Below are 57671 nucleotides of genomic sequence, written 5' to 3'. Positions count from 1 at the left end.
CGGCACCATGTTCTACGTCTCGAACCGCGATCAGAAAGACTACGCGGCCACGGTCGATAACCTCAACAAACTGGGCTTCAGCGGCGTAAGCGACAAAACCGTGCGTCTCAGTACCGGCAACTCCAACAAACAGGCGCGTTTCGACGTAATTAAAAATGCCGGCTACAACGTGGTGCTGTATATCGGCGATAACCTGAATGACTTCGGCGGCGCCACCTGGCATCAGGGCAACGCGCAGCGCCAGCAGTTTGTCACGCTCAACCATCAGCGTTTTGGCACCCAATTCATTGTGCTGCCAAATCCACTGTACGGCGACTGGGAGAGCGGCATGGCTGAAAACTACAATAAGTTAACCCCGGAACAGCAGCTGCAGGTGCGTGAATCCCGCATGAAAGCCTGGAACGGTAAATAATTCGTCAAGCGAAATAGCGCCTGCCCTGGCGGGCGCTTATTACAGGCGGTCAGCGCCAGTGATATTTACGTTTCTTTGTAATTATTATTCTGCTTATCATTTTCCCGATCTCTTACTTAATCCTTCTGCCGCCTTCAGTGAAATATCATCGCGAATAACGTTAAAGCCAGCGGATATCACTATTCATAAATTTAGTAATTAGGATTTTTCTCAGCGAGCAAAGCGTAATCCACCATACCAGCATAAAGGCGCAAAAGTTTTAGGTGTATATATTTGTCAGTGCATCCGAAAGGCGTTTTAAAAAATCATATTAATAGACTGATTATATTTATTTTTAATGAAATTCCTGCTGATTTCGTCACTTGCATTAACTTACTTTGCCATGACATTTGCTGACACTTATTTTACATAAGGTCGCTTCTTCTGCCGGGCTGAAATATTCCTGGTGCAAATCAATTCATAAGCGTCTATAACCAATTTCTGTGAGAAAGCGCCGTATTCACCTGCCACAGAACGCCAAAACCGTGCTGCGCCATGCATTTATTTGCCCGGAAGCGCTATTTGCGGATACAGAGAGAAGATAATTGTGACGACCCTTAAACCCTTATTAGCGAAAAATCGCAGTTGGGCACTCCAGCGCCGCGAGCGTAATCCAGATTACTTTGAACAATATCTGCATCAGCAGAAACCCCACTCCCTGTGGATTGGCTGTTCCGACAGTCGCGTACCAGCAGAAGTACTGACCGGCTCGCATCCGGGCGAGCTATTCGTGCACCGCAATATCGCCAATATGGTACTACCCGATGATGACAACTTTCTCAGCGTGCTGCAGTACGCGATTTTTTATCTCGGCGTCGAGCGCATTGTGCTGTGCGGTCACTACGGCTGCGGCGGCGTGCAGGCGGCGCTGGGTTTGCCTGCCAGCCCGTTAGCGCAGGAGGATTCGGCGCTCGCCAGGCGCATTGCCGCGCTGCGCCGCGCGTTGCAGCAGGGATTAGTGGCGTATCACGCCAGTCCCGCGCAGGAAGAGGAGAGCAGCAAGCTTAACCGGCTGGTTGAAGCCAATGTCATCGCCCAGTTTAGCCAGCTGGTGCGCTGCGAGCCGGTGCAACAGGCCTGGCAGGCCGGACAGCAGCTGGATGTATTTGGCTGCGTTTATGACCTGCAGTCCGGCCATCTGAAAGAGTTAATCCAGCAATCGTCAGAGGAACCCTCATCATGAATCTGCAAACGCTTCGTCAGGATATTCCTGCTGGTCTGGTGGTGTTTCTGGTGGCACTGCCACTGTGTCTGGGCATCGCGCAGGCCAGCGGTCTGCCGCCCTTTGCCGGTCTGCTCACCGGGGTGATCGGCGGTCTGCTGGTTACCGCGCTCAGTCCCTCGCGCTTTGCCGTGAGCGGCCCGGCGGCGGGGCTGGTGACCATTGTTGTGGCCTCAATCCAGACGCTCGGCAGCTTTTCCGCGTTTCTCACCGCGCTGATTCTGGCTGGCGTGCTGCAGTGCATGCTCGGCCTGCTGCGCGCCGGTCGTTTTATCTCACTGGTGCCAGGCAGCGTCATCAAAGGGATGCTGGCGGCCATTGGCCTGCTGTTGATTATGCAGCAGATTCCGGTGGCGCTGGGCGCAGCGAGCGATGCCGGTCTGCAGTCGCTGGTCAGCGGGGAGTTTTCGTTTTCGCTCAGCGCGATGCTGGTGGCCGGTAGCGGGCTGCTGATTCTGTGGCTGTGGACCACGCCCGCGATCAAAGCGGTTAAAGCGCTGAGCTGGATCCCCGGCCCGCTGGTGGCGGTGCTGTTTGGCTGCCTCGCCACGGTGTTAGGCGATCGCCTGTTTCCCAGCCTCGGCGAAGGCCTGCCGCGTATCGTACTGCCGGCGTTTGACAGTATGTCGGCGCTAGTGGCGGAGCTGGAAACTCCTGACTGGCTGGCGTGGCAGAATCCGTCGGTGTGGGTGGTAGCGATTACGCTGGCGCTGGTGGCCAGCCTTGAAACGCTGCTCAGCCAGGAGGCGCTGAAAAAACTGCGTCCGCAGCACCCGGCACCGTCACCGAATAAAGAGATGTTCGCGCAGGGCATCGGTAACCTGACCGCCGGCTTGCTCGGCGCGATGCCCATTACCGCGGTGATTGTGCGCAGTTCGGTCAACGTCAGCGTGGGTGCCCAAACCAAACTGTCGATTCTGCTGCACGGCGTGCTGCTGCTGATTTGTGGCTTGTGGTTCAGCGCCCTGCTTAACGCGATTCCACTCGCCAGCCTGGCCGCGGTGCTGCTGTATACCGGCTATAAGCTGGCAACGCCGCGCCTGTTCATCGAACAGATTCGCATGGGCGCGCAGCAGTACGTGCCGTTTCTTGCCACCATCGGCGGCATCGTTGTGTTTGGCATGCTGGCCGGGATTGGCATCGGTATCGCGACGCAGATTCTGTGCAGCATCTACCAAAGCCACCGCAACGCGCTGCAGCTTACCCGCTATGACGACCATTACGTGCTGCGCTTTCAGCAAAACCTGACCTTTATGCACAACCCGAAATTGCAGGGGCTGCTGGCGGAGATCCCGGAAAATAGCGTGGTGATTGTCGATCACGATAACGCCGAGTATATGGATCCGGATGTGAAAGCGGTGCTGCAGGATTTCGGGGATAGCGCCGGTGAGCGCGGTATCCGGCTGAGCCAGTGGCCGGTAGCGGTGAAATAACGTTCCCGCGCACAGTCATGCAGTTTTTTCGCCAGAATCGGATATCCCGGATATCCGATTTTTTTATTTATACGGCATAATTGCCGCTCACTGCGCCTGCCTGTTTCACATGCTGTCGGCGGGGCTGGTAGCTCGTCTCTGGCTTTCATGGCAGAGTGAGCGCCGCTCAGTCGCAGAGCAGGGCGACGAATACCGGGTTAATTAGCGAATTATCGCACGGATTTTTCAGGTTAAATGATTGCTGATGCCAGCGACGGATGGCAGCGATTTCAGGTTACAGGGTTCAGACGTATGCGCGTTAGGCTGTTTGAAGAGAATAATGTTAAAAAGAATGCTCTTTCGCTGTGTCTTATTACGCTGTTCTTCTGCTTTGTTGGCAGCCACCTGCGTATTCCCGAAGAGTTTTCCCTGTTCTGGCCGGTGAATGCCCTCATCGCCGGTTTGATGGTGCGCAACCCGTTTTTACACACCACCTCCAGTTATCTGGTGTGTTTTGCCGCCATGATTTTCAACGATACGGTTTTTTCCGGCTGGGCACTGCCAGCGGTGACGATTAATTTTGCCAATATCCTGTTTATTCTGGTGTCAGTCAGCATGCTGATTAAGCATCTGCAATCGCCAACCGCAAACAGCCAGGTGTTCAACGCCATGCGCATTTTTCCGGCGTGCCTGCTCGGCGCAGCAGCCTGCGCCACCTGGGGCGCATGGGCGCAGGATATCGATTTCAACGCGCGCTTTGTGGTGGCGTGGGCCGACTGGTTCAGCGAGCAGTTCTCCACCTCGCTGATGCTGCTGCCGGTGATGCTGACGCGTCCGTTGCGCAGCGTGCCGCTGCGGACGCTGATTCATCCGGCCAGGCTGCTGCCGCTGCTCGCCGTGGCGCTGTCGCTCACGGTGGGGGCGCTGATTGGTGGCGCGGGCAGTCTGACCTTCCCGGTGCCGGCGCTGATCTGGTGTGCCATTGTTCTGCCGATTCCGATCACCAGCCTGGTGATTCTGTTCACCGGCATCACCGAGATCGTGCTGGTCTCGCACGGCGTGATGAATATTCAGGGCGATGATTCGCTGCTGCCCATCAGCCATCTCACATCTGCACGGCTCGGCGTGGCCACCGTGGCGCTCAGCCCGCTGCTAGTGGCGGTGAGCATGGACGCCATTCGCCAGCTTAACCATCGCCTGGCATTGCGCGCCAATTACGATTTCCTTACCCAGCTACTGTCGCGCTCCGGCCTGTATGAAAACCTGCGCCAGCAGCCGTTTTCCCTGCAGCGTGAAGCCGGCGTGATTATGCTGGATGTCGACTACTTCAAAGCCATTAATGACAATTTCGGCCATGATGCCGGCGATGGCGTGCTGGAGGAAATTGCGCGCCGTATTCAGCACGTGGTCGGCAGTCGCGGCCTGGTGTGCCGCTTTGGCGGCGAAGAGTTCGTGGTGGTGGTATTTGATTACACCCACAGCCAGCTGTTTCAGCTGGCCGAAGTGATTCGTCAGGCAATGGTGAAAGAGAAGTTCTGGATTCAGGGCAACACCGTGACCGTGACGGTCAGCCTCGGCCTGGCGCGCGGCGGTGCGGTTAACGAACGTGAATGGCCGGGGGTAATCAACCGGCTGGTGTCAGCGGCGGATAAACACCTTTACGTTGCCAAGCGCAACGGCCGCAATCAGACCTCACCGGCAATCGCGCCGCGCAGCATGGCGCATGACGTGGCCTGAGCCACGCCATCGCAGGTTACACGCTGCTTTTCAGCTGGCTGGATTGCTGATGACGCTGCTGCGCCAGCTCAATCAGGCGGGTAATCAGATCGCTGTAGCTCAGGCCGGCCGCCTGCCACAGTTTGGGATACATGCTGATGTTGGTGAAGCCGGGTAAAGTATTCACTTCGTTGACAATAATGTCGCCCGTTTCGGTGAGGAACACATCGACGCGCGCCATGCCAAAGCACTCCAGCGCCTGAAACGCGTTAAGAGCTACAGCCCGAATGGCCTCGCTGGCTTCCGCACTGATGTCAGCCGGTACCACCACCTGCGCGCCGCTCTCGCTGATATATTTGGTGTCATACGAGTAGAAGGCGTCGTGCACCACAATTTCACCGCACGGGCTGGCTTCTGGCGCCTCGTTACCCAGCACCGCACACTCAATCTCACGGCCGCTGATGCCCTGTTCAATCAGCACCTTGCGGTCAAAGCGGAACGCCAGATCCAGCGCCGCGTCGAATTCGTCCGGCTGCGTCACTTTGCTCACCCCAACGGATGATCCCTGATTGGCTGGCTTGATAAACAGCGGCAGGCCAAAGCGCGCGATCACCGCCTGCACATCCAGCGCCGCGCGCTGCGTCTGGGTGACGCTTAGCCACGGCGCCACTTTCAGGCCGGCATCGCGCAGCAGGCGTTTGGTGAAATCTTTGTCCATGCTGACCGCGGAACCCAGCACATCCGACCCGACAAACGGCAGATTGGCCATGCGCAGCAGTCCCTGCAGCGAGCCATCTTCGCCCAGCGTGCCGTGTACAATCGGGAAGATGACATCCAGCTGCGACAGCGGCTGCGCCTGCTGCCGCGTAATCAGCTGCTCCGCGCGGCTGCCGGGCACCAGCGCCACGTTTTCACCGGAGCGGTTCAGGGCAATCAGCGCCGGATTGTCGGCGTTGAGCAGAAAGCCTGAAGCGTCATTGAGATGCCACTCGCCCTGTTTGTCGATCCCCAGCAGAACCACGTCGTATTTGTTTTTATCGATCGCCTCAAGAATATTTTTGGCCGACTGTAACGACACTTCATGTTCGGCCGACTTGCCGCCAAATACGATACCTACCCGCTGTTTTGCCATTGCTCTTTGTCCGGTTGCAGTAAAGCGAGCAGCTAAGATAACACGCCCAGGACAGCGCTCAACAGCGCCGCGATTATTCTGCAGTTGATCGGTCGCCAGACCGCATTCAATCGGGCTTTGCCCACTTTATTCATAAATATTCTCCACAGTTTGAGACAAGTCTTGGACGGCCTGAAAGCTGCCTTCTGTCAGAATTTTCCCAATTCAAAGAAAAGTCTGCGGTGGACGATGCGTCCACCGTTTTTTGTCAGGTTTACAGGAGTCGGGAAATGATGGACCAGAAGCAGAATGCCGTGGAGCAGGATGCGCGTTCTGTTGCTCGTATCGAAACCACCGTGGATGACACGCTGTTAAAAAGCGTGGCGTGGATTTGCAAACACTATAAACGCGAGAAGAGTGAAGAGGCGCTGGTCGCCGGCCTGCCAAAAGCGACGCTGCTGTCGCCGTCGCAGGCGATGACCGCTCTGGAGAACGCTGGCATTACCGGCGGCATGGTTGAACGCCGCCTGCAGGATCTGCCGGAGCAGCTGATGCCGATGATACTGCTGCGGCAGAACGGCGGCGGCTGCATTGTGCTGTCGCGGCGCATTCACACCAATGAGGAGAATCAACGCGAGCTGCGTTTCCAGCTGATCATGCCGGAGGTGAGTGATAAAGCGGTGGAGATGAGCCTGGCGGAGCTCAACGAGATTTACGCCGGCTTTGCGGTGATGGCGAAACCGGCGGCGGTACTGGATGAGCGCGCCAGTGAAATGCTGCCGGAGGTCAAAGGTCACTGGCTGTTCAGCACCCTGTGGCGCTACCGGCGTTACTACCGCAGCGCCGCCATTGCCGCCGTGCTGATCAACGTGCTGGCACTCTCCAGCATCTTCTTCACCATGAACGTCTACGATCGCGTGGTGCCGAATCAGGCCTTTGTTACGCTGTGGTCGCTGGCGATTGGCGTCACCATCGCCATGATCTTCGAAGCCATTACCCGCTTTGTGCGGGCGCATCTGCTGGACATGGCGGGCAAAAAGGCCGACCTGGTGCTGGGCAGCATGCTGTTCCGTCAGGCGTTGTCAATCCAGATGGAGCACAAGCCGGCCTCATCAGGTACTTTCGCCAACCAGATCCGTGAATATGAATCGGTGCGCGATTTTGTTGCTTCGGCGACGCTGGCGGCGATTTCGGATCTGCCGTTTATCCTGATGTTCGTCGGCGTGATCTTCTTTATCAGCGGTCCGCTGGCCATTATCCCGTTGATGATGATCCCGCTGATCATCATCGTCAGCGCCGCGATCCAGTGGCCGCTGGCGCGTATCATGAAGGAGAACCTGCGCGATGCGTCGCTGAAACAGGGCGTGCTGATTGAGTCGGTTGAAGGCATGGAAACGCTGAAAGCCGTGGGCGGTGAAGCGCATATGCAGCGCCGCTGGGAGAACTTCAGCGCGCTGCAGTCGGCTAACTCAATGAAGTCAAAACGCTATTCGACGCTGGCAACCGGCGTGGTGACCTTTCTGCAGCAGTTTCAGACCGTGATGCTGGTGGTGGCCGGGGTTTATCTGATCAACGCCGGCACCTTCACCATGGGTGCGATGATCGCCACCGTGATGCTGGCCAGCCGCGCCACCGGCCCGCTGGGTCAGGTGATTGGTCTGGCGGTGCGTTATCAGCAGGCCAAAGCGGCGCTGACCTCGCTGAATAAGCTGATGGAGATGCCGGTCGATCGCGACAGCAGTAAAACCTACCTGACCGATCCGCCGCTGACCGGCGAGATCTCGCTGAGCAACGTCAGCTTCTCTTATCCGGCACCGCCGATGAAGCCCAATCCGGAAATTCTCAAAGACATCTCGCTGACTATCAAGGCCGGTGAGCGCGTGGCGATTCTTGGCCGCATCGGCAGCGGTAAATCAACGCTGTTACGCGTGATGGCGCGTCTGTATCAGCCGGTGAAAGGCCAGATCTCCGCTGACGGACTCGATGTTAACCAGATCGATCCGGCCGACTGGCGCAAAGCAGTGGGCTTCGTCAGCCAGGATGCGCGCCTGTTCTACGGCACGCTGCGCGAGAACGTGATGATTGGCCGGCCGGATGCCACCGCGAATGAACTGCTGCGTGTGCTGAATTTGACCGGTCTCGATCACGTGGCGGCGCGCCATCCGAGCGGCATCAACCTGTCGGGCGGTCAGCGTCAGTTAGTGTCGCTGGCGCGAACTCTGCTGACGCGGCCCAAAGTGCTGCTGATGGATGAACCGACCAGCGCCATGGACAGCATGACCGAAAGCCAGTTCCTCGCCCATCTGCGTCGCGCCAGTGAAGGCCACACGCTGATCGTCGTGACGCATCGTCCGTCAATTCTGGCGCTGGTCGACCGCATCATCGTGGTTGAGGAAGGAAAAATTGTCGCGGATGGCCCGAAAGAGCAGGTGCTGGCCGCGCTGGAAGGTAAAGGTAAAACCCGCCAGCCGCCGCGTCAGGCGGTAGAGCAGGCGGTGCGCGCACCTGCGCCGGCTAACGATGCTTCGGCAACGTCAGAGCCCGCCGTCGCCGCGGCAGAGGAGGCCGCAGTATGATCAAGTTAATGCCATGGCGCAGCCGCAGCAAAAATCTCTCCGCTGCGGATGCCGAATTCATGAATGACGTGCAGGCGTCACTGCTGTCGCAAACCACGCCGGGATCGAAACTGGTGATGTGGATCATCATCGCAGTGATTGGCATCGGTCTCACCTGGGCAAACTATGCGCGGGTGGAGGAGATCACCAAAGGCGACGGAAAAGTGATTTCCCGCAGCCGCGAGCAGGTGATTCAGAGTCTGGAAGGCGGCATTCTCGCCGAAATGAATGTGCGTGAAGGCACGGTGGTCAACCGGGGCGACGTCCTGCTGAAAATCGATCCGACGCGTGCGCAATCAAGCTATCGTGAGGCGCTGAGCAAGGTGATTGGCCTGAAGGGCAGCATTGCGCGTCTGCGTGCCGAAGCCTACGCGCAGCCATTGACGTTTGACGAGCAGGTGCAGAGCGATCCCGCCGTGGTTGCGCAGGAGACCAAGGCCTATGAATCACGCAAGCGCGCGCTGAATGACAGCATTAACTCACTGCAGCGCAGCTATGCCCTGTCGATGCGTGAAATTCGTCTGGCGGAGCCGCTGGCGGCGAAAGGATTGCTGTCTGAGGTCGAGCTGCTGCGCATGCAGCGCCAGGCGAACGACATCCAGGCGCAGATTGTCGAGCGGCGTAACCGTTACCAGTCTGATGCCAACACCGAACTGGCACGACTGGAGCTGGAACTCAGCCAGGTAAGCGAAAATCTGATTGGCCGCGCGGACGTGGTCGAGCGCACCACCATTACCGCACCGGTGCGCGGCACGGTGAAAAACGTGCGCGTCAACACCATCGGCGGCGTGATTCAGCCCGGTGAGCACATCCTGGAAATCGTGCCGCTGGAAGAGCAACTGCTGGTGGAGGGCAAAATCCGTCCTTCTGATGTCGCCTTCCTGCGTCCGGGGCTGCCGGCCAAAGTGAAAATCACCGCCTACGACTTCGCCATCTACGGCGGACTGGATGGCCATGTGGAATACATCAGTCCGGATACGCTGAAAGACGATCAGAAAGCCGCTTCCGGCCGCCCGGATGACACCTATTACCGCGTGTTGATCCTCACCGATAAAAGCACGCTGCACGCAGGCAACAAAGATCTGCCGATCATTCCCGGCATGGTGGCCACGGTGGAAATCCGCACCGGCGAGAAAACCATCCTTGATTACCTGCTGAAGCCGGTACTTAAGGCGAAAGAAGCCTTCCGCGAGCGTTAATAACCATGAAAAATAATAATATGCACCGTCGCGCAGCGGCGCGGCGCCTCTCTTTGCTTGCCGGTTGCATTACGGTCATGATGGCTCCGGCCATCAGCGTAATGGCCGATTCGACCAGTGAACTGATGATGTTTGCCGAGATGAGCGGACATCGCCCGGCCGCCCCCGCTGCGGCACCGGTACGCAGCGCGCCGGTGCAGCGCGTGCCCGTTGCGCCAGCCCAGCGCTTTGCAACCGCGCCGGCACCGCAACCGATGTTTACGCAACCTCAGGCCGTGCCGGTTGCGCCACCGGTGGCCACGCCACGCGCTCAGCCGGCACCAGCACCGGCACCTTCACCGGCACCTTCACCGGCACCAGCGCCAGCGCCAGCAGCGCCGATTGCCCCGCCGCCGGTGCAGCCGGTACAGGGCGGCGGTTTTCTGACGGAGGAGCAGCGCCAGCCGGAACCAAAGCAGACGAATCCGCTGCTGAAATCGGTACGCACTTTCAACCCGCAGCAGCCTGCGCCGGTGCCGGTGAATGAAGCAGAAGTAAAAGCGCAGAGCGAGTTCAGCTTTGTCAGCCCGCCGGTAGCGGAAACCAGAACCACCGCCGCCGATGCCGCCGTGGCGCGTTCACCGGTCAGCCTGAGCGGCGCGGTGGATGAAACCGTGGCTGAATCCGAGCTGCGGCAGAAATTCCTCTCGGCCGCACGTATCACCTGGCGCATCAGCCCGGCGCTGAAATCGTCCGTGGCGCAGACCGATGCCGCCGCCGCCAGCGTGGATGAGGCGAAAGGGCAGCGCTGGCCGCAGCTGGATGTCAGCGCCAGCTCGGCGACCAAAGAGTTTGGTGGCGGGGTAAAAAGCGACGGTAGTCAGAGCAACGTGCCGGCGCTCGGCGTGTCGATGGCGACCAACCTGATTGATTTCGGTCAGACCAGCCGCACCATCGAGAGCCGCGAAGAGCGCGTGACCTCGGCGCAGCAGGCGGCGCAGGCGCAGCGTGAAGAGCTGGCGATGCAGGTCAGCAACGCGCTGATTGAGTGGAACAAGCAGCAGCGGATCATTGCCATCAGCCAGCAGTACGTGGCGCGCATGACCGAACTGACCACCATGCTGAGCGGCATTGTGCAGTCAGATACCGGTCGTCGCAGCGAGCTGACGCAGGCCAAAGGCCGATTGCTGCAGGCGCAGAGTTATCTGGAGAATGCCGAGTCGCGCGCGCGCGATGTCGAAATCACGCTGAACCGCCTGATGGGCAACAGTCGCGTGACGCTGCCAGCCAGCGATCGCTGGGCGATGAATTTTGGCGATCTCAACCGCCAGCTGGCCAGCCTGGATTATCATCCGCTGATCCTGCGCGCCAGCGCGGAAACGCGAGCGGCGTTTAAAGAAGCGGAAGCGATTAAAGCTTCCGGCCTGCCAAAACTCAACTGGACGATAAGCAAAAGTACGCGTGAGGATCAGCTCGGTCGCCAGCAGGCGTGGCAAACCGGCATCAACGTTAGCTGGGGCCTGTTCCGCGGTGGTTCAACTAACGCGCAGGAGATTGAGGCGATTAAACGCGCCGAAGCCAGTCGTCAGCAGGTGCAGGAGCAGCGGCGCGACCTGGAAAATCGCGTGCGCGCCGCCAGCCAGGATGCACATTCGATGGCCGATCGCGCCGCGCTGTATAAGAGTCTGATTGTAGAGTCTGACCGCATCCGCAAAGACTTTTTCGATCAGTGGTATCACCTCGGACGCCGCTCGCTGCTGGATGTTCTGAGCGCCGAGAGCGATTTGTATAATAACCAGGTAAGCGAAGTGAGCAATCGCTTTGACAGCTACGCGGCGATCATTCGCGGCTACTCCAGCGCCGGCATCCTCAGCCGCTGGCTCACCACCGGACGTTAAGTATCAGCCCGCTGCGGCGGGTTAGCCGGTACCAGAACCAGCAGCGCAACCGGGATGGCAGCGAACAGCAGCAGGGCTGTGGCGGCGCTGCTGCTGTAGATTTGCGCAAAGAGTATCGCCCCGCCAATTTGCCCAATCGCCAGCGTCAGAAACGCCGCCGCCACGCCAGAGGCCGCATTCTGTGGCGTGGCGGCGGCACCCGCAACCAGCAGAATACCCGACAGCGTGACATATCCCGCGCCGCACAGTGCCGCCGCCGGTACCAGCCAGTAGCTAAAGTGGGTGAGCGCCGCCAGCAACAGCAGCGGAACGGCCATCGCCAGCTGCGCCAGCCAGTACACCTGACGCATACCGATGTAGCGTGCCAGCGGGCCGGTGAGCGCGCCGAGAATGCCGGCCGCGCCGCTAACCAGCCACAGCATACTGGCCTGGCCGTCGTTCAGGTGACTGTGCTGGCGTAACACATCCGGTCCAAAACACCACCACGCCGCGCTGGCGACACCGCTAAGAAAAGCGATGATGATCACCCGCTGCAGCGCGCGGTTGTGCAACCGATCGCGCCAGCCAACCGGCGATCCCGGTGGATCGGCACGACCGGCGGGCAGGCAATAGCGTGCCAGCAACAGGCTGATTAGCGCCAGCGCGGCAAAACAGCAGCAGGCCGCGCGCCAGCCGCCGGGCATCAGCATAAAAATGGGCACTGACACAATAATGCCCGCGCCGGTGCCGGCGTTGATGAGCGTATTAGCGGCGGTTTGCCGCGACGCGTCAATTTGCCGGCTCACGGCACTGGCGAGCGCCGGGGAAGCCAGTCCGGCACCGAGACCGGCGATAAACAGCCCACCGGCAATCAGCCATGCACTGCTGGCAGCGGCCAGCAGCAGTAAGCCGAGCATGGCCGTCAGCGCTGCCAGCATGGCGGTGCTGCGCACGCCCCAGCGCGCCAGCAGCAGCGTGGCGCCGGGCGTGGCCAGGCAGTAAGCCAGATAGCTGCAGGCGGCCAGCATGCCCGACGCGCGTGGGATGAAGCTGATCTGCTGCGCCACCTGCGGCATCATCATTCCCCAGGCAAAACGCGCCAGTCCGTAGGTCACGGCAATCAGCATAAAGCCGCTCAGCGTCAGGCGGAGTGAGGCTTTCATGGCGTATTCGCCAGCAGTTGCTCAGCCGCCAGACGTGCAGTGACCGCGGCCTGCGGGCCGTCAATCAACCCGGCCATAATCGCCCCTTCAAACAGTATCCAGATGGCATCGGCCAGCGCTGACGGCGAATTTCTGTGCGAGTGCGCCACGCAGGCACGGATGTAGCCGCGCTGCCAGTAGCGATAATCCAGCGCCTGCGCCGCCAGCTCAGCATCCTGCTCCGCATACTCGCCGTACGCTTTGGCAAAAAAGCAGCCGAGCGATCCTTCCGCCCGCATCCACTGTTCCAGTACCGAAAACAGCTGGCTGATGGCTGCCGGATCGTCTGGCTGTGACAATAAATCGGCAAAGCGCTGCCGGCGCGCGGTCATCACCGCGGCAGTTAACCGCTCGCGCGACGGAAAGTGCTGATAGAGCGTACGCGTGGAAACCTTCGCCTCACGGCAAATGTAATCGGTGCTGGTGGCATGAAAACCGTTGTTGTAGAACAGCCGCTCGGCAGCGTTCAGGATGTGTTGTTTTTTACGCATACCTTAAAAAGTAAACCGATCGTTTTACTTTTGCAAAGTGGCGGCGCGAAAATCGTGTGCGAGGCGGTTAATCACCGCCTGTTTCGAGGATGCAACTTTGAAGAAATTATCAATCAGGAAAAGCGCTTAGCCTAGTCGGGCGATGCGCGCACGGGCGTCATCCAGATGCTGCTGTAACGCGGCGAGACAGGGCGCAAAACGATCTGAGAAACCATCGCAAATGTTTGCCAGAGACAAAAATTCCTCCGCCAAAGCCAGCGCTTCCCGCCATGTATCGCTACTGACCACTTCCGGTAGTGACGCAGGCCGCAGCGTATTCACGATGGCGCCGCCCGCTCTGGGCGCAAAGCCCATCGGCAGAATGTCATAAGCCGGCGCAAGGTGATAAGGACGGCCATGGCGACTGATGAATGACAGGTTACCGGCGTGCATGTCGGTATTGCCGATCAGCATGCCGAATGCCCAAAGCCGGGCCGTGCTGTGGGCGGCCTCAGGCTGAACACACTTTTCCGCCACAAGCTGGTTGACGAGGACTGGCCAGCTTGCACTGGCATTGCCGACGAACTCCGCATCAAGCGCCCGCAGCGAAAACACGCCGATACGGCCCATTTTGCCCACCCGATCAAAGCGGGGGATTTCGAGGAAGCGCTGCCCTGCAATATCAAACACGTCGGTCTCAACATCCAGTACTTTCAGGGCCAGATGTTCAGCCATCAGCAGATCGCGCCAGCGTTCGCTGACTGGGTTGTCATCTGCTGCGGTGAATTTCACCAGCACATGACCGCGTTCGGTATAGGTGCAGAATTTTGGCTGCTCGCCACCCGCAGATGAGCCCGGCACCTCACCAGCGCCCGCGGCCCGCGCCAGCTCGGGATACGCCGTCTCGCGCTCCACGGGAGTCGGTTCGGGCATTTCCAGGAAACGGCTGCGCGCCTGCTCGCCGATCAGCAGGTTGCCGATCGCATCATGACCTTGCGCCAACAGCGCTCTGACGACATCTGCATCTGCCCATTGTTCGGGATTCGCTGGCAGACCGAGCCCGCTGGCATAAGTCGAGGCACACGCTCTGCCGAGATAGCCCTGCGGTCGCATGTCAAACAGCCACCACGGCAGCCCGTCACTGTGAAAGCTTTTGTGGTCCGCCTGCACCATCACAAACCCTTCCGGACGAACCGGAATCAGCTCGCCGAGAGGTTTGATTTGCCCTTCATCGGTCACACGGTAAATCGGGGCCGAGCGGAATCCGCGAAACGTATCCCGCAGGGCATATTGAATAGATGGACCCGCCCCGATTTTGACGATGTCATCACCCAGTTCTCTAATCGCACGGGAAAGCGTAGGCTGGCTTATACCCATTTTTTCAATGAGTTGCCTTCCTGCCATCGGCCCGCTATAGAGAAGCTGACGTACGGTTTCCGCATGCGTGGACATAGTGTTGAATCACTTTATGAATAGATGGGTAAATGGGTTTTTGAATAGATAATCTAGCAGGTAAGCGGCTGGCAGTCACTGGTATGTGCTGCGCATGGTGTGCAAAATGTGTGGTTCTGGAGAAGGTGAGGCTGCATGCAGGCTTGACGAGGTAGATTCTGGCGTCGTTGTCTGTAATAGACTGTTGTTAACACAATAACAGGATTGGAAAGCATGAGTCTTGAAGGCTTGTAGTTTTAGATTAAAGCGAGCAGGCGGACAGTGAGTTTTAATAGTAACGGGAAAAAGCGCTGCCTCTTCATCGCTATTGTTGAAACTTAAATAAAAAAATTATCTGTTTAAAGCGTGGCTTAAGTCAATGGTGTAATTGAGTAAGTTGGCGGCCTTCGCTAATTTTTTAACCACCGAACAAGTGGTTATGAGTTCCATTTTGAAGCTTGTTAAATCAGTAACTTACTTATTTTTACCTTTTCTTTCGGCCGAACAACGATAGGAAGCATTGAATAGCGTTACGCTCTTCTGCCATTTTTTTCCCATTTGTAGTATCAACTGAAGTCGTGACTACACAGCTTTTTGGATTGTATTGCCAGTCGTCTGAAGTTTCATATATCGTGCCATCGTCGTCCATTACTTTCGCGTTTAGCTTTTGAGATATTAGGAGCATTTTCCGGTAGAGGGGAGTTGGTGGCCATTTAGTATAAATGTTACCTCCAGACCAATCAAGCCAGTCTTCTCCATCCGATCCATCCCCATTCCATATGGCGTGAAACTCTCCGCTTCTTGGATTAAGGCTAAGTTCGGGATCGCTGCTTATTATTTTTAGCCATTCTTCAGAACTGATTTGGTCATCATCGTTTTCAGCCCAGTACTCTGCTCTTGTTATATGAAATTCAACGCCCATCAATATTATTTCCTGCTTCTGCATTTTTAAAGGAATTGCGATGCTTGCCAGATAAAAAGTCGACCCAATCCTGATTGGTAAGGATTCGATAAAACGGTTTTAATCTGTCTCTGACATAGTTAAGTATTTCTAACTCACTCATTTTAGATGCTTTAGAGGGATGGTCTGGTCCCCAATCTTCAAATAATTCTTCGTGTAAATGGTAGTATCGCCAAGTGATTTTGCTAGATAAAAGAGAATCTGGGCCCAGCGGGTACGCAGGGATTTGGTGCAATCTGACTTCGATTTCTTCGGGAGATTCTATATGTAATAAAAACCAAGTTTTAATTCTTAACCACACAACAGAACTTTCACTAAGATTGGGCATGAAAATACCCTCTTGGCGCATGTAATTTGAAAGGTAATGTTTTACCTCATAAGGGTCAGGTTTTTTGTCTAAATTAAGAGAGGCGAGAATCAACATGGTTTGTGATGTGTTCCCCTCTATTATTTCTCTCTCAGCCCATTCTGTAATCTCTTTGTCATAGTCATCAACTCGATAAGCTTCGAATGCTTCGGCATAAGTCCTTAGACAAAGAATTTCATGCAAACTGTATTTGTACTTTATGTTTTCCATTAACATATTCTTTAGTCCATTATACTTAGTGGATTAAGTCTCAAAGCCTCAGACAAGAGATCCGGTACAAAGTGTGCCTATCTCATTGTTACCTTGATATCTGTATGCCCTAATATCCGCTGAAGCACAAGAATGTTGCCACAGTTCATCATGAAATGAGACGCGAAGGTGTGGCGAAAAACATGCGTAAGCTGTCCAGCAGGTGTCTCGATACCGGCGCGTTGCATGGCCTTTCTGAAGGCTGAATAGCACGGTTTAAAGAGCACCTGCGCTTTCCTGCTTGATGAAAGGCCAGCCTGTAATTTTTCAGTTATCGGCACCGCGCGGCTTTTCTTGCCATTAGTTTTCACATATATGATCTGACCGGCGCGGATTTGGTTTCCTTTCAAGCCTTCGGCCTCACTCCATTGTGCGCCAGTTACCGGGCAGATTTTCACAATGGTCGTCAGATCTTTGACCGGCTGTTCTCACATTAGGCTAGATGGCTTCTGATTTCCTCAATGGTGAGATACGCCATCTCCGATTCACTGATTTTAAACGCTCTCACGTTCTCTAACGGGTTTGATGCGGGTCACTCAATTAATCCGCGTAGCTCATTAAACTCGGGTGCGAGTGGGTTTCCCTTCACCTTGCATATGGTTAGATGTTTCTCATCATTAACTGGCACGAAGTCGGCAGGAGTCTGCTGCACCGCGGGTGTGGCTTGGGTACGCACACATTAACGTAGCCCAGCTGATGCTCGATACTGTGGCGCTTGTTGAGCAGCTTGCTAATTAGCTGGCAAGCCATACGCACTGCCATACCGCAAAGAGATCGTAAGCACAGCGTGGCGCTGGCTGCGCCACAGCCCCGGCAAAATAAATGCTTCGCAGACTAAATCGGCGCCACACCGCATCCGCCTGCGGGTTTTGCATCAGGAAAACTTTTCAGTTTTATTTTTCTACAAACCGCCACGCCGGGCTGTGCTGCTGCTGGCTTTGTGCCGGAGTAAGCCAACTGAAATCAGTGAAAAGAATTTCAGCTTTTTTAGTTTTGAGGATCTAAAAAGGATCTAAGAGAAAATTCAATTGCCTGAAATATAATGGAAAACTGGATTTTACGTGAGGGCAGAGGATCGCGCGCTGTGCGTTCGGGGATTTGCCATAAGCGCAGCCAGGCCAATACTGGCTAGGCTTAACGAGCGCAGGGGGATTACGAAACTGAAAATAATACAACCTGTCGGGTCTACTGGTCTGGTCGTTCTGGCAGCATTTTCCCTATGAAATAGACAACCGCAATGGTCAGGCCGATTGCGATCAGCCGCTCATGCCATGTGTCATAATGGAAAAACCAGTAACTGCAAAGCAGGACTAAGAAGCCCCCTATAACAGCACCAGATGCTTCGATGAGGGTAAACAGAATCCGCTTACCGATACTTAATTTGTGAGGTTTATCATTTCGCATTGATTTCATTCTCAACCATGGAAAGAAGTCTTTCAAAGGCCACCTGCCCTTGCGTGTTCCTTATCTTCAAAGCATCAACGAATGGATTTAAAGCAGGCTCAACAAGAAAGTAAAGCAAATCTAAATCCCGGGTACGCAGGCGATTATAAATCTCGGGATTATATTGCTGAAGGCGTTCTGAAGTATAAATACATCTCTCAACCATGCCACCAATCAATAATGTGTTACCAATAAGGCCGCCGCGTAAGGTTATAAGGAATGAGCTTCGTTGTGCAATAATTGTCGCAAGCTTACCTGCTATCAGGGAGTTAGTGATTGTGCGGCCAGCTACCGACGCCATTGTTTTACCGTAAATGGCATTCTGCTTATCTTCAGGAACAGTGTTGTTAAAGATGTCCAGAACCGTCTCTATCGTCTTGATGAAATTATGATTCTCAAGAAGGCCATACTTAATGGCTGTCAGCATCCTGATTTTTTCGGACTCACGCTGATAACGGCTATCGGTATCAATAAACCCAAACGCCAGGTAACCAATATCTTTAGGAACAGATAGCACGCCATCAATGAAGCCTATAGCAGACTCGGGGGATAGAATAATTTTGGCTATACGCCTTGCAATTTCCTGATAGCTACGCAATTAAAAATCCTTTTATAATTGATAGAAATTTTGCAGTTCATTCGATGAAAGATACTAAATCAATGTTTAGTAACCCAGACTGATGTTATCAATCCAAACGGCTCACCACAATGCTGCAACACACAGCGCGGTAGCTTAGCAAGACGCTGGCTTTGTACGTGGTAAAAAATGCACCGCCACTTTACCGCCACTCAAAAAAGCAGATGCAAAAAAAACCGCTTCGATGAGCGGCTTAACTATATGTTTTTTATGATTTAATTTGGTGGCCCCTGCTGGGTTTGAACCAGCGACCAAGCGATTATAAGTGTAAAATCAACAACTTACATAAATATACCCCTCTATACTTTTCAATACCTTCCTAATATAATGACCCCTGTATAAATAACCAGAAGTCATCCCAAATACGCGTTTCGGGAATCCTATAGGTATCCTGGCTGGACCATGCGATTCGCAGGATACCCTGATCGTGTGGTCGAGGAGGTTGAATGGAAACGTTCAAATTCACGAAAACCAGGCTGGAAGAGCTCCCCCCTGCTGCCAGGGGACAGGTGGAGTATGGCGATACGGTTGTAAACGGGCTACGGATCCGTGTCGGCGTCAGCGGCACTAAAAGTTTCTGTGTATCCCGCAAGAAAAACGGCAAGTTTTTCCGGGCTACGCTGGGGCGTTTTCCTGCGCTTTCGGTGGAGAATGCCCGGGCGAAAGCCCTGGAGGTCATGGGCAGCATGGCCCTCAGCGGTCAGAACCCCAATATTCAGAAGCGCATGCACGAACGGGCAGCCGTCACCCTGCAGGACGCCCTGAACACCTATATTCTCAGCCGTGAGCATCGCCTGAAGCCGGCCACATCAAAACAATACCGGAGCATTCTGGGCAACTATTCAGGGGACTGGCTCTCACAGCCTCTGGCTTACATCACCCGCGATCGCGTTGAAGCCCGTCATAAAGCCATCACGCATGGCACGGTCTGGTATGGTGCGGATAAGCGATCCCTGCGACGGGGCACCGGGCAGGGGAGTCATGCGCAGGCGGACTTATGGGCCCGCGCACTCAGGGCGGTTTACCGTTTTGCACACGATCACTACCGGGATGAGGAAGGGCGAACCCTGCTTCCCGATCCACCCACACTGGTGCTTAGCACCAAGCGGAAATGGCATGGCACGGTCAGGAAAAGCGACCGCATCCGTACCCATGATCTTGGTCGCTGGTTATCTGCGATAGAGACGGTGAGGGAACAGGCGGAGCGTGAACGTGATGATTTCGCTGCGACCGTGTGTGATGCCGTGGAGATGGCCACGTTCACGGGCCTGCGGAAGTCCGAAATATTCGGTCTCGCCTGGTCCTGCGTTAACCTGGGAGGCCGCTACTTCTGGATAGATACGACAAAAAACGGCGACCCGCTTGAACTGCCCATCACCCGTACCTTACTGGCGCTGTTCCGCCGGCGCGCTGCGGCGCGGCGCGGAGAGCATCCTCTGGTCTTTCCGGGCATAAAGACCACCATCAAAGAATACCGCCACGTCACCGGGCGCATAAGCCGGTCAACGGTTCCTGAACCCAATCCGGACAATCTGCAGCCCATCCCGTTCAAGTGGCATGACGCGAGGCGAACTTACGGTACCGTGGCGGAGCTGGCCGGGGTAGGAAGCTATATCCTGAAGCGCCTGATGAACCACAGAACGCTGCGCAGTGCCGATGTGACCCAGGGGTATCTGCACTTTGGTGCGGATGAACTGCAGGCACCGTCAGCAAAAATTGAGCATGCCATCCTGGGCTATAGCGGGAGAGCGGATAAGCCCGAAGGCCTGGATGCCCGGCTGAAAGAAGCGCTGGAGCACCTCAATGATGATGAGAAACGAAGACTGCTTTTTTCACTCTCGGAAAAGGTCAATGAGGTCAGAAAATGATTGATGAAATCAAAGCGGAAATGACAAAAAAGCTGGAAGAGCTGGCTATGGCAGAGCCGGTGACAGGTTATATCAATATGTTTTACCAGGCGTTGTCCTTCAGTGATGCAGACCGCAGGACGCATATCACCGAAATTTCAGATCCGCTCTGGTGTATGGACCTCGCGAAAGGCAGCTATGACCGTGCCCGGCTGGCCCTGCTTAAATCCTATCTGCTGCTTCTGCTTGAACAGCACTACCACACAGCCATTTCACTCCTTCCTGTTCTGAAGTCTTTCGACATCCTGGGACAGACCGATACTGCAACGTTTATTGATGTCGCCATGAATAAGCTGCGTCAGTCTGAAGAGTTCCGTCGGGAAGTGTATAGCGGCCATAACAGCAGGAATGCGTCAGGACGGCGTAATAAACATGCAGATGAAGTGATCGCGATAATGTCTGAAACCTGGCGCCATTATCCGCACACCCCTAAAAATGCCATGATCAAAAAAGTATATGGCCATCTGAAAGGACAGGTCAGTGAAGAGACGCTGGCACGCTGGATTAAAGAGGAGAAACTCGGGCCGGCTTCCAAAGTTCGCCCGTATCCGCCTTTTCGGCTGGTCATACCCTCATAACGCGTTATGATCCCCTTATAGCGCGTTGTGATCCGATCACAGCGCGTTGTGGGGCTACACGCAGTATCTCCGGCGATAGATATTCACCATCAGTCTTCAACTGACATTGATGGTGATACTCATGCAATTTCCTCTCAGCCTGAAAACACCCAGCCGTCTGACCCGGTCAGAGGCAGCGTACTATCTGGGGGTTACGCCCCAGACCCTGGCTAACTGGGCCAGCACCGGTAAGGTGCAAATTCCGCATTACAAAGTCGGTCGCAAGGTCATTTATTTTCAGTCAGATTTGGACGCGTATCTGGCGTCCACGCGTCGTACACAGACCATGTGAGATTGACTGTGTTTGATAATAAGAAAATTTTACAACTCAAGATAGGAGCAGGGCTACAGTGTCGAGGCTACCAAATGCTGCTCAGCAAAGTCGTCAGCTGGAAGTATAAAATGTTTTATTACTTGCCGCGCTGTTCCGCTTCCAGTTTTTCTTCACATGCTTGTATTACCCAAGAAGAGAAATTTGTTTGTGGGTTCAGTTTCTTTTCATCGCTAACGATTTTTTCGATCGCATCAATTAACTCGTGCGGGAAACGAATCCCTTTAAAGGTGGATTTGTTGTTCTTATGCCCAGTACTCATTTTTAGTCATAACCTCTGTGGTTCACCGGGTAACAACCTTATCGCAGTTCGTTTGGCACATGAAGTGTTTAAACACAAGACTCTTGACGTGTTTAAACACTCAGAGGTAAGGTGTTTAAACACCAGTGTGAATTGGTGTGGACAAATGAACGAAGCCCCGAAGTGCTGCAACACATCCGAGGCTTCTAACCTGTCGCGTTATTAGGAGTAACGACCATGGCTATGAACAAGCATATCCAAACTCGCCCCAAATATCAGTATCGCTTCCTGGCCGTTTCCCGTCAGGACCGGTCTGTACCCCCGCTCCGTCTCTGCACCGGCGCCGGCTCAGAGCAGGCTGTCCGCTGCCTTCCCCGCTCCTTCGCGGGCCCGCTGCCCGTTCAGGAGGTCCAAAATGCGTGAGCCCATGGATTTAGATCAGGCTGAATTCCAGGCCGAGATGGCCACCTCGCTGTTTGAGGTGATTATGGACAAGGCCTGTCAGGAGTGTTCCCCCCAGCTGCGGCACCTTATCAGCCTGGCCTGCGACATCAACTTTGAGATTTACCGCGCGCTCAGGGCTGACGGAGGAAAGCACCATGATCAGTAACGTGAAGTTTAACGAGCTGGCCAGCCGGGTGGAGGCGCTCACTGCGCGCGTCGGGAACCTGGAGGCCAGCCTGAACGCGCTGGTGGATTCACAGGGCGGCACCATTCCGCCCGGCATGGCGCCGGTCAGCACGCTGGCGGCGGAGTTTGGCATCTCGACCAAAAAGGCGGAGGAGCTGGCAAAAAACGCCGGCGTGATGCTGGTGCGGCACAGGGCCGGAGGCTATCTGGTGCCGGACGAAAAATTCCGTGAGGCGGCCCGTCTGGTGCTGCGTGCGGCCAAACGGAAGTACGGCTCGGCGTACTGGTACCACCCGCTGATTGGCAAATTCCAGATGAGCGGAGGGATACCGAAATGAGCGTGACGGAAACGGAGACGGAAACCCTGTCTGACGCGCTGTTCACCTGCATCTACCTGTGGGTGAATGGGCATCCCGTTGATAAAAAAGCGGCCCGTGAGGCCGCTTCACGGCACCGAGATAAATATTCCTGCTACGGCCGGCTGGCGCAGAAAATGAAAGACTTTGTGCCGGGCAGCGGCATGAGCTATGAAGCCCTGTGTGAGGCAGGCTTCTGCCAGACAGACGCAAAGAAGCAGCGTCAGACGCGGATGAACCTGATTGCCGGTTACACGGGCGGGGAGGCCGTTAAGGCGCTGCTGTGTGATTCAGAACGTATCAACCGCCTTTTTCCCGCCGGTAAAGAGCAGGCGGCAGCTCCCCGCCAGGCGGGGCTGTCCCTTTCCCAGATGGGGCCCAGCCAGCGCGGCGGGGTGCTTCTTGAGCATTACAGCGGGCAGCTGGCGCTGGATGCTGATTCAGACGTGGTGCATCACTATAACGGCATCGTCTGGCAGCCGCTGAGCGACCGGGCGCTGGCGCGCCAGATGGCGGCCATTTTTATCGACAGCGAAACGGCCTATTCCATGCCGGCCATGAAGAATGCCGTCGACGCCATGAAGCTGAGCCTGCCGGTAATGGGAGCGCCGTCCCGCCATCTTGTCGGTTTCCGTAACGGGGTGTTTGACACCCGGCAGGGGATTTTCCGCCCGCACGACCCCGGTGACTGGCTGCTAATCGCCAGCGACGTCACCTTCACGGCGGCGGTGCAGAACGAGACGCTGGCCGGGCACGCGCCTGTTTTTCAGCAGTGGCTGAACGGGTGCGCCGGGCATCATCCGCGCAAGGCCGACCGGATACTGGCCGCCCTCTATATGGTGATGGCCAACCGCTACGACTGGCAGCTGTTCCTTGAGGTCACGGGGGCGGGGGGAAGCGGGAAAAGCGTGATGGCCGAAATCTGCACCATGCTGGCGGGTAAGGGCAACACCGTCTCAGCCAGCATGGCCGCGCTGGAGAACCCGCGCGAGCGCGCGCTCATCGTGGGGTACTCGCTCATCATCATGCCGGACATGACCCGCTACGCCGGTGACGGTGCCGGCATCAAGGCTATTACCGGCGGGGACAAGGTGGCAATTGATCCCAAGCATAAGGCGCCATACTCCACGCGCATCCCGGCCGTTATTCTGGCCGTCAATAATAACGCCATGACCTTCAGCGATCGCAGCGGGGGCATATCGCGGCGCCGGGTTATTTTTAACTTTTCACGGGTCATTCCGGAGAACGAACGTGATCCGCTGATGACGGTAAAAATTGAGGCTGAGCTGCCGGTCATCATCCGCCACCTTCTCACCCGCTTTGCTGACCAGCAGGAGGCTCGTCAGTTGCTTTCTGAACAGCAGACGTCTGACGAGGCTCTGGCTATCAAGCGCGAGTGCGATTCGCTGGTAGATTTCTGCGGTTACCTGACGGCTTCACAACAGTGTGATGGCATGTTTATCGGTAATGCAGAAGTGATTCCGTTCAGCCCGCGACGTTATCTCTATCACGCCTATATGGCTTATATGCGGGCGAACGGGCTGAGCAAGCCGGTGTCTCTGACGCGTTTCGGCACGGACATGCCCGGAGCCATGGCTGAGTATGGTAAAGCGTATCTTCGCAAGAAAAGTACCAAAGGCCATATGCGCTCCAACCTCACACTCAATCAGGAAGCTGAAGCGTGGTTACCTTTCGCTGCTGGTGAGCAGGTAAAATAAATAAATTAAAAAAGTGTCCACTACTCTCCACTTTCAGCAGTTTTTATCTTTATAACAATAACTTAATGGGTGGATAGTTAATTATTAACTATCCACCCATTTTTATATATTTATTGTAAAACAAAGAGTTAATGGGTGGAGAGTTAGAGTGGACAGTCTCCACTTTCCTGCCTGAAAAATGCCAGGAAGAACAGGTGGAGAGTATAAGAGATGGGTGGAGAGTAGTGGACACTTGAATAACAACTCTCCACCCATTAACAATCTGAAATTAAAATAAAAAAAGGCAAAAGTGGAGAGGTGGACAGTTAAAGTACTATTCTTTTTTTTCGGGCGATTAAAAACAGAGTTGCTGCTCTTTATGTGTTCGAAAATTAAGAGGTTCAACAAATCGCCTTGGTACTGGCCTGCACGAAAATGAAGGATGCCGATGAGCCGAAACGCCGGGCGTACGACCTGCAGCCGGTAAAGCCGTTTACGGATGAAGAGGGTGAGGAAATTCATTCGCTGGCCGTGCGGGATGTTTCACGCGACGTGACTGAACTGGCACCTGAGCTCAGTGATATCGCAAAACTTACAGATAATCACATTGCACTCTGGAACCTGATCCGCAGCTGGACAATGAACAACGACATCTGCACGCGTACAGTCATCCGGGATGATATGAATGCGCTGAGGCTTGTCGTTAAAAACTTCAGTCGCTGGATAGCAAAGCTTGAAACTGAAGGGCTGATTGAGGTTGATAGGGAAGTGATTACGCTGATGACCAGATGGCAAAGTGAGGAGTGAAGTGAGGAGACGTGAGGAAAAAGGAAAATTTTCCTCACTTTCCTCACATATACACAGCGGAAGTGAGGAGAGTCTCTGAAACCCTTGATATGACTGGGTTGAGAGCGATTTTTAGAAAATCAGGTGAGGAGAAGTGAGGAATACAGAAAATGAGGAGCATGTGAGGAGCTGCCAGTGCAGGACAACCGGCAACATACGTGCTAATTCTTAACATGGCCTTATTGGTTAAGCAGGAAGCCATATGCCGAACGCCCTCTGTGTGGCAGAGGCAGACGTTGCTGTAACCGAACCCTGTTGATATTTATGCGGTGCAGGGTAATTCTCCTGGATATAACGTCCCCTGTCGCTCTGGCACTACGTTAGACTGGCTGGCCCTGCTTGAGCTAGTTTTTTAATTTAATGCTAAGCGAAATAGTTGATTAAGGTTCTAAAATGTACCGTTCTTTCCGACTCCTTCGCTTGATTCCTTCTAACACCGATTAAAGATGCAATGGTCAAGTAAAAATATCATTATCAATAATGGATGGGAATTTCATGTTTACGACACTGCTCTTGCCTTCGCCGGGTGAGTTTATCCAGTGGTGCCGTAAAGATGAATACAGCGCTGCCGAACTGCTGGACTAGACGAGTACTACGACCTGGAAATGAAATATTGCGCCCGCTGCGAACTGCACATATCAGCCTGAATCTATCCGAGGAAGTGCAAAGCTTGTTTATAGGTGGTCATTAATTTGTACAGCATGAGGCGTACAGGGATTGACTGAGTAGGAGCTACGCGTACATTATCAAGGTTAACTGCTCACCACTCGTAACTAGTCTGGTGAGCAGATTCCCCCGCTCCGTGCGTAGCTGGAAAAGCTTTACATGCTGGCTAGCAATGAAAAATCCATAGGTTACATAGTGCATATAAAGGCGTTTATATATTCGAAAGGAATCCTTCATGGCCTAAGATCCATATCTCATCCCGGCACTTTGGCTCATTGAGCAGGGACGCCAGATGATGTTGGCAATTTTCAGTCTTACTGAAAAGCAGACAGTGATGCCAGAGGAGTTTGGGGATAGGCTGCCTGCAATCACTATGCTAATGCGCAAGGGACACGATACTATTGTTGATGTCAAGTTAGCCCGTTCCGACAAAAGCCGCTGGGATAGAGCCCGCCAGATTGCTGAATCTCGCGCATTTTGGCGATCAGTAGAGAAACAGTTTAGATAAGCGTAGGGGAGTCACAAACTGGCTCAGTGGCTGGTGGGGGGATGATGATGTAAGCTAAGCAGAATGCCACGACGTGAGCTGAACGCTATGTCTGATGCAGGCTGTGCGATTTCAAAGATAAACTAGCGTAGCGTTTAATGCCTCCTGTGAGCGAGAGCAAGAAGTTGGCAAGTGTTCCCACTGATAGTGGTGTTTATGTTAGCATGCGCAAAGGGCAAAATAATGAAAGATATCGGCATGAAAGGAAAAGAGTGAACATTGACGAGCGCCTTTAAAGTTTTATTTTAGTTATAATGCATTGAAATAGGGCTCTCAATATTTTAAGTGTTGATTATGCTCCCTGCTTTGGATTGGTTGTTTCTATCTAAGATAAGGAGGATTTGAAAGTGCTTACTAAATATAGGTGTTCAACGTCTTTTTTTGTTATTCTAATCAAAAGTTCACTTTTAACACTATTGTTTTTTATCGAAATAATAGGTAAAATGTCTCGGCATATCAACAATTGGGGTTCTATAATTGCTAAATAATAATTCAACTAACAGCCCTAATACCTCCCTCGTAAGTGTTCCTGGAGTTGATACTTCACATTTATACTTGTCGCTAGTCGACCGATTCAAAAAAAACCATGGTAAGCCGATATCTGTTGATTTTAGAAAATTATTACCATGGGTTAAGTTAGGCGATCAATTTACACACTTGATTCATCCATATCCTGCAAAATTAATTCCTCATATAGCCAACTTCTTTACTAATGCCTCTATATTAGTAAAGAGAAATGAGGTTGTGTTAGATCCGTTTAGCGGTTCAGGAACTGTAGCCCTTGAAGCCTCTTTAGCTGACCGCATCCCTCATGTTGCAGATGCAAATCCTCTGGCTACTTTGATATCAAAAGTAAAAGGATTTAATTATGATGTTGATGAATTGGCCAAAGAATTAATTGGTATATCATCTAGAGCTAAACGATATAGGACTGCCCCTACGATTGAAGTTGTCAATAGTTCATTTTGGTATGCTGATTTGGTTAAACTTAAACTTGAAATTGTTTTACGAGCAATAATGCAAGTTGAAAACGATGATGTTAGAGATTTTTTTCGTGTTTGTTTTTCTGCGACTGCGAAAAAGTTTAGCAATGCTGACCCTGCTATTTCTGTTCCAGTGCGGCTAAAATGCAAAGATAGTTTCAGTGTTAAAAGAAACAATGAAGTACTTGAAAGATTAAATTGGTTGAAGACTGCTTCAGTTATTGATGAGTTTAACTCGTTATGTTTGATGAATATTCAAAGAGTAAAAAGTGCGAATGAATACAATCCTCAAAGGAAAAATGTTCATGTTATCTCTGATAATGTTAATAATTTAGAAAGTAATTATCGTGGCTTTGAGAAACCTTCGCTCATTATTACTTCCCCCCCTTATGGTAGTGCCCAAAAATATATTCGTTCATCTAGCTTATCGTTAAACTGGTTGGGTTTTTCAGAACCAAAAGATCTTACAAAGCTTGAGAATCTTTCTATTGGTAGGGAGCATGCACCTCAATATCGGAAAAGAGAATATTTCGAGGAACTCCCAAGTTTTATTAACGATTTTCTTGTGCATGTGAATAAATCAAACCAAACTAGATTTGAAATTACTAAACAGTACTTGTGCGAAATGAAAATAGCTTTGAGAGAAATGTCGAAGACTGTTAAAGAAGATGGACACATTGTGATTGTTACAGGTAATAATAGTGTATGTGGAAAGGTTCTCGAAAATGATCTTTTTATTACTACTGTTATGGCTGAATTAGGATTAAAATTACAATTGCACTTGTACGATGCAATTAAGTCACGTGGCTTAATGACTAAAAGAAACAAAACAGCATCAATTATTAATAAAGAGCATGTTTTAGTTTTCCACAAAGAGGCTGGTGATGGAGCGCATTGACATTGAAAGAAAAATTCGTGAGCTAATGAGTCATGCTTGGGATGAAGAAGTCAAATGGAATGAAATCGAAGGATGGCTTGACAATTTCAAAGGTTTTTTTAATCCTGAGGAAGATGAAAAAATGCACGCTGTCTATTCAATTACCGAATATATGTATTTCGGGAAAAGACTAGTACGAGAGATGCTTAAATCATTATATCGAGATTATTTTGCATCACCTTTAAAACAACGTATACGTAGAAATTTTGGTGATACTTTAGATTATGAGTTGATAAAAAAATATTTTGCAATGGAGCTTGCGAGTACAAGGTTTATTGGTGTTGGCAATCCTTCAGAAAGTGGCGCTCACCTATTATACTATTTTCGTCAGGTAAATAATCTAAGTAAAGAATTGTTTTCAGATATTTCTTCCGTAGTGCAAGCTCGGAAAGATAGAAATAATAGTATAATTTATGAGCTGGTCGATAAAAAAATAAACCGCATAGTGTTCTTCGATGACATAGTCGGCTCTGGAACTCAAGCGAGTAGCTATTTGGGAGATTATATCAGGCAGTTGAAAAAGAATGATCCAAAGCTAGATATTAAATTCATGTCTCTTTTTTCAACGACCGATGGTCTTAATAGATTGAATAGCGATAAGGTTTTCAATGGTAATGCAATGTGCCTTTTTGAATTAGATGACTCATATAAATGTTTGAGTGGAAATTCTAGGTATTTTAAAAATCCTCCAAAATGGTTTGATAGCGCTATAATGCAGTCAGTATTGATGGATTATGGAAGTGCTATATTTCCTGAGCAACCTTTAGGCTATAAAAATGGCCAGCTTTTGATCAGTTTTTCACATAATACTCCTGATAATGTTCCGCCCATTTATTGGTGCTCCATGCCAGAATTATGGAGTCCTGCATTTCTTAGGTATCATAAATTATATTCTTAAGAGGTTATATGATAACTGAAAATCCATTTTCATTAGCACATGCTTCAGGGTTTACTGATAAACAAATAAATTCATTTTGGACTGATTTGGGTAGCCCTGACATCATTAACGCTATATTCGAACCTAAGAATAAAGGATCAAAATTAATTTTAGGGGGTAAGGGTACAGGTAAAACACATTTGCTAAGATATTATTCTTATAATGTGACGCGCTTACGCGATCCCGAAAAAGAAGGTTTAAGCATCGTCAAAGGAAATGGTTATTTAGCTGTATTTTTGAGGGCTACTGGGGTCGACGCATCGCGATTTGAAGCAAGCTCAGGAGTAGATATTAACTGGCAAAATTTATTTGGAGTGTATCTAGAGTTAAAATTAATTGAGCAGGTAATAGACGCTTTATGCGATATTGCATCAACTTCAAAAAATGAAGAATTTGATGACTTAGGGTTTTTAAATGAAATCCGTAAGAATTTAAGCCATAATGGTTTAGATCATATCAATTCTTTAATCGAATTCAAAGGGTGGTTGATAAATCAAAGGCGTATTATTGATGAGGCAGTGAATGATGCTGCTTTTACTGGTGATATAACGCTCAAGCCGCCATTTTCGATTGGGTCATTATGCCTAACTATAAGTAATGCTATTGGCTTGTGGCATAGTGCTCTAAATGAAATTACATTATTTTATCTTATTGACGAGATAGAAAATTTTTCTTTTAAGCAACAGCAGGTTATTAATACCTTAATCCGCTATGGTGAGAATAAAGCGACGTTCAGAGTTACTGGAAGACAGTATGCAATCAAAACATACTCAACTCTAGCAGATGGAGAAGAAAATCGTGTTAATTCAGAATTTACAAAAGTAATTTTAGATGAGTTATTATTAAAGTTAGGCTCAAAATTTTATGATTTCGCAGAGCGCCTTATATTTCAAAGGCTTAGCTTGGCTGGAAAGTCAATGTCGCTACCAAATTTGATTCCAAGCAATGGAAGTAAATTAAAAGCGAAAGAGTATTTTGAGGATATCGAAGTCGAATTTTTTTACGAAAGCGCTATTGAAAGATTGAAGATTAATAAAGCAAAGTTAAATTTTGTAGTGTTATTTGAAAAGACACTTAGGCAAGCTTATAAGGATACACCCTATAACGAAGATATAAATTTAATCGTATCTGAGTTAACAAGTGGTTTTCCATTAATAATTGCCAAATTAAATATACTCTTGTTTGTTAAGAAGTTCAAGAAAAAAAACAAGCCTCTTGAATTTGCACATTATATCTCAACTTCAGCTAGAAAATATTTAGAAAAAAAAGAGCCTGGGTTCTACTTCAATGCTTATGGTCATTATGCGTCAGATCTTTTTTCACAATTATGTAGAGATTCCTCAATTGGAATTGGTGTTTGTTACGCAGGTTTTGACACTATAGTTAAAATGACTTCTTCTAATCCGAGAAATCTTTTAATCATCCTAAGTAAAATTTATGATGTCGCGACTTTCAGGGGTATCGACTTCCTTGCTTCTGAAAAAATAAGCCTAGAAATTCAAACTGAAGCTGTTTTAGATTCTGCCCGATTTATGTATGAAGCTGATACTAATTTTGGTTTAGATTCGGACATAGCATTGAGGGCAGTTGACCGATTGGCTAGCTTGCTACGAACAGCAAGGTTTTCCATGAATATTCCTGAGGTTTCTCCTTTGGCATTAAGTTTCTCAGATGATGATCTTTCAAGTTCATCCAAGAAGATATTACAAGATGCTCTTAATTATTCGCTTGTTTTCGAAGTTAATGATGGTAGAGCGGATCGCAATAGCGAAAAGATAATTAGAAAAATTCAGCTTAACCCTATGTTGTCCCCTAAGTGGGCTTTGCCTGTATCCAGACGTGGAGATATAAGTCTCAATAAAGAGATGCTTGCGGTAATTTTTTCTGAGAAAAGAGGTGATGAATTTGACTCATATCTAAAGAAAGTCAGCATCAAATGGAATTCTATAACTAAGCCAATGAACATAGATAACAAACAGAGAGACTTTTTCGAATGATAGACTATTCTGTGTTTTATAAAAGAAATATAAATACTGATAGGATTGAAGAGGAGTTGTCATCGTACGACGTATTTGTCTCTGCTTATAACTCTAGCCATAGAGTCAATAAAGTTTATGAGTCAATTAAGGCGAGAAAAAAAATATGGCTGATTCATCCTGAATATAATTATGGGCCAGATGATTACCCAAAAGAAAATCCAAAGATTTGTCCTGATGATATTAGTGAGACTAACCAAGTTAGGATGTTACTCGAAGAATTAGGTGAACTGAAAGATAAAACAATATGTATAGATACAACAGGATTTATGCGACATGTCATTATTTTCCTTGTAATCTCATTACAAATGAGAGGAGTAAAAAAATTTACAGCCTTGTACTCAGAGCCTTTATTTTATGATAAGCAAGGTGATACGAACTTCAGCACAGCTTCAAGAGGTATGCCCGTAATTGTAAAAGGGACGTACTCGAGTAATTCCGGTGCTGACCATCTCATAATTAACGTTGGGTATGACCATAAACTGATTGGTGAAGTGGTTGATAACAAAGAAGGAGCGAAAATTTACCCCATTTTTTCATTTCCATCTTTGAGCGCAGATATGTATCAGCAGAGTGCTATAAGAGCAGCAAAGGCTGGCAGTGCCGCTCAGACTTCAAGCTGGATAAATAACAGACACTTTTCTCCTGCGAACGATCCTTTCACAAACGCAGCTGTTATCTCAGATATAGTTAAGTCTATTGATTTGCGTAGTAAAGATGCAAACATCTATCTTTCGCCTTTGTCTACAAAAATTCAAGCATTAGGGACTGCTTTATACTGGGTTTTTGAAGGTAAAGCCAGAGGCGGAGTGAGTATATTATTGCCAGAGTGTTTGTCTTATTCTAGAGAAACAAGCCAAGGTTTAAAGCGGCTTTGGTCATATGATATTGAGTTTTTTTAATTTGGATTTTATTTTTTAAGCTAAAAGGGACTTAGATGGAAGATAGTAAATTAGTATTAATGCCTAAGCTAAGTCCTGGGCTGATACATTATTATAAAGTGGAGTGGTGCTAATATCTATCACAGTTATTTCTTTTTATTCAGAATGTGTTTTTGTGGAGGCTTTTATAACTTCAACTCTGTTAATTTTTTCAAAAAAATGGTTTTTATAAAGCTATTGAAATTGAATAAATGCTTTCAAATATTTAAATGAAGATATAGCTATCTCTCGCAGGCGGTAAACTGCATGTCACAAGTGAAATGAACCCTTTTGTTGAAGAAGTTTAGAATTTAGAAAAAAATTTATTTCTTGGTTTTGAAGAATCCAAGGATATGGCTCATTTTGAACCAGTTATTAATTAAAAAGTCGCATGGCCTTTACGCTACCATAGGCGTGCAAAGGGAAAGTCAATCATCCGTTATCTGTACTATACTTGTATAAAATATTAAGTGATATTGTGATGAAAGAGAAAGCTAGCTTTATAGCAGAAAATTATTCCTGAGACTAATCAATTGCTATTAAAGCTTCTCTTGATAATTAATATATATGACGAATGAAAGCTAAGAATAGTACAAAATTAAAATCATGTACAAAATGCCGTCGTGCTAATATTGATTAGAGGGGCTGGTGGACATCCTCAAAATGAGGACTTGTATTGATCTCAATAAGTTACCAACTACAGGCATACTAGCCACGTGAGCAAGAGGCCACTGTATCTCACGTAATAAAATCAGAGCGTTATTCAGCAATCAACCTGACTGCACTCTTTTCATAACGTGGTCAAAGTGACGGCGAATGGAAAATCAATGACTTAAGGTCCAGCAGGCGTTTAAGCGAAATAACAGGTTTTGCCATGCTTGGGGTTTTGCACTTTTCGGGTAAAACCTTATTCAGACAAAGTTATCGACTTCTGAGCAGATAACCAGCCTGATGATGGCTGAGTGCACAAGCGCTGGTAAAGTATTGAACATCCACAATCGCCACAGAGATAAATTCATTGAGAGGATGGCCTGTATCCTCAAAGTGAGGACGGATGAAATAAACAATAGCTTACGCGCTCTGTGCCTGGCCAAAAAGCCGAGTGGTCCTTAAACGAGGGACCGAATTAAGCGTCAGGACGCGGGAGGTCACAGTAGTCTCCTGTCGTAAAATCAGGAAGTAGTTCATCGATCATCTGACTGCCAGCTCTCGTAAGGCAGACAAAGTGACGGTCTCGAACAAATCAAAGACTTAGGCTGTGGCCGAATGTTTGTCCTTATTGGGAAGTCATTGCGACTGCCCTGGAGTTTTGTTCTTCAGGCACGGCTTTCACTTCTGGCCAATCAGCCGGCCAGATGATGGCAGATTATTGTGGCAGTGTCAGGGCAGGGAATAATGAGCGGGTCCTCCCGGAGGGGTACCCTGTCCACGAGGCGGCGGCCCCGCGGAAAACGGCTGATTTTTGCATTTTCATGGTGGCGGCGGCAGGTCACTTAAGTTATTGATAATGATGATTAATTTTCAAGATAACCTGTACACTTTTTTTTTCAGGGGTGTCATTAGACCAGTTTGTAAGCTTATGAAATTAAATAATAAAATTGGTTTTCACCTGCCAGGTTGAGCTGCCTGGTCAAATTTAAATCACTTGTGGTGCCTTTCGCTGGTGCATTTTAAAAATCTCCGAGGACATGGGGATTTTATAACACCACCATAAGTTGACAGGTGAAGTCGAAGAATTACAGGGCGTCAGCGCCTTTGAGTTGCTCCGGACGCAGAGTTTCAGGTGAAGCGTTAAGATGATTACATATCTCTGATACTGGCTGGCCTGCGTCAGGATTATACCAACGAGAGCAAAGCCTCTGCCCAGTATTCAGCCTGAGCAGCGATATGCATTTGCTGAGCCTGAAGTTTACCATCTTTGCGCGCAGCCAGAATTGAATCGCAAAGACCAGCCAATATAGTAGTCGGGTAAGCAGGCCCGACAATATTGCTTGACGGAATTTTGAAGCGGATAGGGGATTGGTGCTTATCCAGTAACTATTTGTTTAATAATGCCTTGTGCGCTTACTGGTCACTAATTTAATAAGTCGCGCTGATGCGCCTGCAGTGTTGAATCCTAACCCTACGCAAGCCGCACCTTCAGCAAACACTTCAGTCGCTGGCTGGCCAGGCTTGAAAGCCAGGGGATGGTTACAATCAACGATGAAGAAATATCAATTATCAGTTGCCGGAAAAGTGAGGGGTAAAGTCAGGAGCGGTGAGGGGGAGATGCGGAATTTAATATCTGCTCCTCACTTTTCGTGTATATATGCGGAAAAAGTGAGGGAAGCGCGGAGTGTCAGCTTAATTACACATTGCTGGCCTGACGTTAAGGCTCATTCAGGAAAGCTCAGGCAGAATGTCCGCTTTGTGCCAGAAGCGGACAGTGAAAGTATCCGTTTGCCAGTCAGCGATCGCAGGAAAAATTGTCATGCCTGTCCACAGAGAGTGAAAGACTATCAGGTTGTCTCTAAGATGGCTGTCTAAAGCGTTCGCGTTAATAAGAGTACAGGCGGGATAATCATAGAAATGGACGACCCCGCTTCGAAAAGTGTTCTTAATATAAAGAGCTTTTATTCTGCAAATTTCAGCAGTGCTTCACCATCAAGTCGATAGCGTACCCATTCAGACTGCGGCAATGCACCAATGCTCAGGTAAAAATCAATGGCGGGCTGGTTCCAGTCCAGCACACTCCATTCAAGGCGGCCGCACTCTCTTTTCACTGCGCATTGCGCAATATTTTTCAGTAACGCTCTCCCCGCACCTTTGCCGCGATAATCAGGGGAAATGTACAAATCTTCCATATAAATACCGTTACGTCCAAGCCATGTGGAATAGCTGGTGAAAAAAACGGCATACCCTACAGTTTTACCTTCAATCTCGCAGATCAACGCTTCGGTTTTACTACCTGCGCCAAACAATGTTTCCTGGATCTCGTCCGGCGTGGTGACGACTTCTTCCGGAGCTTTTTCATACACAGCCAGCTCATAAATCATCCTATAAATTGCCACTGCATCTTCCGGGCGAGCCGGGCGAATCGTGATACTCATTAGTTTTCCTGTCATTGCTGAATGTAGGCGACATTGATGGCGCTAAGCATAAGGGTTATTGTCAGGAGAATTAAGTGCAATGAAATCACTAAATGATGAATATTATGCATCCGGCGCTGAGGCGTCTTGATTTAAACCTGCTGCCTGTTTTTGACGCGATTTATCGTCACTGTTCCGTTCGTCTGGCGGCGGATGAACTGGCGATGAGCACATCGGCACTGAGCCATGCGCTGTCGCGGCTGCGCAACAGGCTTAATGACCCACTATTTTACCGGGAAGGCCACCGTATGTGCCCCAGCGCGTATGCTACGCAGCTCGCGCCTTCTATTGCTTCGGCACTAAAATTCCTCAATCAGGAACTGATTCCACAAACGGAGTTTGACGCCGCCGATAGTACGGAGCGTTTACAAATTGCGATTACGGATTTTACGGCGTTGTGTATTTTCCCTGCTCTGATGCACAAACTGCAGCATGAGGCACCCGGTTTGCGCTTTGAGTTACTCTATTTGCCGCACAGCCCGGCTCTGATGGAACTTCTGGCGGGCGAAGTGGATCTGGCGCTTGGATTCAGCACGTCAGATAATATCCGACATCCGGAACTGGAAGAGATCAACTGGTTTGAAGATGAATATGTCGTCATCAGCAATACAAACCGAACACAGCTGACGCTGGATGATTATGTTGCCGCACGACACCTTGTTGTCACGCCCTGGAATGAGAAGCGGGGTGTTCTGGATTTACAGCTTGAGCAGATGGGATATATACGTCAGATAGCGCTCAAAACGCCGTCTATGCTTAGTGCGCCGTTTATTGTTGAGGAAAGCGACCTGCTGATGGCTATCCCCCGTTTTGCCGCTGAAAAGCTGATTCCGGCAGTGAATATCAAGATTTTTTCATTACCCTTCGCGGTACGCTCGTTTGAAGTGAAGATTTATTCACATAAACGGAGTGGTCAGCGAGGCGCGACTACCTGGCTAAAGGCGAAACTTCAAATGCTGGCAAAAGAGGTTAATTCAGGGCGGTGAATGCAAAAACATCCTGGGGATAGTTCAGGAGAAAATTCGCAGAGCATCGCTATCTGAGGAAGATAGCCGTGGGCTACTTTGTGCCAGAAGCGGACATTGCTTGCATCATGGGGGGCCAGTTTGCGCGAAAGTCAATCGTAGATTTTAGCCCTTTTAAAAACTTTCTTTGCCACAAATAGTTTATGAAAGCTATCAGCTCACTGACACGGACACAGTTACCTCCCCTCTGACAAATGCTATATTTACTGCTGCTTCGTTTATCGGAGGATTTATGGATTCGGGCGAGGATAATAAAAAATCACTGCAGCTCATTGGTAGCATTATCCGCAGACTGCTCTGTCAGAAAGCCACCGTAGGGAAAGACGAAGTGATAGATGCACTGGAACTGCTCAGCAAAAGCACCGCGGATCGGCATGTGCGTGAAAATAGTATAAAAGCGATTCAGATGCTGAATCGCCGGGTACACTGAATGAGTAAGGCAGAACCTAACAGATGCGATAACTACTAGAGCCTAATATTCTGCTGGCAAGGCAATTCTCGCAATAACAGCTTAATTTCAGCACTGTAATTATCGAAACATTGGGATGTGGTAAGAAGTCTTTCGGTCTGCCTGATTGCTTCTCTGATGATTTCACGACGAGCTGCCTCTTTCTCAGCTACAAGCATCTGTTTGAGCTTTTGAGCCAAGATTTGCACGCTGATTACATCGTCGTCCTCAAGCAGCAATAATATGGCTTCTCCAATGACGACATTGACCATTTCTTCTTCACTTCTAAACATATCAATCTTCCTGTTGCCTGGCGGTAAGAGTCCGTCGCGGCGGACAAGCATTATTGCTATTGGGAGTCTACGATCTATGTCTAATTTCAGTAGCAGCACTGATCTGCTGAAGTGTGTAATCATACCTGCCCTGAGTGTAACACAATGGGACCAGCCTGCCTGAAGTTTCGCCAGCCAGGTCACACCTTTTATTCCAGCTCTATTGAGATGATGATGATTCTGCGAGCTCTAGAGTTATGCGTGGGAGTTTCATTAAGCTTCTTTTATGCCAGATGTTGACTGACCTGCTCTCCATTGATTTACTCAGAACACTGTTAGCAACGTCCGTTTTTTGCTCATAGCGGACCCTGCAGCGCGTACGCATGCTCTGTGCCAGTAGCTGACGTTCCTCTAACCGAACTCTGTTGATTTATGTGATGCAGGGCAATTCTCCCGGGTGTAATGTCTCCTGTCGTTCTGTCACTTCGTTAGACCGCCTGATCCCGCTTGATCATGCTTTTTTATACACTCTTTAATTTACTGCGCAGCAAAGTAGTCGGTTAGGATTCTGAAGTGAACCGTTATTTCCGACCCCCTTCGCGCAATTCCTTCCAATACCGAATCCACATGCGATGGTTAAGTAAACCTCTCGTTACTAACAATGGAAGGGAATTTCATGTTTACGACACCGTTCTGGCCTGCTGCTGACTCATATCTTATCCACATGATGGATATCCCTCTACCTGACTCGCTTTCGCCCGCTGCGCTGGATCTTATCCATCAGGCTACGCGTCTTGCAGAGGCGGCCAGTCATATTCACCCGGTTTCTACACGGACCGGGAGTACGCTGCTTCAGTCTGTTGAAGAAAAGCTCAGCATTATTTGTTTCAAGCTTGCTCAGGAATTTGACGATCCGGATACCTGTAAAGCGTTGCAGCTTCGCGCAGAAATCCTCTCTGACGCCAGCACAGCAAAGGAGCTTCTCCCGCAGATAGCTGGACTGGATGAACAGGAACTGGTGCAGGGAATAGGCTATATGTCTACGTGGGTTGGTAAATCTCGCACGCAGCATTATTCCGCCTGGTTTGGGTTACCTGATCGCGGGCTGCAGGAAGTATCGGATGTGGTGGATGAGCTCTTTCCGGACAACCTGAGCTGGCTGCAAAATCATATCGACCAGCGGCTGATTGCGCTACCTGGATGCCGCTACAAAATTGTCGACCTGTTTGCGATTGCTGGCGAAGCTAACAGCTATCCCAAGCACTTCGCCTATTTCTTCCCTGAGGATGAAGGGGTGAAATACGCCCCCCAGAAGCGCACCATTGTGTTTGCAAATACCTATCTGAACCTGTTTGAACGCTTTGCCCGGCCCCAGGCTTCCCTGCTTGGCTGGCAGCATGAAGCTATACCGGACAGCGCCCTCTGTTCCCGCCACCTGATCGCCTGGTTCCGCGGTCATGATCTGGGGCATTCCGTTGTCCTTGAAAAGATGATGTTTGGCAAATTAAGTAAACAGGACAGATGGGGATCAATGGTTGTGCAGGAAGCACTGGCCGATGTCTTTGGGCTGCTGATGTGCCTGACAGAGACTTCCCGGCAGGCTCTACAGCTGAATGAGACGTTGCAGTTAAAAATTTTCCTGCTGGAAATGCTGAGATATTTGCGCCGCGGCCCATGTGATTATCCTGATGCAGGAGCGGCCTACATACAGCTCAAGTGGCTGACTGAACACAAGTGTCTGAACTGGAGTGGGACGCATTATATGGTGGAACTCAGCGCGGTGAAGCCAGCTCTGACGGCACTGGCAACAGCAATGACACGTTCTGTATTGCAGGATGATACAGAGGCAGCCCTGGCATTCCTGCAATGCTATTCACCTCACCATCAGCGTGAAGAGGCGGATCTGTTGCTGAACCGGCTGGGTAAAACTGTCGACATGATCGAGTACGACCAGAAGATTAAAGGCTTTACGTTATGATCGAGTTTTCAAATGGTTTTTTACTGAGCCTTTCGCTATGTCTTGATATCGGAATTGCCAATATCGCCATGATTACCCTTGCCATGCAACGCGGGTATTTTCATGGTTTCTGGCTGGGAATGGGAACCTGTGTGGGTGACCTGGCATATGCATTGCTGGCGCTGGCGGGAATGGCCGTACTGCTGCAGTATGAAGCAGTACGCTGGATACTGTGGATTGGCGGTGGTGCGATGCTTTTATGGTTCGCCGGCAAAATGCTGGTGGCCGCCTTCAGGAAGGCCTCAGAGATTAACGTGAGCGAAACCCATCAGTATCGCCCGCTGCTGCGTGAATTTGGCCGGGGCGTGGTGCTTGCCATGTCCTCTCCCACGGCCATTCTGTGGTTTGCGACAGTGGGCGGTGCGCTGATATCCCGGATGGGCCAGCACAACGTTACGGCAACGTCCTGGTTTCTGAGTGGCTTTTTCATCGCGGGAATGTTCTGGACCTGTGTTTTGTGCCTGGTAGGGAGTTTTGGAGGCAAACTGCTTGGCCATCGCCTGCTTAAATATTCCTACATAGCCTCAGCGCTCATATTTAGCTATTTTGCGCTTTACGTGATTGTGTCAGGTTATCGGGAGTTTATGGTGACCTGATCTGACCTGCGAAGCATAGTGATGGGGTGTTATTCCCATCACTTTGCGAAATGCATTAATGAAATGGCTCTGATCGTAAAATCCCAACATTATCGCCGCATCGAGCGGATGCACGTTTCTGCGAAGCAGGTCGCGGGCATGGTGCAGACGAAGCTGCATATGATACTGCAGAGGCGGCATACCCGTATGCCGGGTGAAGAAGCGAACAAGATGATATTTGCTCATCCCCGCCAGCTGCGCGAGCATCTCCAGCTGAGGTTTTACGCTGAGGTGCTCCTGTAAATACTCGATAACTACACTGATTTTCTGTTCATTACCTTTATGAAGTAGAGCTGGTGTCTCAAGCAGTTCACCACAAAGTAAAATCAGTTGCTGCTCCTCATCTGCCCCCTGCGCCAGTCGGGCTGATGTTGCAAAACGGTACAACGTGTTAAACAGGCGAGTGTTATTGATTATGCCTTCTCGCAGAACAGGGGCTTCATGAGCGCTACTGAGATTGTCCTCATTCGCAAGCATTTTTATCACCGTCTGGGGGATGTGCACGCTGATGAATTCGACGGCTTGAGTATCAAAACGCGACGCCTGAATGGTTCCCGGATTATATAAGGTAACCTGACCACTTTTAACATAGGCGGTTTTCCCCGCCAGCCAGATTTCCTCTACCCCCGTCAGGTTTGCACTGATGACATATTCATCGTGAAGATGCTTCGGAAAGCCCGAATTACGGGCTCTGATCCGAGAACACTCTATGCCATTTCGGCTAAACCATTCTGCAGACTCTAGTGACAACGTATCTGACCTTATGCAGCAATAGTGAATAATTATTTATGAATCATAAAACCATTTACTGAATGCTTTTTCAACTGGTGGTTTGAGGACTCCAGCGAATAAATTATCCTCCGGGCGCAGTCTGCCAGTAATCTTCCAGCCGCTTTGCTGATAGCAGGAATAGCGTCAGTTGCTGTCTGAACAGCAGACTTCTGAGGAGTCTTTAGCTATCAAGCGGCTTTGAAGGTTTTGACGCCCGGCAGGACTATGTGATGAAGCACGTCCTGCCCGCGCAGGCGCTGTGCAGCATCTACGGCCCCAGCGGCTCGTTCAAAAGCTTTCTCGCCGTCTCCTGGGCCTGCCATATTTCGGCGGGCCTCCCCTGGGCAGGCCACAGGGTTAACCGCGGCGCGGTGCTGTATATCGTGGGTGAGGGAGGCATCGGCGTGCCGCGCCGCATCCGCGCCTGGGAGCAGGTTTATCAGCAGCGCGTGGAGAACGTCTGGCTGGTAAACCGCCCCGTCTTTCCGGTGCGGCAGTCAGAGGTGCAGGAGGTCATCCTGGCGGCGAAGCAGATTGAGTCTGATGGGGGGCTGCCGGTACGCCTGATTGTCATCGACACCCTGGCGCGCTGCTTTGGCGGCAACGATGAGAACGACGCCCGCGATATGGGGGCGTTCATTGAGGGCTGTGACGATATCAAGCGGAAGACCGGCGCCACGGTGCTGGTGGTGCACCACTCAGGGAAAGACGAGGCCAGAGGGGCGCGGGGCTCCAGTTCGTTCCGTGCGGCGCTGGACGCTGAGTTTCAGGTGAAGCGCGAGGATGAGAACATCGCCCTGATACTTTCCTGCACCAAAATGAAGGACGCTGAGGAGCCGAAGCGCCGGGCGTACGACCTGCAGCCGGTCAGGCTGTTTACGGACGAAGAGGGAGAGGAAATCCACTCGCTGGCCGTGCGGGACGTCGCCCGTGAAGCTGAGGAAAGCGACCCGGACTTAATTGCCGTGCCAAAGCTCAGTGATAATCATCTGGCCATATGGCAGTCAGTAAGAAGCCGTAATGCGCGCGGTGAGGCCTGTACGAAGGCCATCATCATTGATGACCTGAAAGCCATGGGCATTGATACCCGCAAGCATTTTTCCCGCTGGCTAGGCAAGCTGACTAAGGCAGGGCTCGTTTCTTTAGACGGCGAAAATATTGTCATTCACTCTCAGAGGGATGTGGGGGAATAAGTGGGGGCCTGGTGGGGATGGTGGGGGCGCCCCCCCTTTCGCCCCCACTTTTTCCCTGTATACACACAGAAAGTGGGGGCCATGCTGAAACCCGCAAATTTACCGGGCTGAGAGGGGATTTTCAAAAAACAGGTGGGGGCGTGGTGGGGGCAGACAAAAGTGGGGGCATGGTTGGGGCCGGAAAGGGAAATGGTTGTCTGGAAAACCTGAATGTGGCCAGGTAGAAGCCTTTGAAGTGAAAGGACTGCTATGCTGGTTCGTTGTGTGAAAACTAAGGGTATGGTATGAAAAATTTCCTGTCTGACTACTGCAAAATCGCAAATGAAACCTCTGGCCTGATAGCGCTTGGACTATTACAGTCAGTCGTGATGGCTGCAGTATTGAGGCAACGGGAACTAAAAGGTGTAGACTGGTATCCGATCATATTCTGGAGTCTTTTAGTGGCTTCTACACTGGGCATGGTGTTGACAGCACTCAGCACAGGTAATGCCATCCTGTCGCATTCCTGCCTGGGAAAATTCGAAAGGCTACTGCTGCTGGTACTTTTCGAGCTGGTCTTCATCGGTGTCCTTCTTTCCGCTGTCATCACTGTTAAATCTTTATAGCTTTGTCCATAATTATGGTCAGAGATGCTCTTTTATTCCTTATTAACGAGCGATTATGTCGGCCATGAATCGCCGTATTCTATCTGTATCCCGACAAGTATAGTCGAACGGGATTGTTGCGACTGGCACATCAAGACCAAATAGTGATCACTTATTGTCGCGCAGGTAATGTGATGTCAGGGTGGATACAGGTAAGATAGTTAAAAAATGTAAATTTTCTAATGCGCTGTATGTAATAGTTAGATCTGCCTGATAGCAGGTTTAACATCACGATTACGCATAAAAAATTGGTTATCACATAAATCGTTACGTTAAACTTGTTGAGAAATGTGTGAGGAAAGCATCACGCTGAAAATATTTAAATTAAAAGGTTTAAAGGTAAGTTGCTTATAAATTTTTATGACCGTCCAATGCTTATTACTTTATCAAAACGTTTAGAGCTAATGATTAAAGATAGTCTCTAAAAGATAAATATTTTATTTTCATTGTTAACTTGTATGGCGGGAAGACAACATCGGAAAATGTGATATCTGGCTCTGAAAAATGGTGCGGGTGACTATATATACAGTACTATTAAAAGAGTAATTAGCATCCATGTGGCACAACAGCAAGTCAGTGTTGCTATCCACACTAATGAGCGTAGTTCTCTACGCTGCGCTTTAACACTGCTATAATTAGAGGTTACTATTGCGTTAGGGCTTTTCATCTTAAATTACCAGTCGATATTTTTGAAGGCGTAAATATCTACTTTCAAAGTAAAAAAATAAATAGGATCTTTTTACCTTTTTTGTAGGATAGAGCTTACACTATGTTTAAAAAGGGTCGTTGAGTACATTGATGACAAATCAATTTAACATAAATAATGTTTGTTTTTCACTAGAATCCCTGTGAGACGGAGGCTGTAGTCTGAGGACTACAAGTGCAAGAAAGTCCTCTCTCATTCTGATTGTTCAGCGTGGTATGAGTTGTAAAATTATTTCAATCAAGCCGTCCGCAGATGGGGTAATCATGGCTAACATTTTGATAATTGACGATCACCCGGTTGCTCGCCTAGCGGTGCGCATGCTGCTTGAAAAAGACGGACACGCCATCATTGCTGAAGCAGGTGAGGGGTACGAGGCGCTGAAACTGGTCAGGCAGCTTGAACCGGATATGGTAACGGTGGATCTCGATATTCCGGGACTGGGGGGAATAGAACTCATTGAAAAGCTCAGAATCAGTGGTTACTGCGGAGGAATACTTGTTCTGACCGCCCGTGATGATGAACATTATCTCAGCCGCTGTAAGGCTACCGGCGCAGATGGTTTCGTCGGAAAAAAAAATAATCTGGAAGAACTCGGTGATGCTGCGCGCGCGGTATTGCGGGGCTACGGTTATTTTCCATTAAACCGAGGAGAATCTAATCGGTCTCAGTCTCTTTCTCAGGAAACGCAGATTGTCAGGTCGCTTTCGAACCGGGAAGTACAGGTTTTGCAGTATCTTGCCAGAGGTGAAAAAGTCATTGATATTGCAGCCAAGATGCACATCAGCAACAAAACCGTCAGCACCTACAAAACCCGCATTCTTACTAAACTAAACCTGGTTAATCAGGTTGAACTCATCGACTTTGCGCGCCGGAACAACCTGGACTGAAATTTGAAATTTTTCCTTTTTGTTTTATGGGCTTCAATCGCCTCACTGCCATTGGTCGCAGCGGCTAATCTTTCATCACAGCCACTGCAAATCCTGAGCAGGGAGCAATACGATCCCCGCTCGTTTTCTATCACTGACGAGGACTGGCGATGGCTGGGTCAGAAAAGAGAACTGAAAGTTGCTGTCTGGCAGCCTGAAATACCCCCTATCAGTATGTTTACTCAGGACGGGAAATTTGAGGGTATTGCCTCAGATTATTTAATGCTCACCGCGAGCTACCTTGGTGTGCGAGTAAAGGTCATCAGCTACCCCTCCCAGGATGCCGCCTATAAAGCAATGAGCCACCATGAGGTTGACCTGATGCTTGATGCTTCAGGAAAAAGATGGCCCTTCGATGGAGATTTCATCTATTCGAATCGGTTCGTGAGCGATCACCCGGTATTGGTCCATCCGAAGCTCACAGCCGGTGAAAATTTCACCTATCAGCCAGGTATGCGTCTGGCAATAGCGCGATGGTATGTCGATGACGACTGGATAAGTTCTAATTTTCCCGGAGCCCGCATCGTGCATTTTGATACGGATGAAGAAGCACTGGCATCCGTAGCCTTTAAAAGGAATGATTTTTTTATCGGAAACCTTGTCACTACGTCATATCTACTAGAGCGTAACTATCCCAACCATCTGGAATACCAGACCGTCTATCCCGAACGGGATACGGGAACCCGCTTCATTGTGTCGCGCAATGATAAAATTCTTCTCAGGACATTGAACGCCGCGTTGAACGCAATTCCCTCTGCTCAGTCGCAAATCATTATGCAGCAGTGGAGTGAAGAGGCAGATATTTGGCGTTTACGTAAACACATTGACCTGAACGAACAGGAGCGTAAATGGATCCAGCGTCATCCTCAGGTCAGAGTCTCAGTGAATTCCTTCTATGCTCCTTTCACGATGACCGACGCCGGCGATAACTTTTACGGCGTGACGGCTGACATATTAAAACTGGTCAGCCAGAGAACCGGAATTGAATTCATCCCCGTTGCGGCCAGATCGCTCGAAGCCATGCAGACGCAGCTTGACCGTGGGGAAACCCTCTTTATCGGGGCTCTCAGTTACAGCGACGATCGTAACGACAGGCTCCTGTTTTCCCGCCCCTATTTTAAGTCTCCATTCGTTGAAATCATTCGGGCAAACAGGGATATGCCGGATGATAGATCAGGCCTTCGTATAGCACTGGTAAAGGGCAATCCGCTGCTTTCTACACTTCAGGCGCGTCATCCCGGCATTAAGTTTGTGGAAACCCCTAATGCCAGCGTTGCCATGCAGGACGTGATTGAAGATAAAGCGGATATTGCGATCCATACTTTGTTTGGCGCCAGCTACATGATCAACCGATATTTCGAGGGGCAGTTAAAGATTGCGGGGAGTTTAGATGCAGCCGATGGTCAGATTGGCTTTGCGGTTAACCGTACTCAGCCGGAACTGCTTGGTATACTCAACAAGGCGCTGGAGAATATTTCACCCTCAGACATAAACGACATCATAAAAAAATGGCAGACCCGGCCGGACGTGCGCCTAAATACCTGGGAGCTTTACCGCAAACAGTTCTGGCTCGTTATTGGGGTGGCCACCATTATTCTGCTCACTTCTCTGATATGGATTTTCTATATGCGCAGGGAAATAGTGGCAAGAAAAAAAGCGCAGAGCCGCCTGCATAGTCAGCTGAAATTTAACGAAACCCTTATCGGCACCCTGCCATTACCCGTTTACGTCACTGATCTGGAAGGAAATCTTCGCTTATGTAATAAATCGCTCAGTGACTTTTTTGGTCAGCCAGAACATGCGTTTACCGGACAGACATTAAATCAGGACATTCACCCACTTCATTCACTCTGGAGCAACGTCACCCGTCAGGTCAGCGAATCGGGAGATGCATTTCAGCCGCTTATCAGCCATGAGCGTATCTATGACGGCGAAAGGTTCAGAAACATTCTGCACTACTCCGTGACTTTTACAGATGGTTCCGGGATGCCAGACGGCTTTATCTGCACTTGGCTGGATATGACTGAACAGGAAGAGCTCAACCGTGAATTGTTTGAGGCGCGCGAGCGGGCAGAGCAGGCTAACCGTGCAAAAAGCACTTTTCTCGCCACGATGAGCCATGAGATCAGAACGCCGGTGAGTGCCATTATTGGTCTGCTTGAGCTGGTAGTGAAAACCAGCCAGTCTGAGAGTGATAAAAATGACACGGTGAAAGTAGCATGGGAGTCCGCCAGAAGCTTGATGGGGCTGATTGGTGACATTCTTGACATGGCTCGCATTGAATCCGGCAGGTTGGAACTAACCCCGGAGTGGGTAAGAACCAGTGACCTTCTCCCACCGATCGTCCGTGTATTTGAAGGCCTGGCGAGGCAGAAAAGTCTTCGACTCAGAAGCTCACTGCCTGCACAATTGCCATATGAAGTCTTCATTGATCCGCTCCGCTTCAGGCAGGTGCTGTCAAACCTGGTCAGTAACGCTATCAAGTTCACAGACAGGGGGTATATTGACGTCGATTTGCATATTATTCATGCCGGATATGACGGTGATGCAACCCTCACCATCAGCGTTCGCGATACGGGCAAAGGATTATCGCCTGAGGAGCAGGAGGATATCTTTTCGCCCTGGGTTCAGGCGCGTGCCGGACGCATTCAGAGTGGCTCTGGACTGGGATTGGCCATCTGTTCACAGCTTGTCGACATGATGGGCGGGAATATTCACATGCAGAGTCAACTGGAACGGGGAACAACGGTCACCTTTACCGTCCCTGCAGCAATCCGCATGGAGCGCAGCGAGCCGGAAAACATTCCTCCGCAGGATTTCCCGGACAGACACAGAAGGCTTCGCATACTTGCCGTTGATGACCATCCTGCAAACCGCCTACTGCTCAGACATCAGCTCAGTCATCTGGGGCATGATGTTACGGTGGCAAGTGACGGTGAAGAGGGCTGGAAATGCTGGCAAAAGGATGTATTTGACGTCGTGATTACAGACTGTACTATGCCGGGCATGGATGGTCTTGAACTGACACGATTGATCAGGCAGCATCAAAACCGGAACATCATTGTTCTCGGTCTGACGGCAAATGCGTGGCCAGAGGAACGTGCCCGCTGTATCGCCTCTGGTATGGACGACTGCCTGTTCAAGCCACTGCAACTGCCCCAGTTGCAGATGATTCTAGATGACGCCTCTGAAAACCTTCATCAGATAGCCGATATGGAAAATGACGCTACAACTGTTGCCGAACCGGAACCCTCTCTCGAACATCTGCTTAATATGAATGATTTATACACGCTCACACACAACGACAAGTCCATGTTACGCGAGTTGCTGTCCGTCACGCTCACAAGCAATCGGGAAGATCTTGCGCTGGCTGAAGATTTATTCGAACTTGAAGACTGGCCCGAACTGGCAAAGTGCATGCACCGTATCTCAGGAGCGGCACAAATCATCGGGGCCGTCCGCGCAGAGGGGGACTGCCGTTTGATGGAAAAAAGCTGTCTGCTGAGTGATGCCGCCAATGAAAATATCATTCTGCACTGGGAGGCCGTTCAAGCCTCCGTATGGGAGCTAAACCGGAGTATTGAGGCGTGGATCAACGCCTTTGAGCGGGCGGTACACTGAGGCGGCTTTTACTTAACGTATCGTAGCCAGCCTCAGCATGCGGTTAATTTAGAACCCCGGTGCACGCATCGTCTAATCTCGTATGGTCATGGTCTGGAACAAATAATATCATCAGTCTGAATCCAAAGGGGATAACAGATACGGCCGGATGATACTTTGAAATCTGGTCATCATTTCGCACCAAATGCGGGAAGGATAAATAGCGTGCGGCATATTTTCTCCGGATAACGTAAACCGGTTTGGTTGCTTCCTGATGAGTATGACATCAGGAAGCAACCTTCCGATGACGCTCAGCAGAGAAGCATCCGAAATGCACGTGGACACGATGACTTTCATATCTGCATTGGTTCTGTTCAGACATATTTAAGCCCGCTACTAACGAATCAATACCTTCTCCTCATTAAAAAATTCGGCAATTAAAATCTGTAATGACTCATCTATAGTCATACAGATATTCGGGCAATGTTATTTTATGAATGATCTCTCTCCCGGCATTAGATAGTACGGTATGCAGACTTTTTGTAATGAAAATGTTGCCATTATTAATTATTGTTTTTGCCTTGACCACTCCTTGTAAATTCATGGTAATAATTGGGAACGTAGGAATGATTAACATTCAATTCAGTGTCCTTCTGACTATAAAACTATGATTACATTAATACGTAGGCATGGGACTACATAGTGCAGATTAATCTTACAAGGAAGGAGAAATTCCCTACACCTTCTCACCCGCCATCCGATATTGATTCGACTCTCACCGCATTACTATTTACCCCATCAGACAGAGACCTCAGGAAAAAACATACGGAGCTCAGACTGTCTGAAAATGGAATGAGTTAGTGCTGCCTGCCTCCAGACATCGTTTTCTCTTCCTGATGATAATTTAATTACGGGAATATCTAAGTGAACAACAAATTAAAAACGGCTTACGCTGCGTCAGCGCTCATGTTAATCGCAATCGGAGCGAATGTGCACGCTGCGTCAACTGGCACCATTACTTTCAATGGTGAACTCACCGCCACTACCTGTGACGTTTCAGTTAACGGTTCCGGCCCAAGCGCCACGGTAAAACTGCCAACCATGGCTGTGACGCAACTGGATGCGGCGGGTAAAACCGGCGGCACAACCAAATTCAACATGGCGCTCAGCAACTGTGCGGGAACGCTCACCACGGCGTCCGCCTTCTTTGAAGCAGGCCCGACGGTCGACCTGACCTCAGGTCGCCTGAACAGCTCAGGCACTGCCAGCAATGTGCAGTTGGAGTTACTGGATGGCTCAAGCTCAACGCTGGCTCCTATCAACGTCGGCGACTCTGCACAGGTCAATGACACCACCTATGTCGACGTATCAGGCGGTACCGCGAATCTGCCTTACGCGGTTCGTTATTATGCGACCGATGCGACTGGTGCAGGCACCGTCGTCAGCAACGTCGTGTATTCAATTCAGTACAAATAAAATCCGGGGCTTCGGCCCCTTATTCCACGTGAGGGGAAATCATGTTCAGTCTTACCCGCCGGGCGGTGATACCCGCACTTTTTCTGACACTCTCATCCACTTATTCCACATTCTCATCCGCGAGTATTGTGATCGGTGGCACGCGGGTCATTTTCCCGCAGGCGGAAAAAACTGTTTCGGTGCAGTTAACCAACGAAGGGGACAGCCCCGTGCTGGCACAGAGCTGGATCGATGAGGGCAACAGCGAAGCCAGTCCGGAAACCCTGCAGGTTCCATTCCTGCTGTCGCCACCAATTAACCGCATTGAGCCTAAAAAAGGGCAGACGCTGCGTATCAGTTATACCGGAAAGACTCTGCCAGCAGGGCGTGAAAGCGTGTTCTGGCTCAACGTGCTGGAAATACCCGCTAAAGCGAAAAATGCAGACAACACGCTGCAGATGGCCTTCCGTACGCGTATTAAAGTTTTCTTCCGCCCTTCTGGTCTCAGGGGAACGCCTACGCAGGCTGCTGAACAACTCAGCTGGAGCATGTCTGGAAATCAGGTTAAGGCCATGAACGCTTCACAGTATCACGTTTCGCTTGTCAGGGTCGGCATTAAAGGCGATTCCCGCAAGCCTGCGGAAGGGAAAATGATTGCGCCCGCTGGCTCTGAACTGTTCAGCATTCCAGGCGCTTCAAGCGGTAAGACGCTGAGCGTTCAGTGGGTCAACGATTACGGAGCCATCGTCATAAACGACGTCGTTATCAAATAAATCATTATTTTCGCGATATACGAGACTTTACGGGAGTCAGGGGTAGGTTATGTCAGTTTGTAACATCACACCGCGGGCAGGTCAGCTCGCCCGGGCAGTCAGACTGGCCCTTCTGAGCGCCGCACTTGTCGCAAGCGACAGTGCTCTGGCGGAAGATTCCGAAAAAAACGTCGAGTTTGATCCTGTTTTCCTGCAGGGATTTGGCGGCACCAACAATGACCTGAGCCGCTTCTCGGCCGGATCCAGCGCCACCCCAGGCCGCTATCAGGTCTCCGTTTACCTGGGCGAGGAGTATCTCTCGCTGCAGGAAGTTACTTTTCACCAGACGGAAAAAGGCGTCATACCCTGCCTGTCACCTGAGCTGCTGGCCGCGATTGCCTTCAATGATTCACAGCTGCCTGAGCCTATGCGCCAGGCATTAAATCAGCCTCAGCCCTGCAGTGACCTGTCGGCACTTCTGCCCGACGCCAGAGCGACCTTCGACAGCAACGAGCAGCGACTGACACTGTCTATTCCCCAGCGTTACCTGCGCCAGAATGCCCGTGGCGAGGTTGACCCCCTCCTCTGGGACCGCGGCATAAATAGCGGGTTTTTAAGCTATGGTCTTAACGCGTGGCAGAACAGCTATCGCGGCAGCAGCGACAACTCGCTGTATGCCAGTCTTAATTCGGGGTTGAATATTGAGGGCTGGTACCTGCGTCATAACGGTATCTGGAACCGCGGTTTAGGACAAGACGGTTATGCCGCATTAAATACTTACGTTCAGCGTGACATTACCCCTCTGCGAAGCCGTCTGCTTGCAGGCCAGTCGAATACGTCTGGCGTGCTTTTTGACACGCTGCCGTTTACCGGCGTGCAGATAAGCTCGGATGAAAGGATGCTGCCAGCCTCACAGCGCGGCTACGCACCTGATATTCGCGGCATCGCGCGCACAAACGCCCGTGTTACCGTTCGTCAGGGGGGAAATGTTATCTATGAAACCACGGTCTCTCCCGGTGAATTTCTGATAAATGACCTTTATCCGACCGGTTACGGTGGAGACCTTCAGATTACGGTAACGGAGGCTGACGGCACTCTGCAGCAGTTCAGCGTCCCTTATGCTGCGGTCGCACAGCTGTTACGGCCGGGTAATGCGCAGTTCTCACTGACCGCGGGTCGCTTGCGCAGTGAGCTGGTTGATGATCACCCTGCACTTTTTCAGGGAACTCTCCAGTACGGGTTATCTAACACGCTGACCGGCTACAGCGGCCTGCAGCTGAGTGAAAACTATTACGCCATTCTTGCAGGTGCGGCCGTTTCGACGCCTGCCGGTGCCGTAGCCGCAGACGTGATTCAGGCCGCAACGCAGTTCGGTAAAAATGGCAGCAGCATGAGTGGCCAGAGCTATCGCCTCAGCTGGAACAAAACCCTGACGGATACCGGCAGCAACCTGTCGCTGGCGACGTACCGCTTCTCAACCTCAGGATACATGGATTTCCTGACGGCGATGCAGTCGCGACAGGCCGTTGAGCGCGGCACAGACATTAATCGCCTCTACCGGGCAAAGAACCGTGCAACCCTGACCGCGTCTCAGGCGCTGCCTGAAAATTTTGGCCAGTTTTATGTCAGCGGGTCAGTGCAGAACTACTGGAATCAGCCGGGTAGCGACGTGCAATACCAGCTTGGTTACAACAGTCAGTATAAATCAGTCAGCTGGGGTCTGAGCGCCGGCCGCGCGAAGACAAGAACGGGGTCACAGCAGACTACCTATCTGCTATCCATGAGTTTCCCGCTGGGCCGATCAGACGGCGGCCACCAGCCTTATGTGCGTATGGACTGGAATCGCGACAGCAACGGCGGCAACGTGCAGCAGGCCACCCTGTCAGGGAATTTGGGGAGCAGCAACCAGTATGGCTACAGTGCAACGGCAAGTCATGACGTGCGCGGTGGGGACAGCGGTTCACTTAACGGACAATATCGCTCACCCGTCACCAGCCTTAATGGGGGCATCTCAAAGGGCGCAGGCTATCGCAGCACCTCACTGGGTGCATCCGGCACGTTTGTTGCTCACGCTGGCGGCGTGACGCTATCGCCTTACACCGGCGAAACCATGGCTCTGGTTGAGGCAAAAGGCGCGAAAGGCGCTCAGGTGTCTGGCTATCCGGGTATCGAGATAGATAGCTTCGGTTATGCGGCCGTACCGTATCTCAACCCCTATCAGTTTAACGATATTCAGATTGATCCAAAAAACGCCCCTGAAGATATCGAGCTGGAAAACACACAGCAACGCGTTGCTCCCTGGGCCGGTGCCGTAGTGAAGGTTAACTTCAATAGCCAGAGAGGCACGCCGCTGTTAATCAGCGGAAGCTTCAAAGGGCAACCGCTTCCCTTTGGTGCTGACGTAAAGAACTCACGCGGAGAGCATGTGGGCAACGTTGGCCAGGGTGGGCAGTTGTATGCCCGCGTGAAAGAGGAAAGTGGCAGCCTGACGGTGAGCTGGGCAGAAGGTGCTCTGGGTAAATGTTTGCTGCAGTACCGTATTCCGGCCAGTAAAGGCAAAAAGCCGGGCGTCCTGAATGAAACAACAGGCATCTGCAAATAATTTAGCGGATAGCCCGCAGGAGTTAAGAAATGAAATTTACTGAAAAAGCCGACAAGAACAAGATAAAGAATATTTTTTCATACGGGATAGCGCTGTCTCTCGGGCTGCTGGCCTGCGAAGCTAATGCTGACGACTGTGACTTTGCCACGGGACAGGGTCCACTGGAGCATACCGTCCAATTAACGACGCCGAACATTACGGTAGGCGCCGACGTACCTGTAGATACAGTCATTCACCGGCAGCGGATAACAACAGCCGGAAGCAGGACGCCTTACCTTAGCTGCCACACAACTAATTCTGCACTGCCCTTTGATATTGAACAGTATGTACACGTTACGAACACACCAGGACTGGTCCCCGGCTGGGGAGGAAAGTACGCGGGCAAGCTTTATGTTACGTCTGTGCCGGGTATCGGCGTGGCGGTAGTAAATGATGATGGCACATCGGCAAGCGTAGGGCAGCCGCTCGACTTTACCCCTCTATTTAAATGGTCGTATCCGTCAACACAGTTCGGCGCAGCTCCGGTGATGATCCGCAATAATTTTAGGCTGGATTTCGTCAAGACCGGTCCAATTGCCGGCGGTCGTATAAACGGTGCCCAGTTGCCAACGGTTGTTCTCGACGTTAAAGGCTCAAGAAGCGTAACTGGACTGCCAAGAGAGACCTATCGGGAAGATTTCAGCGGGTCAATTAACGTGATCGCAGGTACGTGTAAAACGCCTGACGTGACAGTTCCTCTGGGCAGTTACAGCATGGACAAATATTTTAACGGAAGTGTGAAAACCACTCCGTGGAAGCCCTTTAATATTACCCTGACGGGCTGCCCGGCTTTTTATGGCACTTACACGGATTTGAGTAATTCGCCAGGTTACAGCGTAGGCGGTGCCCAGACGCCGGGTCTTCGTGGGCTGAACCGGTTCGTGATGAATATTTCACCCACCTTCGGCGCAATCGATGCGCTGCAGGGGATTATTAAACTTGATGGTGCGGCTGATAGCGCCAGAGGAATTGGTATTCAGCTGGCAACTGGAGATGCTTCAGATATTTCACCGGTTCCATACAATCTTAACAATCCGTATGAGACCACAGTCGATAGTGTGGCACCGGGTACACACACGATACCTATGCAAGCACGCTACTATCAGACCGAGTCTCGGGTAACTCCTGGCTCGGCCAATAGCAAGGCAGTTTTTACCATAAACTATCACTGATTCCAGAAAGCGGAATCTGCACGATACAGCTAGTACAGCTTATAAAAAGGCAGAATCAATAGGGTTCAAAAAGATCATGATAATAAAAAAATTGAAATGGCTGGTGGTTTATGAAATGTCTGATATTTCTAATCTACTAAATTACAGTAGCGGTTTGATGTCGATCTGGAAAACTTCTGGACACTAATGCGAACTGTAATCTGAATAAGATAGCAAATAGGAAGTGCGAAGAGACTGGACCGCGCAATAGTGGGCGAGGGCGCTATCCATAGATCCATAAGCTTCGTACGCGCAGATATTACCTGAGCTTTAAGAAAAGTGAGCCTGAGAGATCCCGTATAGGTGCGGACCTCTCTGGTGCGGTTTCTCTGTGCGAAATGCTCACTTTTCTGTAGGTATCCGAAATGAATGAACTGACATTTAACAATCACAGTGTCGTGCCATTTGATAACGGTGACGGGAAAATCTGGTTCACAGCTGATCACCTCGCTGAATTGCTAGGATACAACGATGCAAAACAGGTAAACAAAATCTATCAGCGTCATGAAGATGAGCTTACAGGCAGCATTAAAACGCGAACCAAAGTGACGAAGAATGGAATAAACAACAGCTTAGGTGCTCTGTGCCAGGCCTCATAGCCGGGCGGTCCTAAAACGGGGGCCGGATTAAGCGTCAGGACACCGGTGGTCACTGTGACCACTCGTAACAAAATCAGCGAGTTACTCATTAATCTTCTGGCTGCCAGCTCTCGTAAGCCAGACAAAGTGACGGTCCCGAACAAATCAGAGGCTTAGGCTGTGTTTGAAAGTTCGCCCCTACTGAGAAGTCATTGCAACAGCCCGAAGGTTTTGCACTATTTGGGTAAAACCCTTTCGGGCCTGACTTTCATTTTTGAACCGACCACCAGCCTGTTGATGGTCGGTCACTGTAACCGGCAGGACGGGGAAAGATGAGCGGGTCCTCCCGGCGGGGTACCCTGTCCACGAGGCGGCGGCCCCGCAGAAAACGGCTAGTTTTGCGATTTTCATAGGGACACCACCACGTGTCGTAACCAATTGAATTTATGAGTTAAATCGGCTTTTGAGGTGTCCATTCCGCCAAAAACAGGGACAGGTGGGTAGCGGTTAATTACATGATATTAAAAAGGAAATCTGTAACTGAGCTGAGGCGAGGAGGTGGGGATTATACGACACCATTTAAAATATGTAGGTGAAGCTTGAAAATCATAACGCTCCGGCCCATTTTTGGCACCTCTGGATGCAGAAAGGAAATCTGTAACTGAGCTGAGGCGAGGAGGTGGGGATTATACGACACCATTTAAAATATGTAGGTGAAGCTTGAAAATCATAACGCTCCGGCCCATTTTTGGCACCTCTGGATGCAGAATTTTAAGTAAAGTATGACCATGATGGCCAAAGTGACGAAGAATGGAATAAAAAACAGTTTACGTAGCATGTCGATCAGGCTGTATTCTCCTCATAGTACTTATTTCATTCGAAATGTGCTGATGATGAACTCTGTCGGTGGGGTGGGCAGGTCGGCAGCCCCGAATGGTTTAAATCACAATGTAAACACCGCAATTATCTGTTGCTGAAAAGTGAGGAGGGGTTAAGGAGGATAAGTGGCTGCTTGCTTATACGTGGCAGGCCTGACGTTATTAATCGCACATGAAAGCTCATGTCGAACGTCCGCTTTGTGCCAGAAGCGAACATTCTACACATTCTGATAATGTGGCTAAAATCGGTATACCACTACATGTTAGAGTAATAGTAAGGATGCATGGGGAATGTTATATAGTGTTCGTAGCAATAATGTGATTAATTTTCGTGGCTGAGGATGCATTTCCGCTTGGTGGCCCAAGCGGAAATATTGTGTTCCTAGAGAAATTCTCCTGCCACGGCAAAATCTTGTCGATCACTACAGTTCAACCAACCGTATTAAGGGAATCATCATGGCAACTCAAGAAGATGGCAGCCAACCAAAAAGTGATATGGCCACCATGCCTGTAGTGCTGGCAACAGCAGAAGATTTCGCCACTTTTAACTTTAATTCATTGTTGCCACAAACGGTCTCTTATGATTATCGTGAGTTATATCGTCAGTTTGAAGCATTGGCAAAATCCTCCGAAGAGGCTCATAAACGTGTCTATGAGTTGCTAAAGTCGATTTGTTCATTTCATTTTAGAGCGGATGATCCTCTCCAACCATGGGGGCCATTATGGAGTGGTCCAAATGGTCGCTCTTACATACCTAGCGACTTCCGTGGTCAACAAAATGATGTTCTTTCGAGCATAGTCATTCAAATTGAAAACAAACTACTTAGAGCCCGGGTAGCAGATATAATTTGGAGTAATGATAAAAGTAAAAAAGACGCGGCAACAATAGCAATTAATAGCTACTGTGAACTCATAGGCATATATAGTGACCATATTTGCGACGTGAATTCTTATAGAGTTCTTAATCATATAGGAAAGCTTGAACAATTCTTAAGACGTGCGTTTGATATAGTTTCATTGACACAAAAGAAAAAGACACTTCCAAGAAATGTACAATATGCATTTGATATTGTGTATGCAAAGGCATTAGAGCTTAAATTATATATAATATTTGAACGAGTAGCGCGGCATGGGGCAAATAGGAAAGCCATTGATTGGGGGGTTGTTGCCAAGGACGCTAAGAAACTAGCAAGTGAAGCAGAAATCCATTCATATCCAGAGGGTGTCAAAAAAATTTTTTATTTGGCGGCAAATGCATTTGAAAAAAGCGGGGATAATAATTCCAAGCGGGAGTGCCAGGAGAATGCAGTAGAGCAAACACTTAGGATGAGAGACCATGTCAGTCAGGCTTCCGCAAAGGCATACTGGACAAGTATTGCGATAGGAGAACTGCGTTCTATAGGTGGGAATAAAGAGCGAGTAGCAGCCCTTATTGCCGAGTTGCGTGACTTACAGATGTCATCATGCGATGAATTTGCAACATTCACAACTCCCATAATTGCCGATGAAGCAAGAGAAGAAACATCTAAAATTTACTCAGATCTCCCCCTCTCAGCTTGTTTGTATGAATTTACCATAGCCCCATATCTTATTTCCAAGAGCGAACTATGTCAGCACGCTGATTCTGTTCGAAAGGAAAGTTTTTTTAGTAATTTCATAGGTGCTGTTTATACTGATATAGAAGGTAAGGTCTATGCCAAAACTCCTGCAGCTTCCATTGATGAAAATCCCCCAGAAGAATGGTACAAGTCTCAGCATATAAAAAATCTTGATTTATACTATCATTACTTCGTTTCAAGTTATGTAGATCCTGTTCGTTATTGTTTATCGTCCAGATTTTCAATAGAAGAGCGTCATTTCGAATATATTGTCTCATTAAGCCCATTCGTCCCGCGTGGTCATGAACATATATTTGCGTTAGGCTTCTCTCGTTTTTTTCAGGGTGATTATGCTTCTGCGACTTACCTTCTTGTTCCTCAACTTGAAAACTCAATACGGTTTTATATGCATACGCTAAACCGTGAGACCTCTAAATTAGATAATGAACTCCTTCAGGAAGATCGTTCTTTATCTGGAATGCTTGAAAACCTGCGCCCTGAGCTAGAGCAGGTATTTGGTAAGGATTTGATAAATATCATTGATTTACTCTTCAATTACAAACCCGGCCCATCTCTGCGCCATGAAATAGCGCATGGGAAATTGCCTGCGGGTGGATGTTTTAGCGCTTCAGCTATTTATGCTTGCTGGTTGATTTATCGTCTTGTCTGTTGGCCTTTGTTAGATTGCTGGGATGAACATATAGCACCGTCTGTAGAGGAAAACTAAAATTTGTAAGCTTTATGACATATAACTCCTGATTACTTGCAGCAGGAACAACGCGAAGGAGAACTTCCGCTTCTCGCTCAAAGCGGACACTGCATTTGCTCAGCAGCTTTATGCCACAGGTGACCTGAGCATTACGTAGCTTTAAGGCTGAAACAGCTTGGCGTGACGAGAGTGGCTAAAGATGGGGTGGGAGATTGCTACTTTGATCTACTTCTGAACGGTATCCTATAAGTATCCTGGAAAACCAGCTTAACTGTAGCTTCTGAGGTAAGTCGTTGATAATTTGGTGGCCCCTGCTGGGTTTGAACCAGCGACCAAGCGATTATGAGTCGCCTGCTCTAACCACTGAGCTAAGGGGCCAGCGGAGCGGGGATTATAAAGTATCTCGGTGGGGCGATCCAGCGTTGCGCAATCGGTTGGTGAAAATTCCCGCAATCACTGAGTCCTTGATCTCACAGCAAAAAATCCCGCAA

At 50.0% G+C, this 57671-nt stretch carries 44 protein-coding genes, 1 tRNA gene and 2 pseudogenes (1 of these 47 only partly in view); 34 read left to right on the top strand and 13 right to left on the bottom strand.

The features are described 5' to 3' along the window. The 4 genes from F3I21_RS17810 to F3I21_RS17795 form a co-directional block, all read left to right on the top strand. Window positions 1–412, top strand: partial view of a 5'-nucleotidase, lipoprotein e(P4) family gene (locus F3I21_RS17810; protein WP_150059503.1) — the 3' portion only. It extends 398 nt beyond the left edge of the window; the window shows 412 of its 810 coding nt (coding positions 399–810); its start codon lies off the left edge, out of view; its stop codon occupies window positions 410–412. A 580-nt stretch (window positions 413–992) separates the two neighbouring features. Continuing rightward, window positions 993–1634, top strand: coding sequence for a carbonic anhydrase (locus F3I21_RS17805; protein WP_058771348.1), 642 nt, complete (start codon window positions 993–995; stop codon window positions 1632–1634). A 2-nt stretch (window positions 1635–1636) separates the two neighbouring features. Continuing rightward, the gene (locus F3I21_RS17800; RefSeq protein WP_150059502.1) at window positions 1637–3106 is read left to right on the top strand and encodes a SulP family inorganic anion transporter; all 1470 of its coding nucleotides are present in this window, start codon (window positions 1637–1639) and stop codon (window positions 3104–3106) included. Window positions 3107–3397: 291 nt separating this feature from the next. Next, complete coding sequence (locus F3I21_RS17795) at window positions 3398–4822, top strand: GGDEF domain-containing protein (protein WP_150059462.1); 1425 nt, start codon at window positions 3398–3400, stop codon at window positions 4820–4822. A gap of 16 nt (window positions 4823–4838) precedes the next feature. On the opposite strand, the gene ddlA is transcribed toward F3I21_RS17795, so the two are convergent. Continuing rightward, window positions 4839–5933, bottom strand: coding sequence for a D-alanine--D-alanine ligase (ddlA, locus tag F3I21_RS17790; RefSeq protein WP_150059461.1), 1095 nt, complete (start codon window positions 5931–5933; stop codon window positions 4839–4841). A gap of 269 nt (window positions 5934–6202) precedes the next feature. On the opposite strand from ddlA, the gene F3I21_RS17785 reads away from it, so the two are divergent. The 3 genes from F3I21_RS17785 to F3I21_RS17775 are packed head-to-tail and all read left to right on the top strand — an operon-like array spanning window position 6203 to window position 11603. After that, on the top strand, window positions 6203–8488 hold the full coding sequence (locus tag F3I21_RS17785) for a type I secretion system permease/ATPase (protein WP_150059460.1): 2286 nt from the start codon (window positions 6203–6205) through the stop codon (window positions 8486–8488). After that, window positions 8485–9726: an HlyD family type I secretion periplasmic adaptor subunit gene (locus tag F3I21_RS17780; RefSeq protein ID WP_021509681.1), complete on the top strand. Its 1242-nt coding sequence runs from the start codon at window positions 8485–8487 to the stop codon at window positions 9724–9726. The genes F3I21_RS17785 and F3I21_RS17780 overlap by 4 nt, the downstream gene beginning before the upstream one ends. Before the next feature lie 5 nt (window positions 9727–9731). Further along, window positions 9732–11603 (top strand): TolC family protein, encoded by a 1872-nt coding sequence (locus F3I21_RS17775; protein WP_150059459.1) that lies wholly within the window; start codon window positions 9732–9734, stop codon window positions 11601–11603. Here the strand turns inward: F3I21_RS17775 and F3I21_RS17770 are convergent. From F3I21_RS17770 to F3I21_RS17735, 7 genes and pseudogenes are all read right to left on the bottom strand, one after another. Beyond that, entirely contained in the window at window positions 11600–12745 is a 1146-nt protein-coding gene (locus tag F3I21_RS17770; protein WP_150059458.1) for an MFS transporter, read from the bottom strand. The two genes, F3I21_RS17775 and F3I21_RS17770, sit on opposite strands and share 4 nt — an antisense overlap. After that, window positions 12742–13275, bottom strand: a complete 534-nt coding sequence (locus tag F3I21_RS17765) for a TetR/AcrR family transcriptional regulator (RefSeq protein ID WP_150059457.1) — start codon at window positions 13273–13275, stop codon at window positions 12742–12744. Before F3I21_RS17765 ends, F3I21_RS17770 begins: the two co-directional genes overlap by 4 nt. Before the next feature lie 126 nt (window positions 13276–13401). After that, window positions 13402–14706 (bottom strand): type II toxin-antitoxin system HipA family toxin YjjJ, encoded by a 1305-nt coding sequence (yjjJ, locus tag F3I21_RS17760; RefSeq protein ID WP_150059456.1) that lies wholly within the window; start codon window positions 14704–14706, stop codon window positions 13402–13404. Window positions 14707–15169: 463 nt separating this feature from the next. Next, complete coding sequence (locus F3I21_RS17755; RefSeq protein ID WP_353887881.1) at window positions 15170–15610, bottom strand: hypothetical protein; 441 nt, start codon at window positions 15608–15610, stop codon at window positions 15170–15172. Further along, window positions 15597–16229 carry a hypothetical protein gene (locus F3I21_RS17750; protein ID WP_150059455.1) on the bottom strand — a complete coding sequence of 211 codons (633 nt, stop codon included), beginning with the start codon at window positions 16227–16229 and terminating at the stop codon, window positions 15597–15599. Before F3I21_RS17750 ends, F3I21_RS17755 begins: the two co-directional genes overlap by 14 nt. Before the next feature lie 5 nt (window positions 16230–16234). Further along, window positions 16235–16824 (bottom strand): annotated as a pseudogene (locus F3I21_RS17745) (tyrosine-type recombinase/integrase); the annotation flags it as partial. A gap of 831 nt (window positions 16825–17655) precedes the next feature. Then, window positions 17656–18303: a hypothetical protein gene (locus F3I21_RS17735; RefSeq protein ID WP_150059454.1), complete on the bottom strand. Its 648-nt coding sequence runs from the start codon at window positions 18301–18303 to the stop codon at window positions 17656–17658. Between the two features lie 485 nt (window positions 18304–18788). Here F3I21_RS17735 and F3I21_RS17730 point away from each other — a divergent pair, with 485 nt between their 5' ends. The 3 genes from F3I21_RS17730 (at window position 18789) to F3I21_RS17720 (ending at window position 21158) form a co-directional block, all read left to right on the top strand. Continuing rightward, complete coding sequence (locus F3I21_RS17730; RefSeq protein WP_150059453.1) at window positions 18789–20210, top strand: integrase family protein; 1422 nt, start codon at window positions 18789–18791, stop codon at window positions 20208–20210. After that, window positions 20207–20827 carry a hypothetical protein gene (locus tag F3I21_RS17725; RefSeq protein WP_150059452.1) on the top strand — a complete coding sequence of 207 codons (621 nt, stop codon included), beginning with the start codon at window positions 20207–20209 and terminating at the stop codon, window positions 20825–20827. Before F3I21_RS17730 ends, F3I21_RS17725 begins: the two co-directional genes overlap by 4 nt. Window positions 20828–20948: 121 nt before the next feature. Beyond that, the gene (locus F3I21_RS17720; protein WP_058771303.1) at window positions 20949–21158 is read left to right on the top strand and encodes a helix-turn-helix domain-containing protein; all 210 of its coding nucleotides are present in this window, start codon (window positions 20949–20951) and stop codon (window positions 21156–21158) included. Between the two features lie 118 nt (window positions 21159–21276). On the opposite strand, the gene F3I21_RS17715 is transcribed toward F3I21_RS17720, so the two are convergent. Continuing rightward, window positions 21277–21459 carry a YlcI/YnfO family protein gene (locus tag F3I21_RS17715; protein WP_072210008.1) on the bottom strand — a complete coding sequence of 61 codons (183 nt, stop codon included), beginning with the start codon at window positions 21457–21459 and terminating at the stop codon, window positions 21277–21279. A gap of 216 nt (window positions 21460–21675) precedes the next feature. Here F3I21_RS17715 and F3I21_RS23630 point away from each other — a divergent pair, with 216 nt between their 5' ends. From F3I21_RS23630 to F3I21_RS17665, 10 genes are all read left to right on the top strand, one after another. Further along, the gene (locus F3I21_RS23630; protein ID WP_150059451.1) at window positions 21676–21861 is read left to right on the top strand and encodes a host cell division inhibitor Icd-like protein; all 186 of its coding nucleotides are present in this window, start codon (window positions 21676–21678) and stop codon (window positions 21859–21861) included. Then, on the top strand, window positions 21854–22048 hold the full coding sequence (locus F3I21_RS17705; RefSeq protein ID WP_021509672.1) for a hypothetical protein: 195 nt from the start codon (window positions 21854–21856) through the stop codon (window positions 22046–22048). The genes F3I21_RS23630 and F3I21_RS17705 overlap by 8 nt, the downstream gene beginning before the upstream one ends. Beyond that, entirely contained in the window at window positions 22038–22406 is a 369-nt protein-coding gene (locus tag F3I21_RS17700; protein ID WP_150059450.1) for a hypothetical protein, read from the top strand. Before F3I21_RS17705 ends, F3I21_RS17700 begins: the two co-directional genes overlap by 11 nt. Then, window positions 22403–24142 (top strand): primase-like DNA-binding domain-containing protein, encoded by a 1740-nt coding sequence (locus F3I21_RS17695; protein WP_150059449.1) that lies wholly within the window; start codon window positions 22403–22405, stop codon window positions 24140–24142. Before F3I21_RS17700 ends, F3I21_RS17695 begins: the two co-directional genes overlap by 4 nt. A gap of 414 nt (window positions 24143–24556) precedes the next feature. Next, entirely contained in the window at window positions 24557–24928 is a 372-nt protein-coding gene (locus F3I21_RS17690; RefSeq protein WP_150059448.1) for a hypothetical protein, read from the top strand. 997 nt (window positions 24929–25925) lie between these two features. Beyond that, on the top strand, window positions 25926–26141 hold the full coding sequence (locus F3I21_RS17685) for a hypothetical protein (RefSeq protein ID WP_150059447.1): 216 nt from the start codon (window positions 25926–25928) through the stop codon (window positions 26139–26141). Between the two features lie 516 nt (window positions 26142–26657). After that, complete coding sequence (locus F3I21_RS17680) at window positions 26658–28061, top strand: hypothetical protein (protein WP_150059446.1); 1404 nt, start codon at window positions 26658–26660, stop codon at window positions 28059–28061. Beyond that, complete coding sequence (locus tag F3I21_RS17675) at window positions 28048–28998, top strand: hypothetical protein (protein WP_150059445.1); 951 nt, start codon at window positions 28048–28050, stop codon at window positions 28996–28998. The genes F3I21_RS17680 and F3I21_RS17675 overlap by 14 nt, the downstream gene beginning before the upstream one ends. Before the next feature lie 8 nt (window positions 28999–29006). Then, complete coding sequence (locus tag F3I21_RS17670) at window positions 29007–31034, top strand: hypothetical protein (protein WP_150059444.1); 2028 nt, start codon at window positions 29007–29009, stop codon at window positions 31032–31034. After that, window positions 31031–31975, top strand: a complete 945-nt coding sequence (locus tag F3I21_RS17665; protein ID WP_150059443.1) for a hypothetical protein — start codon at window positions 31031–31033, stop codon at window positions 31973–31975. Before F3I21_RS17670 ends, F3I21_RS17665 begins: the two co-directional genes overlap by 4 nt. A 2630-nt stretch (window positions 31976–34605) precedes the next feature. Here the strand turns inward: F3I21_RS17665 and F3I21_RS17660 are convergent. Then, entirely contained in the window at window positions 34606–35082 is a 477-nt protein-coding gene (locus tag F3I21_RS17660) for a GNAT family N-acetyltransferase (RefSeq protein ID WP_150059442.1), read from the bottom strand. Window positions 35083–35174: 92 nt separating this feature from the next. On the opposite strand from F3I21_RS17660, the gene F3I21_RS17655 reads away from it, so the two are divergent. Both F3I21_RS17655 and F3I21_RS17650 read left to right on the top strand, forming a co-directional pair. Further along, on the top strand, window positions 35175–36107 hold the full coding sequence (locus F3I21_RS17655) for a LysR family transcriptional regulator (RefSeq protein WP_150059441.1): 933 nt from the start codon (window positions 35175–35177) through the stop codon (window positions 36105–36107). Window positions 36108–36378: 271 nt separating this feature from the next. Continuing rightward, a complete protein-coding gene (locus F3I21_RS17650; protein WP_058758732.1) occupies window positions 36379–36576 on the top strand; it encodes a hypothetical protein in 198 nt (65 codons plus the stop codon). A 35-nt stretch (window positions 36577–36611) separates the two neighbouring features. On the opposite strand, the gene F3I21_RS17645 is transcribed toward F3I21_RS17650, so the two are convergent. Next, complete coding sequence (locus F3I21_RS17645) at window positions 36612–36887, bottom strand: hypothetical protein (RefSeq protein WP_150059440.1); 276 nt, start codon at window positions 36885–36887, stop codon at window positions 36612–36614. A gap of 655 nt (window positions 36888–37542) precedes the next feature. Between F3I21_RS17645 and F3I21_RS17640 the strand changes: the two genes are divergently transcribed. Beyond that, on the top strand, window positions 37543–38844 hold the full coding sequence (locus F3I21_RS17640) for a hypothetical protein (protein WP_150059439.1): 1302 nt from the start codon (window positions 37543–37545) through the stop codon (window positions 38842–38844). Then, entirely contained in the window at window positions 38841–39479 is a 639-nt protein-coding gene (locus tag F3I21_RS17635; RefSeq protein ID WP_021509661.1) for a LysE family transporter, read from the top strand. Before F3I21_RS17640 ends, F3I21_RS17635 begins: the two co-directional genes overlap by 4 nt. Here F3I21_RS17635 and F3I21_RS17630 read toward each other — a convergent pair. Then, window positions 39450–40268, bottom strand: a complete 819-nt coding sequence (locus F3I21_RS17630) for an AraC family transcriptional regulator (protein WP_021509660.1) — start codon at window positions 40266–40268, stop codon at window positions 39450–39452. The genes F3I21_RS17635 and F3I21_RS17630 overlap by 30 nt on opposite strands. Before the next feature lie 230 nt (window positions 40269–40498). On the opposite strand from F3I21_RS17630, the pseudogene F3I21_RS17625 reads away from it, so the two are divergent. From F3I21_RS17625 to F3I21_RS17580, 10 genes and pseudogenes are all read left to right on the top strand, one after another. Next, window positions 40499–41482, top strand: a pseudogene (locus tag F3I21_RS17625) (helicase RepA family protein); the annotation flags it as partial. A gap of 284 nt (window positions 41483–41766) precedes the next feature. Beyond that, window positions 41767–42087, top strand: coding sequence for a hypothetical protein (locus F3I21_RS17620; RefSeq protein ID WP_150059437.1), 321 nt, complete (start codon window positions 41767–41769; stop codon window positions 42085–42087). A gap of 1008 nt (window positions 42088–43095) precedes the next feature. Next, window positions 43096–43719, top strand: a complete 624-nt coding sequence (locus F3I21_RS17615) for a response regulator (RefSeq protein ID WP_058771501.1) — start codon at window positions 43096–43098, stop codon at window positions 43717–43719. A 3-nt stretch (window positions 43720–43722) separates the two neighbouring features. Further along, a complete protein-coding gene (locus F3I21_RS17610; RefSeq protein ID WP_150059436.1) occupies window positions 43723–47379 on the top strand; it encodes a transporter substrate-binding domain-containing protein in 3657 nt (1218 codons plus the stop codon). A 945-nt stretch (window positions 47380–48324) separates the two neighbouring features. Further along, a complete protein-coding gene (locus tag F3I21_RS17605) occupies window positions 48325–48834 on the top strand; it encodes a fimbrial protein (RefSeq protein WP_058771500.1) in 510 nt (169 codons plus the stop codon). 41 nt (window positions 48835–48875) lie between these two features. Continuing rightward, complete coding sequence (locus F3I21_RS17600; protein ID WP_150059435.1) at window positions 48876–49586, top strand: molecular chaperone; 711 nt, start codon at window positions 48876–48878, stop codon at window positions 49584–49586. Between the two features lie 49 nt (window positions 49587–49635). Next, window positions 49636–52167 (top strand): fimbria/pilus outer membrane usher protein, encoded by a 2532-nt coding sequence (locus F3I21_RS17595; protein ID WP_150059434.1) that lies wholly within the window; start codon window positions 49636–49638, stop codon window positions 52165–52167. Window positions 52168–52196: 29 nt separating this feature from the next. Next, window positions 52197–53378, top strand: coding sequence for a fimbrial protein (locus tag F3I21_RS17590; protein WP_150059433.1), 1182 nt, complete (start codon window positions 52197–52199; stop codon window positions 53376–53378). Between the two features lie 404 nt (window positions 53379–53782). Further along, the gene (locus F3I21_RS17585) at window positions 53783–54016 is read left to right on the top strand and encodes a hypothetical protein (protein ID WP_058771494.1); all 234 of its coding nucleotides are present in this window, start codon (window positions 53783–53785) and stop codon (window positions 54014–54016) included. A 1313-nt stretch (window positions 54017–55329) separates the two neighbouring features. Beyond that, complete coding sequence (locus F3I21_RS17580) at window positions 55330–57198, top strand: DUF4209 domain-containing protein (RefSeq protein ID WP_150059432.1); 1869 nt, start codon at window positions 55330–55332, stop codon at window positions 57196–57198. 284 nt (window positions 57199–57482) lie between these two features. On the opposite strand, the gene F3I21_RS17575 is transcribed toward F3I21_RS17580, so the two are convergent. After that, window positions 57483–57558 (bottom strand) — tRNA-Ile (locus tag F3I21_RS17575). Window positions 57559–57671 lie beyond the last annotated feature (113 nt).

The sequence above is a fragment of the Pantoea sp. B_9 genome (assembly GCF_008632015.1).
Lineage (GTDB): Bacteria > Pseudomonadota > Gammaproteobacteria > Enterobacterales > Enterobacteriaceae > Pantoea > Pantoea dispersa.
The sequence above is the reverse complement of the archived record's forward strand: the minus strand, read 5'-3'. Positions and strand labels throughout refer to the sequence as shown.

What these genes read in the sequence shown, in the direction of transcription:
- F3I21_RS17585 (WP_058771494.1), top strand. Translation starts at nt 53,783, where the DNA reads ATGAATGAACTGACATTTAACAATCACAGTGTCGTGCCATTTGATAAC.
- F3I21_RS17685 (WP_150059447.1), top strand. Translation starts at nt 25,926, where the DNA reads ATGATGTTGGCAATTTTCAGTCTTACTGAAAAGCAGACAGTGATGCCA.
- F3I21_RS17785 (WP_150059460.1), top strand. Translation starts at nt 6,203, where the DNA reads ATGATGGACCAGAAGCAGAATGCCGTGGAGCAGGATGCGCGTTCTGTT.
- F3I21_RS17600 (WP_150059435.1), top strand. Translation starts at nt 48,876, where the DNA reads ATGTTCAGTCTTACCCGCCGGGCGGTGATACCCGCACTTTTTCTGACA.
- F3I21_RS17765 (WP_150059457.1), bottom strand. Translation starts at nt 13,275, where the DNA reads ATGCGTAAAAAACAACACATCCTGAACGCTGCCGAGCGGCTGTTCTAC.
- F3I21_RS17640 (WP_150059439.1), top strand. Translation starts at nt 37,543, where the DNA reads ATGTTTACGACACCGTTCTGGCCTGCTGCTGACTCATATCTTATCCAC.
- F3I21_RS17650 (WP_058758732.1), top strand. Translation starts at nt 36,379, where the DNA reads ATGGATTCGGGCGAGGATAATAAAAAATCACTGCAGCTCATTGGTAGC.
- F3I21_RS17775 (WP_150059459.1), top strand. Translation starts at nt 9,732, where the DNA reads ATGAAAAATAATAATATGCACCGTCGCGCAGCGGCGCGGCGCCTCTCT.
- F3I21_RS17700 (WP_150059450.1), top strand. Translation starts at nt 22,038, where the DNA reads ATGATCAGTAACGTGAAGTTTAACGAGCTGGCCAGCCGGGTGGAGGCG.
- F3I21_RS17665 (WP_150059443.1), top strand. Translation starts at nt 31,031, where the DNA reads ATGATAGACTATTCTGTGTTTTATAAAAGAAATATAAATACTGATAGG.
- F3I21_RS23630 (WP_150059451.1), top strand. Translation starts at nt 21,676, where the DNA reads ATGGCTATGAACAAGCATATCCAAACTCGCCCCAAATATCAGTATCGC.
- F3I21_RS17695 (WP_150059449.1), top strand. Translation starts at nt 22,403, where the DNA reads ATGAGCGTGACGGAAACGGAGACGGAAACCCTGTCTGACGCGCTGTTC.
- F3I21_RS17715 (WP_072210008.1), bottom strand. Translation starts at nt 21,459, where the DNA reads ATGAGTACTGGGCATAAGAACAACAAATCCACCTTTAAAGGGATTCGT.
- ddlA (WP_150059461.1), bottom strand. Translation starts at nt 5,933, where the DNA reads ATGGCAAAACAGCGGGTAGGTATCGTATTTGGCGGCAAGTCGGCCGAA.
- F3I21_RS17795 (WP_150059462.1), top strand. Translation starts at nt 3,398, where the DNA reads ATGCGCGTTAGGCTGTTTGAAGAGAATAATGTTAAAAAGAATGCTCTT.
- F3I21_RS17620 (WP_150059437.1), top strand. Translation starts at nt 41,767, where the DNA reads ATGAAAAATTTCCTGTCTGACTACTGCAAAATCGCAAATGAAACCTCT.
- F3I21_RS17725 (WP_150059452.1), top strand. Translation starts at nt 20,207, where the DNA reads ATGATTGATGAAATCAAAGCGGAAATGACAAAAAAGCTGGAAGAGCTG.
- F3I21_RS17605 (WP_058771500.1), top strand. Translation starts at nt 48,325, where the DNA reads ATGTTAATCGCAATCGGAGCGAATGTGCACGCTGCGTCAACTGGCACC.
- F3I21_RS17730 (WP_150059453.1), top strand. Translation starts at nt 18,789, where the DNA reads ATGGAAACGTTCAAATTCACGAAAACCAGGCTGGAAGAGCTCCCCCCT.
- F3I21_RS17655 (WP_150059441.1), top strand. Translation starts at nt 35,175, where the DNA reads ATGATGAATATTATGCATCCGGCGCTGAGGCGTCTTGATTTAAACCTG.
- F3I21_RS17705 (WP_021509672.1), top strand. Translation starts at nt 21,854, where the DNA reads ATGCGTGAGCCCATGGATTTAGATCAGGCTGAATTCCAGGCCGAGATG.
- F3I21_RS17670 (WP_150059444.1), top strand. Translation starts at nt 29,007, where the DNA reads ATGATAACTGAAAATCCATTTTCATTAGCACATGCTTCAGGGTTTACT.
- F3I21_RS17645 (WP_150059440.1), bottom strand. Translation starts at nt 36,887, where the DNA reads ATGTTTAGAAGTGAAGAAGAAATGGTCAATGTCGTCATTGGAGAAGCC.
- F3I21_RS17750 (WP_150059455.1), bottom strand. Translation starts at nt 16,229, where the DNA reads ATGTTAATGGAAAACATAAAGTACAAATACAGTTTGCATGAAATTCTT.
- F3I21_RS17635 (WP_021509661.1), top strand. Translation starts at nt 38,841, where the DNA reads ATGATCGAGTTTTCAAATGGTTTTTTACTGAGCCTTTCGCTATGTCTT.
- F3I21_RS17595 (WP_150059434.1), top strand. Translation starts at nt 49,636, where the DNA reads ATGTCAGTTTGTAACATCACACCGCGGGCAGGTCAGCTCGCCCGGGCA.
- F3I21_RS17780 (WP_021509681.1), top strand. Translation starts at nt 8,485, where the DNA reads ATGATCAAGTTAATGCCATGGCGCAGCCGCAGCAAAAATCTCTCCGCT.
- F3I21_RS17770 (WP_150059458.1), bottom strand. Translation starts at nt 12,745, where the DNA reads ATGAAAGCCTCACTCCGCCTGACGCTGAGCGGCTTTATGCTGATTGCC.
- yjjJ (WP_150059456.1), bottom strand. Translation starts at nt 14,706, where the DNA reads ATGTCCACGCATGCGGAAACCGTACGTCAGCTTCTCTATAGCGGGCCG.
- F3I21_RS17615 (WP_058771501.1), top strand. Translation starts at nt 43,096, where the DNA reads ATGGCTAACATTTTGATAATTGACGATCACCCGGTTGCTCGCCTAGCG.
- F3I21_RS17660 (WP_150059442.1), bottom strand. Translation starts at nt 35,082, where the DNA reads ATGAGTATCACGATTCGCCCGGCTCGCCCGGAAGATGCAGTGGCAATT.
- F3I21_RS17590 (WP_150059433.1), top strand. Translation starts at nt 52,197, where the DNA reads ATGAAATTTACTGAAAAAGCCGACAAGAACAAGATAAAGAATATTTTT.
- F3I21_RS17675 (WP_150059445.1), top strand. Translation starts at nt 28,048, where the DNA reads ATGGAGCGCATTGACATTGAAAGAAAAATTCGTGAGCTAATGAGTCAT.
- F3I21_RS17690 (WP_150059448.1), top strand. Translation starts at nt 24,557, where the DNA reads ATGAAGGATGCCGATGAGCCGAAACGCCGGGCGTACGACCTGCAGCCG.
- F3I21_RS17580 (WP_150059432.1), top strand. Translation starts at nt 55,330, where the DNA reads ATGGCAACTCAAGAAGATGGCAGCCAACCAAAAAGTGATATGGCCACC.
- F3I21_RS17720 (WP_058771303.1), top strand. Translation starts at nt 20,949, where the DNA reads ATGCAATTTCCTCTCAGCCTGAAAACACCCAGCCGTCTGACCCGGTCA.